The 57671-nt window shown below is 37.3% G+C and carries 55 protein-coding genes, 6 pseudogenes and 1 other annotated feature (1 of these 62 running past the window's edge); of the genes and pseudogenes, 52 read left to right on the forward strand and 9 right to left on the reverse strand.

Annotated features, from left to right (window positions below):
* Positions 1-79: IS630 transposase-related protein (locus QM917_RS07625; protein ID WP_137995624.1), on the reverse strand; the 79-nt coding region annotated here is incomplete at its 3' end.
* Positions 80-124: 45 nt separating this feature from the next.
* On the opposite strand from QM917_RS07625, the pseudogene tnpA reads away from it, so the two are divergent.
* Both tnpA and QM917_RS07635 read left to right on the forward strand, forming a co-directional pair.
* Positions 125-394 (forward strand): annotated as a pseudogene (tnpA, locus tag QM917_RS07630) (IS200/IS605 family transposase); the annotation flags it as partial.
* A gap of 218 nt (positions 395-612) precedes the next feature.
* Positions 613-1869 (forward strand): ISL3 family transposase, encoded by a 1257-nt coding sequence (locus QM917_RS07635; protein ID WP_414285417.1) that lies wholly within the window; start codon positions 613-615, stop codon positions 1867-1869.
* A gap of 88 nt (positions 1870-1957) precedes the next feature.
* Here QM917_RS07635 and zwf read toward each other — a convergent pair whose 3' ends face one another.
* The 3 genes from zwf to QM917_RS07650 all read right to left on the reverse strand — a co-directional run bounded on the left by zwf (position 1958) and on the right by QM917_RS07650 (position 6705).
* A complete protein-coding gene (gene zwf, locus QM917_RS07640) occupies positions 1958-3445 on the reverse strand; it encodes a glucose-6-phosphate dehydrogenase (protein ID WP_049548301.1) in 1488 nt (495 codons plus the stop codon).
* Between the two features lie 354 nt (positions 3446-3799).
* Complete coding sequence (locus QM917_RS07645) at positions 3800-4540, reverse strand: amino acid ABC transporter ATP-binding protein (protein WP_049548302.1); 741 nt, start codon at positions 4538-4540, stop codon at positions 3800-3802.
* On the reverse strand, positions 4540-6705 hold the full coding sequence (locus tag QM917_RS07650; RefSeq protein WP_049548303.1) for an ABC transporter substrate-binding protein/permease: 2166 nt from the start codon (positions 6703-6705) through the stop codon (positions 4540-4542). The genes QM917_RS07645 and QM917_RS07650 overlap by 1 nt, the downstream gene beginning before the upstream one ends.
* Before the next feature lie 180 nt (positions 6706-6885).
* Between QM917_RS07650 and uvrB the strand changes: the two genes are divergently transcribed.
* From uvrB to QM917_RS07675, 5 genes are all read left to right on the forward strand, one after another.
* Positions 6886-8874: an excinuclease ABC subunit UvrB gene (uvrB, locus tag QM917_RS07655; protein ID WP_049548304.1), complete on the forward strand. Its 1989-nt coding sequence runs from the start codon at positions 6886-6888 to the stop codon at positions 8872-8874.
* Between the two features lie 19 nt (positions 8875-8893).
* Positions 8894-10717 (forward strand): DUF2971 domain-containing protein, encoded by a 1824-nt coding sequence (locus QM917_RS07660; protein WP_414285418.1) that lies wholly within the window; start codon positions 8894-8896, stop codon positions 10715-10717.
* A 65-nt stretch (positions 10718-10782) separates the two neighbouring features.
* Positions 10783-11307 carry a hypothetical protein gene (locus tag QM917_RS07665; RefSeq protein ID WP_414285419.1) on the forward strand — a complete coding sequence of 175 codons (525 nt, stop codon included), beginning with the start codon at positions 10783-10785 and terminating at the stop codon, positions 11305-11307.
* 498 nt (positions 11308-11805) lie between these two features.
* Positions 11806-12240 (forward strand): hypothetical protein, encoded by a 435-nt coding sequence (locus QM917_RS07670; protein WP_045763321.1) that lies wholly within the window; start codon positions 11806-11808, stop codon positions 12238-12240.
* Positions 12241-12259: 19 nt separating this feature from the next.
* Positions 12260-12727, forward strand: coding sequence for an 8-oxo-dGTP diphosphatase (locus QM917_RS07675; protein WP_281334993.1), 468 nt, complete (start codon positions 12260-12262; stop codon positions 12725-12727).
* Here the strand turns inward: QM917_RS07675 and QM917_RS07680 are convergent.
* Both QM917_RS07680 and QM917_RS07685 read right to left on the reverse strand, forming a co-directional pair.
* Positions 12724-13239 (reverse strand): transcription repressor NadR, encoded by a 516-nt coding sequence (locus QM917_RS07680; RefSeq protein WP_281334992.1) that lies wholly within the window; start codon positions 13237-13239, stop codon positions 12724-12726. The genes QM917_RS07675 and QM917_RS07680 overlap by 4 nt on opposite strands.
* An 18-nt stretch (positions 13240-13257) precedes the next feature.
* Positions 13258-13785 (reverse strand): ECF transporter S component, encoded by a 528-nt coding sequence (locus tag QM917_RS07685; protein ID WP_001095969.1) that lies wholly within the window; start codon positions 13783-13785, stop codon positions 13258-13260.
* A 175-nt stretch (positions 13786-13960) separates the two neighbouring features.
* Positions 13961-14096: a sequence feature (ribosomal protein L10 leader region), on the forward strand.
* Positions 14097-14134: 38 nt separating this feature from the next.
* On the opposite strand from QM917_RS07685, the gene rplJ reads away from it, so the two are divergent.
* The 34 genes and pseudogenes from rplJ (at position 14135) to QM917_RS07855 (ending at position 45060) form a co-directional block, all read left to right on the forward strand.
* A complete protein-coding gene (gene rplJ / locus QM917_RS07690; RefSeq protein ID WP_001287269.1) occupies positions 14135-14635 on the forward strand; it encodes a 50S ribosomal protein L10 in 501 nt (166 codons plus the stop codon).
* A gap of 73 nt (positions 14636-14708) precedes the next feature.
* Positions 14709-15074: a 50S ribosomal protein L7/L12 gene (rplL, locus tag QM917_RS07695; RefSeq protein ID WP_001196968.1), complete on the forward strand. Its 366-nt coding sequence runs from the start codon at positions 14709-14711 to the stop codon at positions 15072-15074.
* Positions 15075-15275: 201 nt separating this feature from the next.
* Complete coding sequence (locus QM917_RS07700; protein WP_414285420.1) at positions 15276-15449, forward strand: hypothetical protein; 174 nt, start codon at positions 15276-15278, stop codon at positions 15447-15449.
* Positions 15446-16225: a replication initiator protein A gene (locus QM917_RS07705; protein ID WP_061706398.1), complete on the forward strand. Its 780-nt coding sequence runs from the start codon at positions 15446-15448 to the stop codon at positions 16223-16225. The genes QM917_RS07700 and QM917_RS07705 overlap by 4 nt, the downstream gene beginning before the upstream one ends.
* Before the next feature lie 99 nt (positions 16226-16324).
* Complete coding sequence (gene dcm, locus QM917_RS07710; protein WP_414285427.1) at positions 16325-17683, forward strand: DNA (cytosine-5-)-methyltransferase; 1359 nt, start codon at positions 16325-16327, stop codon at positions 17681-17683.
* Positions 17667-18116, forward strand: coding sequence for a hypothetical protein (locus QM917_RS07715; RefSeq protein WP_414285421.1), 450 nt, complete (start codon positions 17667-17669; stop codon positions 18114-18116). The genes dcm and QM917_RS07715 overlap by 17 nt, the downstream gene beginning before the upstream one ends.
* Complete coding sequence (locus tag QM917_RS07720; protein WP_000566533.1) at positions 18109-18489, forward strand: arsenate reductase family protein; 381 nt, start codon at positions 18109-18111, stop codon at positions 18487-18489. Before QM917_RS07715 ends, QM917_RS07720 begins: the two co-directional genes overlap by 8 nt.
* A gap of 12 nt (positions 18490-18501) precedes the next feature.
* A complete protein-coding gene (locus tag QM917_RS07725; RefSeq protein WP_414285422.1) occupies positions 18502-18735 on the forward strand; it encodes a transcriptional regulator in 234 nt (77 codons plus the stop codon).
* A 2-nt stretch (positions 18736-18737) separates the two neighbouring features.
* Positions 18738-19325, forward strand: coding sequence for a CPBP family intramembrane glutamic endopeptidase (locus QM917_RS07730; protein ID WP_049512264.1), 588 nt, complete (start codon positions 18738-18740; stop codon positions 19323-19325).
* A 129-nt stretch (positions 19326-19454) separates the two neighbouring features.
* Positions 19455-20045, forward strand: coding sequence for a type IV toxin-antitoxin system AbiEi family antitoxin domain-containing protein (locus QM917_RS07735; protein WP_000227919.1), 591 nt, complete (start codon positions 19455-19457; stop codon positions 20043-20045).
* Positions 20045-20881, forward strand: coding sequence for a nucleotidyl transferase AbiEii/AbiGii toxin family protein (locus QM917_RS07740; RefSeq protein WP_000492399.1), 837 nt, complete (start codon positions 20045-20047; stop codon positions 20879-20881). The genes QM917_RS07735 and QM917_RS07740 overlap by 1 nt, the downstream gene beginning before the upstream one ends.
* A gap of 282 nt (positions 20882-21163) precedes the next feature.
* Entirely contained in the window at positions 21164-21463 is a 300-nt protein-coding gene (locus QM917_RS07745) for a hypothetical protein (RefSeq protein ID WP_049474495.1), read from the forward strand.
* Complete coding sequence (locus tag QM917_RS07750) at positions 21453-21941, forward strand: hypothetical protein (protein ID WP_414285423.1); 489 nt, start codon at positions 21453-21455, stop codon at positions 21939-21941. The genes QM917_RS07745 and QM917_RS07750 overlap by 11 nt, the downstream gene beginning before the upstream one ends.
* Positions 21941-23818, forward strand: coding sequence for a VirD4-like conjugal transfer protein, CD1115 family (locus QM917_RS07755; protein ID WP_414285428.1), 1878 nt, complete (start codon positions 21941-21943; stop codon positions 23816-23818). The genes QM917_RS07750 and QM917_RS07755 overlap by 1 nt, the downstream gene beginning before the upstream one ends.
* 20 nt (positions 23819-23838) lie before the next feature.
* A complete protein-coding gene (locus QM917_RS07760) occupies positions 23839-24081 on the forward strand; it encodes a hypothetical protein (RefSeq protein WP_000627865.1) in 243 nt (80 codons plus the stop codon).
* A gap of 16 nt (positions 24082-24097) precedes the next feature.
* A complete protein-coding gene (locus tag QM917_RS07765) occupies positions 24098-24952 on the forward strand; it encodes a conjugal transfer protein TrbL (protein WP_001054259.1) in 855 nt (284 codons plus the stop codon).
* A 53-nt stretch (positions 24953-25005) separates the two neighbouring features.
* A complete protein-coding gene (locus tag QM917_RS07770; RefSeq protein ID WP_050078386.1) occupies positions 25006-25365 on the forward strand; it encodes a PrgI family protein in 360 nt (119 codons plus the stop codon).
* A complete protein-coding gene (locus QM917_RS07775; protein WP_050078388.1) occupies positions 25316-27673 on the forward strand; it encodes a VirB4-like conjugal transfer ATPase, CD1110 family in 2358 nt (785 codons plus the stop codon). Before QM917_RS07770 ends, QM917_RS07775 begins: the two co-directional genes overlap by 50 nt.
* An 11-nt stretch (positions 27674-27684) precedes the next feature.
* Positions 27685-30498, forward strand: coding sequence for a phage tail tip lysozyme (locus tag QM917_RS07780; RefSeq protein ID WP_083977865.1), 2814 nt, complete (start codon positions 27685-27687; stop codon positions 30496-30498).
* Between the two features lie 566 nt (positions 30499-31064).
* A complete protein-coding gene (locus QM917_RS07785) occupies positions 31065-31379 on the forward strand; it encodes a YdcP family protein (protein ID WP_000420682.1) in 315 nt (104 codons plus the stop codon).
* Positions 31380-31394: 15 nt separating this feature from the next.
* The gene (locus QM917_RS07790) at positions 31395-31781 is read left to right on the forward strand and encodes a YdcP family protein (protein ID WP_000985015.1); all 387 of its coding nucleotides are present in this window, start codon (positions 31395-31397) and stop codon (positions 31779-31781) included.
* A gap of 28 nt (positions 31782-31809) precedes the next feature.
* A complete protein-coding gene (locus QM917_RS07795; RefSeq protein WP_000813488.1) occupies positions 31810-33195 on the forward strand; it encodes an FtsK/SpoIIIE domain-containing protein in 1386 nt (461 codons plus the stop codon).
* 2 nt (positions 33196-33197) lie between these two features.
* Positions 33198-33350 carry a hypothetical protein gene (locus QM917_RS07800; protein ID WP_000879507.1) on the forward strand — a complete coding sequence of 51 codons (153 nt, stop codon included), beginning with the start codon at positions 33198-33200 and terminating at the stop codon, positions 33348-33350.
* A gap of 22 nt (positions 33351-33372) precedes the next feature.
* Positions 33373-34578 carry a MobT family relaxase gene (mobT, locus tag QM917_RS07805; protein ID WP_414285424.1) on the forward strand — a complete coding sequence of 402 codons (1206 nt, stop codon included), beginning with the start codon at positions 33373-33375 and terminating at the stop codon, positions 34576-34578.
* Positions 34579-34620: 42 nt separating this feature from the next.
* The gene (locus QM917_RS07810) at positions 34621-34842 is read left to right on the forward strand and encodes a hypothetical protein (protein WP_001009056.1); all 222 of its coding nucleotides are present in this window, start codon (positions 34621-34623) and stop codon (positions 34840-34842) included.
* Positions 34843-34958: 116 nt separating this feature from the next.
* On the forward strand, positions 34959-35456 hold the full coding sequence (locus QM917_RS07815; protein WP_000342539.1) for an antirestriction protein ArdA: 498 nt from the start codon (positions 34959-34961) through the stop codon (positions 35454-35456).
* Between the two features lie 88 nt (positions 35457-35544).
* Positions 35545-35937: a conjugal transfer protein gene (locus QM917_RS07820; protein WP_000723888.1), complete on the forward strand. Its 393-nt coding sequence runs from the start codon at positions 35545-35547 to the stop codon at positions 35935-35937.
* A complete protein-coding gene (locus QM917_RS07825; RefSeq protein WP_414285425.1) occupies positions 35921-38368 on the forward strand; it encodes an ATP-binding protein in 2448 nt (815 codons plus the stop codon). Before QM917_RS07820 ends, QM917_RS07825 begins: the two co-directional genes overlap by 17 nt.
* A 2-nt stretch (positions 38369-38370) precedes the next feature.
* Positions 38371-40548 (forward strand): annotated as a pseudogene (locus QM917_RS07830) (CD3337/EF1877 family mobilome membrane protein).
* On the forward strand, positions 40545-41546 hold the full coding sequence (locus tag QM917_RS07835; protein WP_000769868.1) for a lysozyme family protein: 1002 nt from the start codon (positions 40545-40547) through the stop codon (positions 41544-41546). Before QM917_RS07830 ends, QM917_RS07835 begins: the two are co-directional and overlap by 4 nt.
* Positions 41543-42478, forward strand: coding sequence for a conjugal transfer protein (locus QM917_RS07840; protein WP_001224320.1), 936 nt, complete (start codon positions 41543-41545; stop codon positions 42476-42478). Before QM917_RS07835 ends, QM917_RS07840 begins: the two co-directional genes overlap by 4 nt.
* 313 nt (positions 42479-42791) lie before the next feature.
* Positions 42792-42839: pseudogene (locus tag QM917_RS07845) on the forward strand (hypothetical protein); the annotation flags it as partial.
* A gap of 15 nt (positions 42840-42854) precedes the next feature.
* Complete coding sequence (gene tet(M) / locus QM917_RS07850; RefSeq protein ID WP_000691734.1) at positions 42855-44774, forward strand: tetracycline resistance ribosomal protection protein Tet(M); 1920 nt, start codon at positions 42855-42857, stop codon at positions 44772-44774.
* 118 nt (positions 44775-44892) lie between these two features.
* Positions 44893-45060, forward strand: coding sequence for a cysteine-rich KTR domain-containing protein (locus QM917_RS07855; RefSeq protein WP_000336323.1), 168 nt, complete (start codon positions 44893-44895; stop codon positions 45058-45060).
* Between the two features lie 59 nt (positions 45061-45119).
* Here the strand turns inward: QM917_RS07855 and QM917_RS07860 are convergent.
* Positions 45120-45257: pseudogene (locus QM917_RS07860) on the reverse strand (XRE family transcriptional regulator); the annotation flags it as partial.
* A 283-nt stretch (positions 45258-45540) separates the two neighbouring features.
* Here QM917_RS07860 and QM917_RS07865 point away from each other — a divergent pair.
* The 5 genes and pseudogenes from QM917_RS07865 to QM917_RS07885 all read left to right on the forward strand — a co-directional run.
* Positions 45541-45624, forward strand: a pseudogene (locus tag QM917_RS07865) (MLS leader peptide); the annotation flags it as partial.
* Between the two features lie 48 nt (positions 45625-45672).
* On the forward strand, positions 45673-45723 hold the full coding sequence (locus QM917_RS07870) for a 23S rRNA methyltransferase attenuation leader peptide (protein ID WP_414285429.1): 51 nt from the start codon (positions 45673-45675) through the stop codon (positions 45721-45723).
* A 176-nt stretch (positions 45724-45899) separates the two neighbouring features.
* Positions 45900-46637: a 23S rRNA (adenine(2058)-N(6))-methyltransferase Erm(B) gene (gene erm(B), locus QM917_RS07875; RefSeq protein ID WP_002321849.1), complete on the forward strand. Its 738-nt coding sequence runs from the start codon at positions 45900-45902 to the stop codon at positions 46635-46637.
* Between the two features lie 354 nt (positions 46638-46991).
* A complete protein-coding gene (locus tag QM917_RS07880; RefSeq protein ID WP_000576156.1) occupies positions 46992-47546 on the forward strand; it encodes a recombinase family protein in 555 nt (184 codons plus the stop codon).
* Positions 47547-47549: 3 nt separating this feature from the next.
* Positions 47550-50468: a Tn3 family transposase gene (locus QM917_RS07885; RefSeq protein WP_001240982.1), complete on the forward strand. Its 2919-nt coding sequence runs from the start codon at positions 47550-47552 to the stop codon at positions 50466-50468.
* Positions 50469-50541: 73 nt separating this feature from the next.
* On the opposite strand, the pseudogene QM917_RS07890 reads toward QM917_RS07885, so the two are convergent.
* Positions 50542-50763, reverse strand: a pseudogene (locus QM917_RS07890) (helix-turn-helix domain-containing protein); the annotation flags it as partial.
* Positions 50764-51267: 504 nt separating this feature from the next.
* On the opposite strand from QM917_RS07890, the gene QM917_RS07895 reads away from it, so the two are divergent.
* Together QM917_RS07895 and QM917_RS07900 are read left to right on the forward strand one after the other, a co-directional pair.
* Complete coding sequence (locus tag QM917_RS07895) at positions 51268-51690, forward strand: sigma-70 family RNA polymerase sigma factor (RefSeq protein WP_000804885.1); 423 nt, start codon at positions 51268-51270, stop codon at positions 51688-51690.
* Positions 51687-51917 (forward strand): helix-turn-helix domain-containing protein, encoded by a 231-nt coding sequence (locus QM917_RS07900; protein ID WP_000857133.1) that lies wholly within the window; start codon positions 51687-51689, stop codon positions 51915-51917. Before QM917_RS07895 ends, QM917_RS07900 begins: the two co-directional genes overlap by 4 nt.
* A 225-nt stretch (positions 51918-52142) precedes the next feature.
* Here QM917_RS07900 and QM917_RS07905 read toward each other — a convergent pair whose 3' ends face one another.
* On the reverse strand, positions 52143-52394 hold the full coding sequence (locus QM917_RS07905) for a hypothetical protein (protein WP_001845478.1): 252 nt from the start codon (positions 52392-52394) through the stop codon (positions 52143-52145).
* Here QM917_RS07905 and QM917_RS07910 point away from each other — a divergent pair.
* From QM917_RS07910 to QM917_RS07925, 4 genes are all read left to right on the forward strand, one after another.
* On the forward strand, positions 52378-52581 hold the full coding sequence (locus tag QM917_RS07910; RefSeq protein ID WP_000814511.1) for an excisionase: 204 nt from the start codon (positions 52378-52380) through the stop codon (positions 52579-52581). The genes QM917_RS07905 and QM917_RS07910 overlap by 17 nt on opposite strands.
* Before the next feature lie 81 nt (positions 52582-52662).
* Entirely contained in the window at positions 52663-53880 is a 1218-nt protein-coding gene (locus tag QM917_RS07915) for a tyrosine-type recombinase/integrase (RefSeq protein WP_001291561.1), read from the forward strand.
* A gap of 715 nt (positions 53881-54595) precedes the next feature.
* Positions 54596-55006 (forward strand): thrombospondin type 3 repeat-containing protein, encoded by a 411-nt coding sequence (locus tag QM917_RS07920; protein WP_020998530.1) that lies wholly within the window; start codon positions 54596-54598, stop codon positions 55004-55006.
* A gap of 47 nt (positions 55007-55053) precedes the next feature.
* A protein-coding gene (locus QM917_RS07925; protein ID WP_179130684.1) for a DEAD/DEAH box helicase family protein crosses the window boundary here: on the forward strand, positions 55054-57671 show its start. Its footprint extends 3601 nt past the window's final position; only the first 2618 of its 6219 coding nucleotides appear in the window; its start codon is at positions 55054-55056; the stop codon falls past the right edge of the window.

The raw sequence follows: 57671 nt of genomic DNA on the forward strand, positions 1-57671 counted from the left end.
TGTGTGATGCTTCTGTTATACTACCTGTTCGCTCACAATAGGAGAGAACTTTTTTACGAAAATCTATTGAATATGCCATAAGAAGATTATACCACATTATGTACTGTTTTAGGTTCATTTTACTATAGTAAGTATTCCACCGAGGATAAGTGTTTCGAGTTTCATGGGTTATTTAAAAGGAAAAAGTGCACTCATGATGTTTGACAAACACGCCAATCTAAAGTACAAGTTTGGGAATCGGCATTTCTGGGCGGAAGGTTATTATGTAAGTACGGTGGGACTCAATGAAGCCACAATTAAGAAATATATCCAAGAACAGGAAAAGCATGATATAGCACTAGATAAATTGAGTGTCAAAGAATATGAGGATCCCTTTAGGGATAGTGGTAAGTAATACTAACGCCTCTTTGAGAGGCAAGTGACGAGTCAAGAGCAATGAGGCTTGAACAACGTGAAAGCCAGCGTCTTTAGGCGCTGGCTGGTAATTTGGGCTCTATAATTTCTGTAGTGGGTAGAACCACCATAGGAATTATGGAGCCTATTTTGTTGTAGAAAAAAAGTCCCATAAGACCTATAATGAAAAGTGACCAAACCATCATTAGAAAGAATCTTATGGAACAATTAAATTTTATCACAAACTTACTCGAAATTAAAGATAAGAACATCATAATCTTGGATTATCTTGATGCTGGAACGCATAAAGAAATCATCGCTAAGCTAGATTATACTGCACCTGTGTGCCCTCGCTGCCTAGGGCAAATGACTAAATATGACTTCCAGAAAGAATCTAAAATCCCTTATCTAGAGTGTGCAGGCTATAAGACACTCATTCGATTGAGAAAACGCCGTTTCCGTTGTAAAGTCTGCGGGAAAATAGCTGTTGCAGAGACTTCTTTAGTCAAAAAGAATCACCAAATCGCGACCATCGTCAACCAGAAAATCACTCAAAAATTAATCGAGAAAGTCCCTATGACGGCTATCGCAGAAAGTCTATCTGTCTCTACTTCGACAGTCATTCGTAAATTGAAAGAATTCAAATTCAAGACAGATTTATCTTTCCTTCCAACTCACATGTCTTGGGATGAATACAGCTTCAAGAAAGGTAAGATGAGCTTCATTGCACAGGATTTTGATTCCAGAAAGATCGTAGCTATCCTGGATGGGCGGACTCAAGTGACCATTCGCAATCATTTTCTTCGTTATTCTAGAAAGGTGAGAAGTCGCGTGAAAGTCATTACCATGGATATGTTTAACCCCTACTACGATATAGCCAGAAAAATTTTTCCTAACGCTAAAATCGTTCTCGACCGCTTTCACATTGTCCAACATCTCAGTCGTGCTATGAACCGTCTTCGCATCCAAATCATGAATCGTTTTGATAGAAAATCGCACGAATATAAGGCATTGAAACGTTACTGGAAACTCATTCAACAGGATAGCCGTAAACTCAGCGATAAACGATTTTATCGCCCGACTTTTCGCTCACACCTGACCAATAAAGAGATTCTCGAAAACCTTCTTGCATACTCTCAAGAACTTAGAGAGCACTATGACCTCTATCAACTATTACTGTTTCATTTCCAAGAGAAACAAACAGACCATTTCTTTGAACTGATTGAAGAAACGAGTTCTTGTGTAAATCCTATTTTTCAAACTGTTTTCAAGACCTTTTTGAAATACAAGGACAAAATCATGAACTCACTGGAACTGCCCTACTCAAACGCAAAACTAGAGGCTACTAATAACCTCATTAAGGTCATCAAGCGCAATGCTTTTGGCTTCCGGAACTTTGAAAACTTTAAAACTAGAATCCTCATTGCTTTGAATATCAAAAAGGAGAGAACCAAGTTGGTCCTCTCCAGGTTATAACTTTTCATCAACCCACTACAGTTGACAAAGAGCCGTAATTTGGGCTTATAGCCCTGGGGCAAACCACCCGTTAGACGGGTGGTTATGATTATTCTAAACGACCATCTTTACGATAGGCGATATCTGGTTGCCATGTCCATTTGGCACCGTATTTCTCAAGGAGATCAAAGCTAGCTTGAGGTCCCATGCTACCAGCCTTGTAGTCATGAAGTGGAGCTCCGTTTTCAGCCCAAAGCTTCTCGATACGGTCAATCAATTTCCATGATGCACTCACTTCATCCCAGTGGCTAAAGTTAGTTGAATTATTGTTCAAAACATCATAGATGAGTTTTTCATATGGGTCTGGTGAAGCACCTGTTGCAGTCGCATCTGTTCGATAGTCAAGCGAGTTTGGCGCAAGGCTAAACTCTTCCCCCACCTTTTTACCGTTAAGACTGAGAGAGAATCCTTCTGTTGGTTGGATGTAGATTGTCAAAATATTTGGTGCTAGAGGTTGATCAAAGATTGAATCCATTTGTTTGAAGACAATGTTCACGTGTGTTCCTTTTTCAGTTAGGCGTTTACCTGTACGGAAGAAGAAAGGTACATCACGGAAGCGGTCGGTATCTACAAAGAAGGCACCTGAAGCAAAGGTTTCTGTCATAGATTCAGGGTTAACATTTGGTTCACTACGGTATGAAATATATTTCATGCCATCAACTTTACCAGAACGATATTGACCACGGATGAAGTGCTCTTTAAGTTCCTCATCTGTAGAGTGGTAGAGGTTCTTGAAGACCTTGATTTTCTCTGCGCGAATGTCATCCTTGGTAAAGCTAGCAGGCTTGTCCATAGCAAGGAGTGACAGGAGTTGGAGTGTATGGTTTTGAACCATATCACGAAGGGCACCAGACTCATCATAGTAGCCACCACGCTCTTCAACACCTAGACGTTCTGCAAAGGTAATCTGAACATTATCGATGTGTTCACGATTCCAAACATTTTCAAAAATCATATTAGCAAATCGGATAGCAAAAATGCTTTGAATCATTTCTTTACCGAGATAGTGGTCGATACGATAGATTTGCTCTTCGTTAAAAGTAGCTAGGAGTTCTTCGTTTAATTTGCTTGCAGTCTCATAGTCGGTTCCAAAAGGTTTCTCAACGATCAAACGTTCAAAGCCTTTACCATCAACAATTTGCTCTGATTTGAGGTGTTTAGCGATGGTACCAAAGAACTGAGGTGCCATTGAGAGGAAGAAGAGTTTGTTGTGTTCAGTCTGATATTTTTCATTTAATTCAGCCTGAAGTTTACGTAATTCGATGTAGTGCTCAGTGTCATTAACATCGTGGCTTTGATAGTAAAAATGACTCGCAAATGCTTGAGCCTCTTCAACGCTATCAGCCAAGTCAAGAATTGATTCGACAACAACAGATTCGAAATACTCCTTACTCCAAGGTCTACGAGCAGTTCCAATAACAGCAAAATGATCAGAAAGATTACCTGATTTATAAAGTCTAAAAAGTGAAGGGTAGAGCTTACGTTTGGCCAAATCCCCACTTGCACCGAAAATTGTAACAATAACTTTTGATGACATCTAGCTACCTAATTTCTATTTTGTTTCCTAGTTAAACTAGGCATGAGGAGTCCCCATTTTTCATATCCTTTATTTTATCATAATTTTCTAAAAAATCCAAAAATCCAATACGGCTATACTAAGAGGTTAGGCAAAACTCAATTTCATACTCTTCGAAAATCTCTTCAAACCACGTCAGCGTCGCCTTACCGTACTCAAGTACAGCTTTCGGCTAGCTTCCTAGTTTGCTCTTTGATTTTCATTGAGTATTAGGAGAAACCGAAGTAAATCTTTCCACAATAAAACGCATAATATCAAGTTTTTTATACCTGATACAATGCGTTTTTTTGATTATAAAGACTTTTAGCCCTGCCTCTAGGCGTTTAGAACCTTGTCTAAAAATTCTTTAAGTCGCGGATGTTGTGGGTTGTCAAAGATTTGATCAGGTGTTCCGTCTTCTAGGAACTCGCCATCTGCAGTAAAGATAACGCGGTTAGCAACCTGACGAGCAAATCCCATCTCATGGGTTACGATAATCATGGTCATGCCTTGCTCAGCCAATTCTTTCATAACGTTTAGTACGTCTCCAACCATCTCAGGGTCAAGGGCAGAAGTTGGTTCATCAAAGAGCATGATATCAGGATTCATTGCTAGTCCACGAGCGATAGCCACACGTTGTTTTTGACCACCGGATAGGCTATCTGGGTTAGCATTAGCTTTATCTGCTAGTCCAACCTTTTCAAGCAACTCCATTCCCAATTTCTCAGCTTCTTCTTTAGTCATCAACTTGTGCTCAATTGGAGCAAAAGTAATGTTGTCCAATACAGACATGTGTGGGAAGAGGTTGAAGTGTTGGAACACCATTCCAATATTTTCACGGACGTGGTCAACGTTGGTTGTTTTTTCAGTTAAATCATAGCCGTTCACAGTGATGTGACCGCTAGTGACTTCTTCTAGAAGATTGAGGCTACGGAGGAAGGTTGACTTACCAGAACCTGAAGGACCGATGATACAAACAACATCTCCTTCATAGAACTTAGTCGTAATTCCTTTTAGGACTTCATTTTTTCCGTAGTTTTTGTGTAAATCATTTACATCAATTTTTAGTTTTGCCATTAACGAATCCTCTTTTCTAAGCGTTTCGCTAGTCTAGTCAAAAGTGTGATAATTACAAGATAGAAGATGGCAAGGATTGCATACATCTTGAAACTTTGGTAGTTACGGGCGATGATGATCTTACCAGTTTGGAAAAGTTCAACCAAACCGATAGCAGATACGATAGTTGTATCTTTAAGAGCGATAACGAATTGGTTAACGAAGTTTGGCAACATTAATTTAGTTGCTTGTGGCAAGATAATCTTACGCATGGTTTTTCCATAAGAGATACCCAAGCTTCGGCTGGCTTCCATTTGACCAACTGGAACGGCCTGAATACCACCACGAACGATTTCAGCGATATAAGCAGCTGCATTGAGCGATAGGGCAATAGTACCAGCTACAAAGTCGTTAATGGGGCTTTGTTGGCCTGTAATGGACTCGATAAAGTTTGGAATTCCCCAGAAGATGAAGGCTGCAAGAATCATCAATGGAATACCACGGATAACGTCAACGAAAATCTCAGAGATCACACGAAGAGATTTGTATGGGCTAACGCTAAACATACCGAAGATAATCCCGATGACAATGGCAATAGCAAACGAGATAAGAGCTAGAGCAAGAGTGATGCCAAGACCGCTAAGGAGTTGTTTGTAGTTGTTTTGGAGCAAGCCCCAGATAGTTGTCTCATCAACAGTGCTTGTTGATGTAGTTGATGATTCGCTAGCTAGGTATTTGTCAAGAATCTTTTGGAATTCACCGTTTGCTTTAAGGTTTGCAAGTCCGTTATTGAACATTTCAATCAATTCTGGATTTGCTCCTTTTTTAACAGCAAAGGCTGTTTCTCCGATTGGAGTTCCAGGGATTGGTGTTTTCAATTTTTGACCTTGGCTGATAGAATATTTGAGAACAGGCTCATCATCCATAACGGCATCGATGGCACCAGTGTTTAAACTGTCATACATTGATGAACCATCAGCGAAGGTTTTGATTTTGTAACCGTATTTGCTTTGGTTTTCAGTTAGGAAGGTTTGAGAAGCAGTTCCGTTTTTAACACCGACTGTCTTTCCTTTCAAATCTTCATAAGAAGCAATGGTACTTGATTCTTTGACACCAAGGATAGTATTGGCAGTGTAGTAGGATTCTGAGAAGTCAAAAGTTGCCTTACGAGCATCTGTGACAGACATACCAGCAATGATACCATCAGCTTGACCAGCTTGGACAGCACTGATAGCTGCATCGAAACCAGGATTGGTAATTTCAATTTCAAAACCTTGGTCTTTAGCGATGGCCTTAATCAAGTCCATATCAATACCAGTAAATTGGTTGCTTGAATTTTGGAAAACAAAAGGTGCAAAAGAAGAATCGCTGGCAATGATATATTTAGCTTTAACAGGAATAGCTTTTAAGCCCGCTAGAGTAGTTGTAGTTGGCACTGCTGAAGACGATGAAGCAGTCCATTTCTTGATGATTTTATCAAGACTACCATCTTTTTTCATCTCAGCCAAGGCTTGGTTAAATTCAGTGACTAAGTGCTCGTATTTGCTACCTTTTTTAACACCGAAAGCAAAGCTACCTACAGCTTCACCATCCATTTCAATATGGAGGTCTTGACCTTGGTTAATGGCATATTCGATAACAGGTTTGTCATCCATCATGGCATCGATGGCACCAGCACTCAAGCTGTTGTTCATCAAATCACCAGTGTCAAATGTTTTAATGCTAAAGCCATATTTGTCCTTGATACTTTCAAGGAAACGTTGAGCGGCAGTACCGTTTTTAACACCAACAGTTTTACCTTTTAATTGGTCATACTGGCTAATCTTGTGTGACTTTGTAGTTGCAATGACAACTTTTGTATCATAGTAAGTATCAGACATGGTGAAAACTTTTTCACGTTCTGCAGTTTTTGTCATTCCTGCCATAATTGCGTCAGCTTGACCAGCTTGAACCGCATTTACCGCTGCGTCAAATCCAGGATAGGACATCTGAATGTTCCATCCTTTAATCTCAGCGACTTTGTTAATAATGTCAACATCAATTCCTTTATAAGTTTGATCTGAATCTTTAAACTCAAAAGGTGCATAGGCGGTATCAGACACAATCTTAATCGTCTCTGCTTTCGCAATACCTAATGAGAAAATTGGGAATAAAATTAGCAAAAATGCTAGAAATTTTTTCTTCATTTTTAGTCTCCTTTTCCGAATATTTTCCCATTATATCAGAAACTAAAAAAGTTGGCAAATATTTAGTGTTTTCATGTGAGAAGATGTGACATAAGATGCTAAATGGCAAGAAGTTGAGAATCAGTAAGTCGATCCTTTTTATGGTAAAATAGAAGGATAGAAAATGTGTATGAGGCAATTATGATCAATAGAATTACAGACAACAAATTTAAACTCGTATCTAAATACCAACCGTCTGGTGACCAACCGCAGGCCATTGAACAGTTGGTTGATAATATCGAGGGTGGAGAAAAAGCTCAGATTCTGATGGGGGCGACTGGAACAGGGAAGACCTATACCATGAGTCAGGTCATTTCCAAAGTCAATAAACCAACTCTGGTTATTGCCCACAATAAAACTCTAGCAGGACAGCTCTATGGGGAGTTTAAGGAATTTTTCCCTGAAAATGCTGTTGAGTATTTTGTGTCTTACTATGACTATTACCAGCCAGAAGCCTATGTCCCTTCTAGTGATACCTATATTGAGAAGGATAGTTCTGTCAATGACGAGATTGACAAGCTCCGCCACTCAGCGACTTCAGCCCTTCTGGAGCGCAATGATGTCATTGTAGTAGCTTCAGTCTCTTGTATCTATGGTTTGGGTTCGCCAAAGGAATACGCTAATAGTGTCGTGAGTCTCCGTCCTGGTCTAGAGATTTCTCGTGATAAACTCTTGAATGATTTGGTGGATATCCAGTTTGAGCGCAACGATATTGATTTCCAACGGGGAAGATTTCGCGTTCGTGGGGATGTGGTAGAGATTTTCCCAGCTTCCCGTGATGAACACGCCTTTCGAGTGGAATTTTTTGGAGACGAAATTGACCGTATCCGTGAAGTTGAAGCGCTTACAGGTCAGGTGTTGGGAGAAGTGGATCATTTGGCGATTTTCCCTGCGACTCACTTTGTGACCAATGAGGACTACATGGAAGTTGCCATTGCAAAGATTCAGGCAGAATTAGAAGAACAACTAGCTGTCTTTGAGAAGGAAGGTAAACTGCTTGAAGCCCAACGTTTGAAACAGAGGACAGAGTATGATATCGAAATGCTGCGTGAGATGGGCTATACTAACGGGGTTGAGAACTATTCACGCCATATGGATGGACGTAGCGAAGGAGAGCCTCCTTATACGCTTCTCGACTTCTTTCCAGATGATTTCTTGATTATGATTGACGAGAGTCATATGACTATGGGACAAATCAAGGGAATGTACAATGGAGACCGCTCTCGTAAAGAAATGCTGGTTAATTATGGTTTCCGTTTGCCGTCAGCCTTGGACAATCGTCCTCTCCGTCGTGAAGAGTTTGAAAGTCATGTGCATCAGATTGTTTACGTTTCAGCGACACCTGGTGACTATGAAAATGAACAGACTGAGACAGTGATTGAGCAAATCATTCGTCCGACAGGTCTTTTGGATCCTGAGGTGGAGGTCCGTCCGACTATGGGACAGATTGATGACCTCTTGGGTGAAATCAATGCCCGTGTTGAAAAGAACGAGCGAACCTTTATCACCACCTTGACCAAGAAAATGGCAGAAGATTTGACCGACTACTTCAAAGAAATGGGCATCAAGGTCAAGTATATGCACTCGGATATCAAGACTTTAGAGCGGACGGAGATTATCCGTGACCTACGTTTGGGTGTCTTTGATGTCTTGGTCGGAATCAACCTCCTCCGTGAAGGAATTGATGTTCCTGAGGTAAGCTTGGTTGCCATTCTCGATGCTGACAAGGAAGGTTTCCTTCGTAACGAGCGTGGACTCATCCAGACTATTGGACGTGCCGCTCGTAACAGTGAAGGGCATGTCATTATGTATGCGGACACTGTGACTCAGTCTATGCAACGTGCCATTGATGAAACTGCTCGCCGTCGGAAAATCCAGATGGCCTATAATGAAGAACATGGTATCGTTCCACAAACCATTAAGAAAGAAATCCGTGATCTGATTGCTGTGACCAAGGCAGTTGCTAAGGAAGAGGACAAGGAAGTTGACATCAACAGTCTCAACAAACAAGAGCGCAAAGAACTCGTCAAGAAACTAGAAAAACAAATGCAAGAAGCCGTTGAAGTGCTTGACTTTGAACTAGCAGCACAGATTCGCGATATGATGCTGGAAGTGAAGGCGTTGGATTAGGGTGTTAGTAGGAGATGAAATGGCAAATTTACATTATTTTACAGGTAAATTTAGTGAATCTGAATTAAAGAATTATTTTTATTCTTTGGATGGAAGAGAACAGAAATCCGAACTTGAAAACTTTATTAATCAATATTTAGACTTATCTAAAGAAGAACAATTAAAATATGTTAAATCTTTTCTTGCAGTTTGTGTAACTTTTGTTGTGCAAATTGATAAAACTGTTAGAAAAAAGATTTTAGAGACCTTAAATAAAATACTATCAAATAATTTACTATTATATAATTGGTATGATTTTTCTAATTATTTATTTATTCTTTATTATTATTTATTTGAACCAAAAGAATATGAAGAATATTCTATATTGTTTGAAGATGGAAGTTGTTTTTTAAGAATTCTTGAATTAGTATTATATGGTGATTTAGAGGAACCTGAATTACTAGCTCCTCCAATACTTTCAGTTTTTTATCAATTATTTAATCAGAATACTTTACCAGAAGAAAAAAGAATTTTGTTAAAGAGGGAATTAGAATCATTTATAAGTTTTATATTCCAAGATATTGATTTTGAGAGAATTGACTATTGGTATTTTGAATTAGATGAGATGGTATCTATTTTTAAAAATGAACATCTCGAAAAAATTAATAACTATTATTTCAATAACCCTCAATCTAATTATGTTGAGGAATACTTAGATTTTGTATCAAGGCATTTTGATGATATAATTGAAGATTCGATTGATGTTGTTCGAAAGATAGCAGAAGAAAATGATTCGGATATAATTCGCAACCAAGCTATTAAGTTAATTGAGGAGTATAATCATGATATTTTGAATGAGAAAAGTGATTCAGAATTTATCCTGTCATTTGATGCTAATCAACTTTTAGAACAAGCGGACAAGATTATATACTATATACGTTCTAAATTGACTGTTGATGCAAATGAGTTGAAAGAAATAGGTTCCTTTGGACATTATACTAAGATTGACACATTAACAAATTATCTTATAAAAGCTGACTGGAAAAATGACAATAAAAATGAAAATGATCCTAAAGTAAAATCTCCCTTTTTACGACTGACTAATCTAAAACAGTTAAATGATCCGATGGAAGGAAGAGCAGTATATGATTATTTGGGTATAGATAATACGTTTTTCAAACAATATCAAACTTCCAATGTTTTTATATCTTCTCTAACCACGGTATCTGATAGTTTACCTATGTGGAAGGAATATGCAGATTCATCTCAGGGAGCATTCCTTGAATATGATCTGTCTTATCTTGAAGATATAGTTGCTCATAAATCGATAGAGTTTGTTAAAGTTCATTATTTGGATTTAATGTCAGCGAATAAAGATGAAACAGATGTTGGTAAATCTCTTGATAATTTAAAACAGCTATTTGAAAAATTGCAAGAGCTGAAAGCTGAAAAAGAATTGATAAGTTTTGCTGAGAAATTGAAGAAGATTTCTTACCTTTTCAAGGTTAAAGACTATGAGTATGAAATGGAGTATCGTATTTTAATTAATTTAGATGATACAGCTATACAAAATATTATTAAAAGAGATATCAATGATTCGACAAATGAGAAATACTTTAAGAAAGAAGAAATTGGGTTAGAAATTTTTGATAAAGTTAACTATAATGATTTTAGGAAGTATATTGTATTAAGCTCAAAAGACAATGGCAGATATGATTTATTTGTATACATCAATTTGGCTCCTTTGAAGTACTCAAAAGTAATTCTGGGTCCAAAGGTTACTGATGCAGACTATATTGCTCCTTACCTCAAACTTGCTAATCCAGATATAGAGATAGAAAGTTCGAAAATCCCTTATCGTTGAGTTTAGAGATTCACATTTTTTTTAAATTTTGTTGAAGAATGAGTAATTCCACTCTTGAGTAAAAAATGAAAAATAATAAGAGTAATTCAAATAAAAAAAGGAATCACACAAGAAAAGAAAGTTTTCAGCTTTGGATGGATTCTCATAAATTAGTAGGTTTCTTCTTGGTATTTGGCCTAATATTAGGAATAGGGCTAGGTGTCACTCTTGTTTTTAAATTCCTTCCTATTCCATCACCATACAGAGAATTCAACTATAGTTTTCCAATATATATAAATATTTTTTGTCTGGTGTATCGATTATTTGACTATTGGTTCCTAGACATGTCTAAGACAAGGATGACAATAAAAAGATATGCAGATTTATTTATCTATCTTAATAGTATTGGTTTAATAGTTCATCTCTTTATTGGTATTGGCGGGAAAAATAGTAAAGGAATTTTGCCGTCCCTCTTATCCCTAGATCACCGTTACATTTGGTTTCCAATCGTTACTTACTTAATATTCTTTTTAGTAGCGATTTTGATAGGTTTTCTTTCCAAGTATATTGAAAAGAGGACAAAAGGAAATGGGGAAAATTCACTCAAATGAAAAATCATAAAAGAAAATTAAAAAGGAAAAAGAAATTATCCAGGGTAGAGAAGTTCAATCTGTGGTTAGATTCTCATAAGCTGTTGGCCTTCTTAGTGGATTTTATAGTTTTATTATCAATAACTGGACTAATAGGTATTGTTTTTCAAGTAATTATCCTTATACCAAGCCCATATAACCATAAGGACTACATGTTTCCGCTCTACTGTAATATACTTTTGATATTTGCTAGGTTCTATGCTTATTATCTGCGAGAAATTTGTTCAACTAAGAAAAATTTTAAAGATTATTTAGAACCGTTTCTTTATATCAATAGTTTCGGTTTTATAATTCACTTGACATGGGAATTAAAACACGGACTCACTACGTTTTACCTCCCCTCTTATCCCTAGATCACCGCTACATCTGGTTTCCTATTGCAACTTATCTGATCTTTTTCAGTTTGGCATCTATTATAACTCTAGCGATGAAATATATTGAAAAGAAAAGGAGTCAATCATGATGAAACATCTAACTGTATTTAGGTTTATTTATCTTTTGTGCCTGGTATTTGTACTGCTTCATTTTATCTTAGGGCTTTTTGGTTTAGCCTTTACACCGGTCTTGTGGAATTTCTGGTTCTTTGGTCTTTGTTTAACCCTATTTATCCATCCGTGGACTATCTTTTATAAATCTAGAATCTTTCAATGGCATCATCTGATTTTTCAAGCTCTCAGTGGATTCGTTGCTCTCATAATCTGGTTTATGATATTTTTATTTTTCTCCACGGTTCCAGATTCATCTATGCCTATCAATTTAGACTACTATGTGATTAGGGAAAAAAATGAAATAAGAATCATCAGAGGATTCTTACTCCATGAAATTCATGAATATCATGACTTAGTTAATCCTTTGATTATGAAATCTAAAGTTAAGTATGTAGAAAAAAATTAAACATTAGAAAGTGAGTTCTATGTCTAGAGCACAATTAACCATTTTAACTAATATTTGCCTGATTGAAGACCTTGAAAATCAGCGCGTGGTTATGCAGTATCGATCGCCTGAAACCAACCGCTGGTCTGGCTATGCCTTTCCAGGAGGTCATGTTGAAAATGGAGAAGCATTCGCTGAATCTGTTATTCGTGAAATTTACGAGGAAACAGGTCTGACGATTCAAAATCCTCAACTTGTCGGCATTAAAAATTGGCCTTTAGATTCGGGTGAACGCTATATTGTCTTTTGTTATAAGGCGACTGAGTTTTCTGGAAGGCTTCGTTCTTCGGATGAAGGAGAAGTCTCCTGGGTGCAAAAAGACCAGATTCCAAACTTGGATCTGGCCTATGATATGTTACCCTTGATGGAGATGATGGAAGCTCCTGATAAGTCAGAATTTTTCTATCGTCACCGTACAGAAGATGGATGGGAAAAGAAAATATTCTAATCCTTTACTAAATAACCTAGCTGGTCCAAGGCCTTCTCGATATAGAGAAGGTCTTGTTCGTTTTCAGCTTCGACTAGGTGATAATGGACGCCATCTGTTAATTCAGAAAGTGGTCTAAAGTCAGATCTTTCGACTTGCTCTAAAAAATGCTGAACGTCACGGCGACAAGAGAGTTTGAGCAAGGTTTCAATTTCACCGTAGACAGGATGATCAATCAAGGTATTCTGAACACGTCCCCCATTATCGACGATAGCTAGAAGTTCTTGACCAATTTCTTCCATCTCGTGCTTAACTTTAAACAGTTTGTGAACATAAGGATTGGTTTTATTCTCTTTATAAATATAGCCACGATTGGTTGATAAGATCGGAGCACCATCAGCACGTAGAACAGCAATGTCCTGAACGATAATCTGACGGGTTACATGAAAACGGTCTGCTAAAGTTTGACCATTTAGAGGTTTTTGAGACTCCTTTAACAGTTGTAAAAGTGCTTCTTTTCGATTTTTTGTCATGTTCTTCTCTCTTAACGCTTAACGGCGTTTTCTCAATGCTTTATAAACAGCCAAGGCTAAGTAATAGTCTACCATACTATGGATAATAGTACCAAATCCAACTAATACAAACAAGACATAGAACATATTTTTTAAGTCAGTTCCAGTACTAGCATAAAAGATCATACAAGCCAAAACTTCAGCAATAGCATGAACCAAACCAAGTACAAAGTTAAAAATCAATGAAGATTTCTTATTGTCCAAGGTTTGAGGATGTTTTTGAAGATAGAAAGCACCTAGACTTCCAAAGAATATGTGGGAAAAGGCGCGAAGTACAATGACAATCGGATACCCAGCCATGAGAAATCCTAAACTAGAAGCTATAATAACAAAGATAGCCATCCATGGCGAGAGAAACATAGCGATAAAAATAGCAACGTGACTTCCTAAAGTGTAGGAAGCGGGAGGAATGACAATTTTAAAGGGCATGACCAAAGGAATCAAAATAGCGATAGCTGTCAGCAATGCGGTCAAGGTCATGAATTGTGTTTTCTTTTGTGTATTCATAATAACTCCTTTTTCTGTATATACAGTTGTATAGTACAATAAAAAATCAAACAAGTCAAGAAGCAAAATTGATTTTTGAGGAGATTATCTTGAAATAAGGTTAAAAAATAAATAAATTTTTTAAAAAATAAGAAAAAAACTCTTGCACTAAACAAAGTAGTATGGTATACTTATATACGGTTTGAAAAAACTGCCTAAGACAGTAGGGGAGCTCGACTCATAAATATCCTACCGAGGACAAAACGTATCATGTAAAAAGAAGCGTATTGTACTTTCGTGTCTAGGTTTGGGCGCGTTTTTCTTTTGGAAAAATTCCCCAAGCAAAATAATTACGGAGGTGAACACACTAATGAGTGAAGCAATTATTGCTAAAAAAGCGGAACTAGTTGACGTAGTAGCTGAAAAAATGAAAGCTGCTGCATCAATCGTCGTTGTAGACGCTCGTGGTTTGACAGTTGAACAAGATACAGTTCTTCGTCGTGAGCTTCGTGGAAGCGAAGTTGAGTATAAAGTTATTAAAAACTCAATCTTACGTCGTGCAGCTGAAAAAGCTGGCCTTGCAGAACTTGCATCTGTATTTGTTGGACCATCTGCTGTAGCATTTTCTAACGAAGATGTTATCGCTCCAGCGAAAATCTTGAACGACTTTGCTAAAAACGCTGACGCACTTGAAATCAAAGGTGGTGCAATCGAAGGCGCTGTCGCATCAAAAGAAGAAATCGTTGCTCTTGCAACTCTTCCAAACCGCGAAGGACTTCTTTCTATGCTCCTTTCTGTACTTCAAGCGCCAGTGCGCAACGTTGCTCTTGCAGTCAAAGCGGTTGCAGACAACAAAGAAGACGCAGCTTAATCTTAAGCTACGCAGCGTAGCCTAGCTACAAAAATATAAACATAAAATATAAACTTATTTGGAGGAAATAACAATGGCATTGAACATTGAAAACATTATTGCTGAAATTAAAGAAGCTTCAATCCTTGAATTGAACGACCTTGTAAAAGCTATCGAAGAAGAATTTGGTGTAACTGCAGCTGCTCCTGTAGCTGTAGCTGCTGCTGGTGGTGCTGAAGAAGCTGCTAAAGATTCATTTGACGTTGAATTGACAGCTGCAGGCGACAAGAAAGTCGGCGTTATCAAAGTTGTACGTGAAATCACAGGTCTTGGTCTTAAAGAAGCTAAAGAACTTGTTGATGGTGCACCAGGTGTCATCAAAGAAGGCGTTGCAGCTGCAGAAGCTGAAGAAATCAAAGCTAAATTGGAAGAAGCTGGAGCTTCAGTTACTCTTAAATAAGAGGCATATACCAATTAGAATTCGGAATACTATAGTATCAGCCTTTTAGAATCGTGAACACATTTTAGAAACTGATAAATTAATTTAGTTTCCTGCCAAAAACCCTACCAAAAATTAATTTGGCAGGGTTTTTCTTTTTAATAAAATTATTTTGGAGAACAGTTGAATATTGTTCTCCTTTTTTTATTTTCTGGAGGGAAAATGACAAAAGAATTACAATCATCACGCTATATTGTCATTTCATTTTTAGTACGTGAAATGGAAATTGACATTGTTGAAGCCATATCTCTTATGGCTGAATTAGAAAAAAGTGGCTTGGTTCGCTTGGAATCAAGTGGAGATTTAATACTCAAAGAACTTGGAGGTGCGCTATGAAACGAATTACCGCAAATCAATACCAAACTTCAGAACGGTATTACAAATTACCTAAAATTCTTTTTGAGGATGAGAAATATATGGATATGAAACTAGAAGTAAAGGTGGCTTATTCTATTTTAAAAGATCGTTTAGAATTATCTCTTAGTCGTGGTTGGATAGATGAAGAAGGAGCGGTTTATTTAGTATTTTCTAATTCTAAACTGATGAGGCTGTTAGGTTGTTCGAAGTCAAAATTACTATCAATCAAAAAAATTCTAAAAGAATATGACCTAATTGATGAAGTCCAACAGTCTTCAAGTGAGAAAGGGAGACTAGCTAATAAGATTTATTTAGGGGAGTTGTCTACTACCCCAGTAGGTAATTCAAACAGGCCTAGTGTTAAAAAAAGACTAGGGCAGGTTGAAAATGAAACAGCCCCCGTCTCACATTCAGCCCCTAGTGAGACTGAAGTTAGTGAGACTAAATATAGTGAGACTGATTCTTTATTTATTGAGGATGAGGAGGATAGGAATACTCAACCTATCTTGAAAAGAAAAGTAGAAAAGGTCACAAAATATGATCGAGATTATATTTGGGGATTGGTACAAGATCAATTTAGACGAGAAGGTTTTTCTGAAACAGCCAGTGAAATTGCTATGACTGATTTTGAAAGAATCTATCAATATGCTCTTGACAATGTTCGCTTTGTTAGACGCGCGGAAGTGCTTGCTGAATTTGTATTTAACGGCTTGTATTCTGTTTGGAATAACCGTGTTAGAAAAGGAGGTGGTTAAAATGTCGCCAATCGAGTGGATATTAGTTATGCTCATTTTAATTTCAAGTGGTGTGACACTTTGGACATTGATAGTCGATCAGAAAGGGGTAATCAAGAAATGAGATTTATTGATTTATTTTCAGGTATCGGTGGTTTTCGACTTGGAATGGAAAGTGTCGGACACGAGTGTATTGGATTTTGTGAGATTGATAAATTTGCTAGGAAATCTTATAAGTCCATTTTTCAAACGGAAGGAGAAATTGAATTTCATGACATACGAGATGTTTCAGATGACGAATTTAAAAAACTTAGAGGGAAAGTCGATATCATCTGTGGGGGATTCCCTTGTCAAGCATTTTCAATCGCAGGAAGACGATTGGGATTTGAAGATACTAGAGGAACTTTGTTCTTTGAAATTGCTCGGGCGGCCAAACAAATCCAACCACGTTTTCTTTTTCTTGAAAATGTTAAAGGCCTACTCAATCACGATAAGGGACGGACGTTCACCACAATCCTTACCACACTTGATGAGTTGGGGTTTGATGTTGAGTGGCAGGTGCTTAACAGTAAGGATTTTGGCGTTGCCCAAAACAGAGAGAGGGTGTTTATTATCGGACATTCTAGAAAGAAAGGTACCAGACTCTTATTTCCTTTCAGACGAGAAGGTCAAGCAACTAACTCTGAGACTTTGAAAGCACTAGGAAATTTGAATCCATCAAGAAGTGGAATGAGTGGTAAAGTCTATTATTCAGAAGGTCTTGCGCCAACCTTAGTTCGTGGAAAAGGAGAAGGATTTAAAGTTGCGCTTCCTTGTATGACACCAGACAGATTAGAAAAAAGACAAAATGGTAGACGTTTCAAGGATAATCAAGAGCCAATGTTTACTTTAAATACTCAGGATCGCCATGGTATTGTCGTTGTTGGAGATTTACCAACTAGCTTTAAGGAAACTGGTCGCGTCTATGGAAGTGAGGGCTTATCTCCAACACTGACTACGATGCAAGGTGGAGATAAAATCCCCAAAATACTGATTCCAGAACCAATCCAATTTCTAAAAGTCCGGGAAGCAACGAAAAAAGGATACGCTCAAGCAGAAATAGGAGATTCAATCAATTTGGAAAGACCAAGTTCTCAGTATCGTCGTGGTAGAGTTGGAAAAGGTATAGCGAATACGTTAACAACTAGTGGTCAAATGGGAGTAGTAGTTGCTAGTTATGAAGGAGAAGATAAACAAGTTTATCATGTAGCCGGTGTATTAATAGATGGACAATTTTACCGTTTTAGAATACGACGAATCACTCCTAAAGAGTGTTTTCGCCTGCAGGGCTTTCCTGATTGGGCTTTTGAAGCTGCTAGAAAAGTCTCTAGTAATAGTCAGCTCTATAAACAAGCTGGTAATAGTGTAACCGTTCCTGTGATTGCCGCAATCGCAAAGAAATTAAAAGAAATAGAGGAAAAAGATGAAAGCATTAAATAAAGAATCAATACTAGATTGTGATGAATTAGAAACAGAATTACATGATGCAGAAATCAAACAGCTGGATGAACAATTATTTTTGATACCCAATTATCCATGTGAGTTTGAAGTAACATTTTTAGATGATTACCATAAAAAACACAACTACCCACTATTTTACGAGTCCTATCTTCAAAACGTTATGGAATTCCTTGAAAGTCAAGACATAAAGAATGGGGTTGATGCCTTTGTAGATGATAATCATAATCTTGTTTTTGTTTTATATGGGCAAGGCTATCAAGCCGAGGGAAAAGAGGGAATACTTACAACCCAAGTAACTGTAAAAGCTCATGATGAAGACAAGAAACCGATTAACTTCGCAAATTTATTAGATTCCTTAATAGTCTCAGAATATCAAATGGAACCGAATCTTTGGGAGGTCTCCCATGATTGATCTCTATCTAAGTAAAAATAGCCAAAGAAATCAACTTCTTTTAGACTTCTTCAAAAACTATGGCATTGAGGTATCTTGTCATTCGATTTCTGAAATGACAAGGGATAAATTAATTGAGATGATGAGCTATTCTTCAGATTGTTTTGAGTTTTTATCTCCAAATTTATTACGATTTAAGAACCGTGACAATTTAAGATTAACGGATTTCATTGAGATGATCTTAAAAAATCCTGAACTAACCATCAGACTTCCTCTTGCGGTTTCAAATAAGAGAGTTTATCCAAATCTGAATTTGGAAGAGGCTAGAGCTTTATTGCCAAGAGATACGAAACAATTGATTTACATGGCACAAACACATTATTTATCTAACTAAAGGAGAATCAATATGGCTGAACGATTTTGGGAGAACTTGTCCATTATTTTGGCTGAAAGAAATATCAGCTGGATTGAGTTAACCAGAAAAATGTTTGCGAGAGAGTTTCACTATCCAAGTGAATTGAATCGTTTGTATCAAAAGATACGCCACTACAAGATGGAACAACGAATGCCTCAAAGTCCATGGGTAGAAAGGATTGTGCAGGTATTAGATTTAGATTATGAAGATTTATTTCGGAGGTAACTATGAAAAGAATAATTCCAGTTTATATATTCCAACAAGTAAATGTCTTATTGGTATCCCTATACTTACTGAAATTGCTTTGTATTAGTGAGTTAACCATACTACAGATTCTCTATTGTGCGTCGCTCATTTCTTTTTTATGGATGTATGGTCAACGAAAACAAGTTGTCAAGGTCAATATGAAAACTAGGATGAAATGGCTTGGTATTGTATTCGTTAGCCTACTGATTATAAATCTATGTTTTAGCCTAATCCATGCTCAAGGAACTACGAATCAAGCAAACTTAATTGGCCTTCAACATCAAGTCCCTTGGTTTTCATTTTTATTGTTATTAATCAATGCGAGTATGGTTGAAGAATTTCTGTATCGAGAAATTTTATGGAACTTGGTTAGAAAATTAGATATTCGAGTTGCTTTGACAAGTATTTTATTTGCCTTAGCTCATCATCCAGGAACCATTTTAGCTTGGTGTTTGTATGTTTCACTTGGGATGTTTTTAGGGCTTGTGCGCTACAAATCGGACTTATGGGGCAGTATGGGGCTACATTTGGTGTGGAACCTATCAGTCTATGTCTTATTTTTTCTTTAATAATAGCTGGTCTGTCTTAAGCATGGATCAATTTTGAAATAAAAAAACTAAATGAATTGATTTTAAAGAAATAAAATGCTAACATATATAGTAGGTGTTAGCATTTTATTTCTAAGAAAGGAGAATGATATGGTTGATAAAAGAGAGAAACTGATGAACTCTTTCAATCAGTATGGTTTTTTAACTTTTAAACAAGTAATAGATGAAAATTTACACTACAAAACCTTATTAAAAATGGTTGCAGAAGGAAAAATCGATGCTGAAGAAAAAGGGTTATATCGCTTACCTGATATTTATTTAGATGAGTGGTTTGTCCTTCAGTATCGATTTCCAAAGGGAATCTTTTCTTTGGAGACAGCACTTTGGTTACATGGTTTATCTTTGACTATCCCTTTTAATATGACGATGAGTTTTCCTTATGGTACGAATACCAAAAACATTAAGGAAGCAGATATATGTCCTATTATTTTACGCTCTCACTATAGTGAAGGAATTATTGAAATAGAGCGCCTTCCTGGTCAATTTATTAAAGTTTATGAAGTTGAACGAGTTTTGGTTGAATGTCTAAGACCAGTTCATCAGGTGGATCTTCAAATTATTGCACCAGCGTTTAAAAAATATTTTCAACAAAATAAAATTCATTTACACAAATTATTTTATTATGCCCAGCTATTTAAAGTAACTGATAAGTTACAATCTTATACGGAGGTACTATCTTAATGTTTTCAAATGCGAATAGCTTTAAAGCAAAAATCAAAAACATTTCAAAAGATAAGGGAATTCCAGCTCAACAAGTACAACAACATTATTTAATTGAGCAAGTATTAAAGCTGATTTCTACTAGTTCTTATAGAGATTCCTTCATTGTAAAAGGAGGGTATCTAATAGGTCAAATGATTGGACTAGATAAGCGAACCACAATGGATTTAGATGTCACTCTGAAGGGAACCGAAATGAGCAGAGAAAATTTGATTCATATCTTTGAAGAGATTCTTTGTTCTAAAACTGATGGATTTTCATTTTCAGTAGATAAGCTAGAACCTATTCGCCAAGATGATGAATATGGAGGATTTTCATTAAAATTAAATGCAACTTTTGATACATTAAAGGAGGTTGTTTTTATTGATATTACTACTGGTGATAAGATTACACCAAGAGAAATTACTTATTCAATGACTTCTATCTTTACTAATGAAAGTATCAAGATATGGACATATAATCTAGAGACTGTACTTGCTGAAAAGTTAGAAACAATCATCAGTAGGGGATTAGCTTCGACACGCCCACGTGATCGATATGATCTTTTCACCTTGTATAAACTTAGAAAAGAAGAGATTAATCTAGAAGTATTAAAAAATGCACTTGAGAATACGGCAGAAAAACGTAAAAGTAAAGATACTATTTATAATTGGGAAGAACAAGTGAGAGGAATTGAAATTTCTGATTATCAGAAAGAGCTATGGATTCGTTATCAACGCCAATTTAAGTATGCTAAAGATATCTCATTTGATAACTCTGTTCAGGTCATTAGGGAAATTATGCAACAAATATTTTAGTACAAAAGCAACTCATTCGTAAAGCAGTGAGTTGCTTTTTTTATTCCAACAACCCCAAAAATGTGATAAAAATTTCAACTACTCTTATCTATAATAAAGCTACCTGTTCTTTGAAAATTGAATCCACTCCGTCTTGATTAGCGTGCCTGTGTAAGTAGGGACTGAGAGTATTTCCCTGTGAAGGGCAACTGGCACAAGACGTGTGTGAGAATTTTCTAACAGACACGGAGTTTATCGTTACCAGACTTAAACGATGCGACAAACTAGATAAAGGAGTTAATCATGAAGGTAGTAAACTTGTATGATTTGAAACAAATGGGAAATAAAGGTGGTTGTACCATCCAATTGATTCATCACTTTCCTTTTGGTATGGGCTTAGGACATCTCAAAAAAGACTACATTGAATTTAAACGTGTTGGTATCGTTGATGGGAAAGCAGTAGAAGTTACTCTTCGAGAATCTTATTCTAGAGATCTACTGCAGGTTGTCAAGTCGATTAAGCAACGTCAGAAATTGATAGCTTATCGTTATAAAGAAGGAAAGCTGCTATTTGTTAAGGAGGAGGCATCAGATGTCCTCTGAACAACAGGAACGAATGGCAGTTCAATATGCTGAGCGTAGTCTTTTATTTACTGTAAAAAGTCTCTTAAAGATTCTAGAATGGTCTAGACGTCAGGCTTTAGCACAGGATTCCGCCTATAAGGTAGGAGTGCAGAAATTAGAAGAATTGCTACAATCTCCTTATTCGATTGATACGATTAATCTGAAGAAAGATTTTTTAGACAAACCAATTGATATAGAGAAATTTAAAGCTTTTTTAGAAAAAGAAGAGATTCCTTTAGCCATCGCTTGGCAAGGGGATTCTCTGCATTTCTACACGAAAGACCGTTCGATTCTAGACAATCATTTAGACCATCTGTTAGAAAAAATGGTTAATGATCCGGAGAAATTAGCTGATTTTATCATGGATAAGTCATTAGACGATGCAATTGATGAGGCTAAATCCCAAATTACCTTTAGACAAGAAGGTGCCGTCAAACAGAAAGAGATGGTGAGATGATGTACAGTGGAAAGAAATTCCTACTATTCTCACTGTTAGGTATCTTACTAGGCTATCTTTTTCATCGTTTGACGCTTTTGTATGATTCCTATACTGGAAATACATTAGATAAATGGATTCATCTTCTGATGGAAGGTCAAGATGAAGTTCTTCAGTCGCCATGGAATGTTTCCTTTACTGGAAAATCAAGTGCTTTTTTTCTACTAGGCTTTGTGATGATGTTGCTGGTTTATCTCTATCTAGAGACTGGTAAAAAACAATACCGAGAAGGGGTAGAATACGGGAGCGCCCGTTTTGGAACTCTAAAAGAAAAGAAGCTCTTTTACGGTAAGGAATTTTTACATGATACGATCTTAGCACAAGATGTTCGTTTGACATTATTAGATAAAAAACCACCCCAATATGATAGAAATAAGAATATTGCAGTGATCGGAGGTTCAGGAAGTGGGAAGACATTTCGCTTTGTGAAACCCAATCTAATTCAGATGAATAGTTCTAATATTGTAGTGGATCCTAAAGATCACTTGGCCGAGAAAACAGGAAAACTCTTTTTAGAACATGGCTACCAAGTAAAGGTGTTAGATTTAGTCAATATGAAGAACTCAGATGGCTTCAATCCTTTTCGCTATATAGAGACAGAAAATGATTTGAATCGCATGCTGACGGTTTATTTCAATAACACCAAAGGCTCTGGCTCTCGTAGTGATCCATTTTGGGATGAAGCTTCTATGACTTTGGTCCGAGCTTTAGCCTCCTACTTGGTCGATTTCTATAATCCACCCAAAACAAGAGAACAGCTCATAGAAGAAAGTCGTTTAAGTCAAAAAGAATACAAAAACTTGTTGAAACGTCAAAAAAAAGAAGTGGAGGAGCGAAAAAAACGAGGGCGTTATCCAAGTTTTGCTGAAATATCAAAACTCATTAAACACTTATCCAAGGGTGAAAACCAAGAAAAAAGTGTCTTAGAAATTCTATTTGAAAATTATGCTAAAAAGTATGGAACTGAAAATTTTACCATGCGAAATTGGGCAGATTTCCAAAATTATAAGGATAAGACTCTGGATTCTGTTATAGCTGTAACCACTGCTAAATTTGCCCTTTTCAATATTCAAAGTGTCATGGATTTGACCAAAAGAGATACCCTTGATATGAAGACATGGGGCCAGGAAAAATCAATGGTTTACTTAGTTATCCCAGATAACGATAGTACCTTTCGTTTTCTTTCAGCCCTCTTTTTTTCAACCGTATTTCAAACCCTAACAAGACAAGCAGATATTGATTTTAAGGGTCAATTGCCTCTTCATGTGAGAGTTTACTTAGATGAGTTCGCAAATATCGGAGAAATCCCAGATTTTGCTGAACAAACCTCAACAGTCCGTTCTCGAAATATGAGTCTCGTTCCTATTCTACAAAATATTGCCCAACTTCAAGGGCTCTATAAAGAAAAAGAAGCTTGGAAAACCATTCTTGGGAACTGTGATAGCTTAGTCTACTTAGGTGGTAATGATGAAGATACCTTTAAATTTATGAGTGGCTTACTCGGTAAACAAACCATTGATGTTCGAAATACTAGTCGTTCCTTTGGCCAGACAGGTTCAGGATCCCTTTCTCATCAAAAGATTGCTCGTGATTTAATGACACCTGATGAAGTCGGAAATATGAAACGGCATGAATGCTTGGTTCGAATTGCCAATATGCCTGTCTTTAAAAGCAAAAAATACAATTCCACTAAGCATCCAAACTGGAAATACCTAGCCAATCAAGAAAGCGATGAACGGTGGTGGAACTATCAAATCAATCCTTTGAATCAAAGTCAAGAAAACCATCTTGAAGGCCTCAGAATTCGTGATTTAACTTTTGAATCTAGTTTAAAATAAAAATAGAAAAGAGGAAATAGATGATTACGCATTTTAAAGGTTTTGTTTATGGAGTAGACGCAAGTGCTATGTTTGCACAAGCTATGTCTTTGTTACAGAAGGGATTGATTGCGGTTGGTGCCTTTCTCGTTGTTGTGGGGATTGTCAATCTTGCAACCAACATTAAAGATGGTGGACCAGGTGTTCGGAATGCCATTCTGGAAATTGTCGGTGGAGTAATGGTAGGGGCTGCTGGAGCCTTTGTAACTCAAATTTCAATTTAGGAGGATAAACAATGACATGAATCTTAGTTTAGTCTCACCCTTTGTTTACCTTGCATCTGAAAAAATATCAGCTGAAAATTTATTTGAAGGATTTAATGTGGATTTACAATCTACGGTAGATCTGATTAAATCTCTATCTAGCTACAATCCAACAGTTTGGACTTATATGTCTAGTATTACTAAAAGTGTCATGCAACCTCTTGGAGTTGCGATTTTATCAGTTGTTCTCATCTTAGAATTTTCGAAGATGGCAAAGAAAATTGCTAACTCAGGTGGAGCGATGACCTTTGAAGCATTAGCGCCGATGTTGATTAGTTATATTATGGTCGCAGTTGTAATTACCAATACTACCGTTATTGTAGAAGCTATCATCGGGATTGCGAGTCACGCCATTGAACAAGTGGCCTCGATTGTGGCTCACGGTGGGGCAAAGTATGATACACTCTCTGGATTAAAAGGTTCAGGATTTATTGGCCGGATGATTGTGGGCTTTTTCGCCCTCCTCATTTGGCTTGTTCGGATAGTAAGTGCAGCCATGGTTAATCTTTTGGTATCTATTCGATTTATTCAACTCTACCTTATGATTCCATTTGCCCCTCTTACGATTCCAACATTTTTAAGTGATGAATGGAAGTCTATTGGTATTGGTTATTTAAAAAATATTATGGTTTATGCGGTACAAGGGGTTCTCATTTTTCTGATTGTTTCTCTTGTTCCTTTGTTTGAATCTGCTGGGAAAATAGCTGTTTCAAATGGTGCAGGAGTCTTGCAATCACTTGCGATTATGTTTGGTAGTTTGGTACAAGCTATCTTACTGATTATTGCCCTCGTTGGTTCTCAACGTACGGCTCGCTCAATTTTAGGTATGTAATTAGATAAAGGCTAGGAAGTGATTGCTTCTTAGCCTTTTTAGAAAGGAAAGTCATGAATACACGTGTCTTTAAAGACATCTCAAAATACCAACACAGGGCTTGGTTAGGTTTCACCACAAGACAAATCATCTTTGTTTTACCAGCCTTTATTGTCACAATTATTGTTTTGGGCTTGAATCTCTTTTTCTGGCAATTTGGAGATTGGTTTGTTTACGGTTTTGTGTTTGCCTTTACCATCCCCCTCATGCTTTTTGGAGTCTATAAACCCAATGATTTATATTTTGAACATTATTTGAAATACCGTCTTCATTTTGAACTAACGATACCCCTACGCACAATTTCAGGAAAGAAAGGACTTGAACATGAAAAGAAAATCAAATACATTAAAGAAACAAAAAACTTCAACGACTAATAAAAAGGAAGAAGTTAAAGATAAAAAAGAGGAAGTGTTACCATCAACGGCTAATACTCTTTCCTATCAAGCCTTGTATCAAAATGGTCTGATGCAGGTAAAAGAAGATTATTTTTCACAAAGCTATTTACTTGGTGATGTCAATTACCAGACCGTTGGTTTAGAAGATAAGGGCGCAATCATTGAGAAGTATTCTGATTTGATTAACTCTTTAGATGACCAAACCAACTTCCAATTGACCATCTTTAATAAAAGATTGAATTTAGAAAAGTTTAGACAGAGTGTTTTGTATGAGGAAAAAGAAGATGGGTACGATAGCTATCGTAAAGAATTGAATCGGATGATGAATCAAAATTTAGACAGTGGGGAAAATAACTTTTCAGCTGTGAAACTGATTAGCTTTGGTAGAAAGGATTCTAATCCCAAACAAGCCTATCGTTCCTTGTCTCAAATTGGAGAATATTTCAAGAGTGGTTTCTCAGAAATTGATGCTCGATTTGAATCCTTGGCTGGAGAAGAACGGGTGAACTTGTTGGCAGATATGCTTAGAGGAGAACATCATCTTCCTTTTTCTTACCGTGATTTAACGAGATCTGGTCAGACAACTCGTCACTTCATAGCACCTAATCTCTTGGATTTTAAAAATAAGAATTACCTACAAATCAATGACCGCTTATTACAGATTGTCTATGTGAGAGACTACGGTATGGAATTAGGGGATCAGTTTATCCGAGACCTCATGCAAGGAGATCTGGAATTGATTGTAAGCCTTCATGCTCAAAGTTCGACCAAGGCAGATGCCATGAAGAAACTACGAACAAAGAAAACCTTAATGGAATCCCAAAAGATTGGGGAACAACAAAAACTAGCTCGTACAGGTATCTATTTGGAAAAAGTAGGTCATGTATTAGAAAGCAATATCGATGAAGCTGAGGAACTCTTAAAAACCATGACCGAGACAGGAGATAAACTATTTCAAACGGTCTTCTTGATTGGGGTCTTTGGTCAGGATGAAGAAGAACTCAAACAAGCCCTAGACACTATCCAACAAGTGGCCGGCTCAAATGACCTAATGATTGATAAACTTCCATATATGCAAGAAGCAGCCTTTAATAGTTTGCTGCCATTTGGTTGTGATTTTTTAGAGGGAGTATCACGGAGTTTATTAACATCTAATGTAGCAGTAAACTCACCTTGGACTTCAGTAGATTTACAAGACCGTAGTGGGAAATATTACGGTATCAATCAAATCTCAAGCAATATTATTACCATTGATCGCAGCCTATTAAATACACCGTCTGGTCTGATTTTAGGAACATCTGGAGCTGGGAAAGGGATGGCAACTAAGCATGAAATTATCACGACCAAAATCAAGGAATCTGGTGAAAATACTGAAATTATCATCGTGGATCCAGAAGCAGAATACAGTGTCATTGGACGAGCTTTTGGGGGAGAAATGATTGATATTGCGCCCGATTCCCAAACTTATCTCAATGTCCTTGACTTGTCTGAGGAAAATATGGATGAGGATCCTGTAAAGGTAAAATCAGAATTTCTTTTATCTTTTATTGGCAAGTTATTGGATAGAAAAATGGATGGGAGAGAAAAATCGATTATAGACCGAGTCACTAGACTCACCTATCAGTCATTTAAAGAGCCTTCTTTGGAAGAATGGGTCTTTGTCTTGAGCCAACAACCAGAAGAAGAAGCGCAGAATTTGGCACTTGATATGGAACTGTATGTTGAAGGTTCTCTTGATATTTTTTCTCATAAGACCAATATTCAGACAGGATCTAACTTCTTAATCTATAACGTTAAAAAGTTAGGAGATGAGCTGAAACAAATCGCTCTTATGGTTGTTTTTGATCAGATATGGAATCGTGTCGTTCGGAACCAAAAATTAGGGAAGAAGACCTGGATTTATTTTGATGAAATGCAGCTTCTTTTATTAGATAAATATGCCAGTGATTTCTTCTTTAAATTGTGGAGTCGTGTCAGAAAATATGGAGCCAGTCCGACTGGGATAACCCAAAATGTCGAAACCTTATTGTTAGATCCAAATGGTAGACGGATTATTGCCAATAGTGAATTTATGATTCTCCTCAAGCAAGCAAAAAATGACCGAGAAGAACTAGTTCAACTCTTAGGCTTGTCAAAAGAACTCGAAAAATACCTAGTCAATCCAGAAAAAGGGGCAGGACTAATAAAAGCTGGTTCAGTTGTCGTTCCCTTTAAAAATAAGATTCCCCAAGGTACACAATTGTTTGATATCATGAGTACAGATCCTGATAAAATGGCTTCTAATTAAGGGGAAGGTAAATGAAGGATAAGAGAGAAATCATACGTGCCCGAAAGGCATTTAGAAGAAGTCTAAAAGATGAGAAGAAATTCTTAAAACAAGGAAAGAAGGAGGTGAGAAAACAGAAAAAAGATTCCGCTGTACTGGATGAAAAAGCATGGAAAAATGAGATAAAGCAAAAGCTGGAGAATATGAGAGAAGCTTCAAAGGCTAGAGTAAAACAAGCAAATGAAGACTACAATCATATTCTTCAAAATAGTCCTCCATCACTTTTGAATCGGAAAGAATTAAGAGATAGACGATTGCCTCATGCTAGGAAACGATTGAAAATAGCCAAGAAACAATTTAAGGAAGCTAAGGTTGAAGCAAAAGAAGAAAGAAAAGAGAGTCGTAAAGAAAGAAAAACCAATCAAAAATTTCTTTACGGTCAGGAATCGAAACATAAATCTAATTTTTTCTTTCAAGGGAAGAGTTTAGAAGAATTAAAAGCTAAGAAAGAAGTCAAAGCCGCAAAAGAGAATCTAAAATCTACTAAGCAAGCCTATAAGTTCAAAAAAATCAGTAGGAAAGCCAAAACCTTTCTTTATGTCCTTGGACGTGAAGGTGGAGAGTTAGCTTCAGAAAATGAAGATTTAGAAAGTTATCGCACACTTCATGAGACCATTAGAAAAGGGAAACGCTACAGTCGGCTTTCTTATAATCTTGGAAAAGCTAGTGTCAAAACAGGACAAGCAACAGGTCGTTTTACCAAGAAAAGACTGACCAACACAAAAGAGCGATACCATCATTTTAAGGATGGAAAAGGATGGAAACTAACTAAAGATAATCCAAGTTCCTTTAAAAATCGGTATCGAAAATTAAAGAAACAAGGTCTTTTAAGTGTCCGAAATATCTATCAAAAATTAAAAGCAGCCTTTTCCTTCTTTACATTTGTGGCTGGAAATCCTGTAACCTGGATAGTTGGAGGAATAGTCTTTCTTCTTTTACTTATGATGAGCTTCTTTTTAGGATTTTCATCTGCTAGTTTGATTCAACAAGATGAATTTGAATTAACAAAAGCTTATACCCACCTAACTTGGGAAGATGCAGAACATACTCGCACAAATGACAAAGGAATTACTTATTACACAAAAGTTGATGATGTGATGGGGTATATGAACTTTAAATTCCATGACTATGAGTTACACAAACCAGTTCACTTATTTAGTTCAGAATCTTACAAGGATTATCTGTCTACTTTGTGGCATGATTTAAACGATGGGGATGATTTGAAATCCATGCAAGACCTCTATGAAACTCCTAAGTATAAACTATCGAGAGACGATCAAGAGGAAATAAAGGAACTAAAAGAAGAGGGTGTCTATGCTTCCATGCAGGAATTGGACAATCCATTTGAGGGGAAAAGCAACGAAGATAGTCTAACCATGACTTATCGTTATGGATACTATGATTTAGACGGAAAACCTACTCTTCAGGAGTATATTCTACTAGAAGCGAAGGCTCACCAAACAATTGTCGCACCAATGGATGGTGTTGTATCTCTAGACGGAGATGATGTTATTCTCACTAACGGAAAAGGAGAGAATGAGAGTCGATTGACCTTGTATTCTATTCATAATGGCCGTGCGATTGAGGGGACAAGAGTCCTAACGGGTGATATTATTGGTGAAACACCAGACGATACAGGTTTGAAAGTTTCCTATCAAAAGTATAAAAACAAGAAAGAAAAATTGGTGTATGTCAATCCGCAATTTTATTTTCCAAAAGTCATTCAACTTCAGACCACTATCTTACCAGCCATTGGTCAGTTTGGTGGGGATGAGTTTGAACGAGCAAAACATATTTATGAGTTTTTGAAATCTCAAGGGGCAAGTCCCCAAGCCATTGCGGCAATTTTAGGAAATTGGTCGGTAGAGTCTTCTATTAATCCTAAACGAGCTGAAGGAGATTATTTATCTCCTCCTGTTGGCGCTACCGATTCCTCATGGGATGATGAAAGCTGGTTAGCGATTGGAGGTCCAGCCATTTATAGTGGTGCTTATCCTAATATTCTTCATAGAGGTCTAGGTTTAGGGCAATGGACAGATACCGCAGATGGGTCAACACGGCATACAGCCTTGTTAAATTATGCACGCACCCAAAATAAGAAATGGTATGATTTAGACCTACAACTTGATTTTATGCTTCATGGGGATAGTCCTTACTATCAAAGTTGGTTAAAGGATTTCTTTAAAAATACAGGCAGTGCAGCCAATCTGGCCCAACTCTTTCTGACCTATTGGGAGGGAAATTCTGGTGACAAACTACTGGAAAGACAAACCAGAGCAACGGAATGGTATTACCAAATTGAAAAAGGCTTTAGTCAAACAAATGGAGGACAGGCAAAAAGTGATCCACAATCCCTTGAAGGGGTTCGTGGGGACTTGTATGATCATTCTGTTCCTGGTGGTGGAGATGGTATGGCCTATGCTTATGGACAATGTACATGGGGTGTTGCGGCTCGTATGAACCAGTTAGGCTTAAAATTAAAAGGTAGAAATGGAGAAAAGATTTCAATCATTAATACCATGGGAAATGGTCAAGACTGGGTTGCGACAGCTTCAAGTCTTGGTGGGGAAACGGGCTCTACACCAAGAGCAGGTGCTATTGTTTCTTTTGTAGGAGGTACACATGGTACACCAGCCAGCTATGGTCATGTGGCTTTTGTAGAGAAGGTCTATGATGATGGTTCTTTCCTTGTGTCTGAAACCAACTATGGTGGCAATCCTAACTATACCTTTAGAAAAATCTCTCAAGCAGATAGTGCCATCAGTTTTGCTTATACGACCAAATAGAAGAGTTTACACTTGAAATTGTAGCTATTTAAAGATACAATATGTCTATAAATGAGTGGTCGGCTCATGGTCAATCTGATAGTAATCTTGGACATAAGGGCCAAGCGGTGGCGGACACCAGAACAAAATCCGATAGCAATCTTGGACGTACGGGCCAAGCGGTGGCAGACACCAGAATAAACCGACTGATTAGGTGGCTTACAGGTTCAGTAAGTCATCTTTTTTATTTGAAAAATAGCATAAAAATCTAGTTATCCGCATAAAAACTGGACTTATCACACTTTATCAAGGTCAAAACCACTCAATTTACTACTAATTTACTACTTATGAATGAGCTTTGATACGACGATTTATCCTTGAAAAGTGAAGATATAAAGATACTTCCAATAAAATTTGAATATTTAATAGGTAGACACTTCAAAAAATGAGGTGTCTATTTTTTTACCCGATTTTGAAAGGAAGTGAACTTATGAAAACAAAAAATCAAGAATCAAAAGGTCGTTCCCCACTCTTTAAGACCATCAAACATTCATTCAGCCAATAAAAAAGAAAGGATAGGTAAAAATATGGAACTTAAATTTGTGATTCCCAACATGGAAAAAACATTCGGCAATTTAGAATTTGCTGGCGAGGATAAAGTCGTTCAGCGAAGAATCAACGGACGGCTAACTGTCTTATCAAGAAGCTATAATCTCTATTCTGATGTTCAAAGAGCAGATGATATTGTGGTGGTGCTTCCTGCTGAAGCTGGCGAAAAACATTTCGGCTTTGAGGAACGTGTGAAGTTAGTCAATCCACGTATTACCGCAGAGGGCTACAAAATCGGCACTCGTGGTTTTACAAATTACCTTTTACATGCTGACGACATGATAAAAGAATAAAGAAAGAGAGGAAAAATGATGAGATTAGCAAATGGCATTGTATTAGATAAAGACACGACTTTTGGAGAATTGAAATTCTCTGCTCTACGTCGTGAAGTGAGAATCCAAAATGAAGACGGGTCGGTTTCAGATGAAATCAAGGAACGTACCTATGACTTAAAATCCAAAGGACAAGGACGCATGATTCAAGTAAGTATTCCTGCCAGCGTGCCTTTGAAAGAGTTTGATTATAACGCACGGGTGGAACTTATCAATCCCATTGCGGACACCGTTGCTACTGCCACCTATCAAGGAGCAGATGTTGACTGGTATATCAAGGCAGACGATATTGTGCTGACAAAGGATTCTAGTTCATTCAAAGCTCAACCACAAGCAAAGAAAGAACCGACACAAGACAAATAGTCGCTAGGTAGAAAGGAGACTTTTTCGCATGAAACAGCGTGGTAAAAGGATTCGCCCATCTGGTAAAGATTTAGTCTTTCATTTTACGATAGCGTCACTCCTGCCTGTTTTCCTGCTGGTTGTCGGACTGTTTCATGTGAAGACAATCCAGCAGATCAACTGGCAGGATTTTAACCTATCACAAGCAGATAAGATTGACATTCCCTATTTAATTATCAGTTTCAGTGTCGCAATTCTTATCTGCTTGCTGGTAGCGTTTGTATTCAAACGGGTTCGCTATGATACGGTTAAACAACTTTACCACCGTCAAAAACTGGCAAAGATGATACTTGAAAACAAGTGGTATGAATCTGAACAGGTCAAAACAGAGGGTTTCTTTAAAGATAGTGCTGGTCGTACAAAGGAAAAGATAACCTACTTCCCTAAAATGTATTATCGACTTAAAAATGGCTTGATACAGATACGGGTGGAAATCACGCTGGGAAAATATCAAGACCAACTCTTACACTTGGAAAAGAAATTAGAGAGTGGCTTGTACTGTGAGCTGACGGATAAAGAGTTAAAGGATTCCTATGTGGAATATACTTTGCTCTATGACACCATAGCCAGTCGTATTTCTATTGATGAAGTAGAAGCTAAAGATGGTAAACTTCGCTTAATGAAAAACGTATGGTGGGAATATGATAAGCTCCCTCATATGTTGATTGCTGGTGGTACAGGTGGCGGTAAAACTTACTTTATACTGACACTGATTGAAGCCTTGCTTCATACAGATTCAAAACTGTATATTCTTGACCCGAAAAATGCTGACCTTGCGGACTTAGGTTCTGTGATGGCAAATGTCTACTATAGAAAAGAAGACTTGCTTTCTTGCATTGAAACATTCTATGAAGAAATGATGAAACGTAGTGAGGAAATGAAGCAGATGAAGAACTATAAGACTGGCAAAAATTATGCTTACTTAGGTCTCCCGGCACACTTCTTAATCTTTGATGAATACGTCGCTTTCATGGAAATGCTGGGAACAAAAGAAAACACCGCAGTTATGAATAAGCTGAAACAGATTGTCATGTTAGGTCGTCAAGCTGGCTTCTTTCTAATACTGGCTTGTCAACGTCCAGACGCAAAATATTTAGGCGACGGAATCCGTGATCAGTTTAATTTCAGAGTGGCTTTAGGTCGTATGTCTGAAATGGGCTATGGCATGATGTTTGGCAGTGACGTACAAAAGGATTTCTTCTTAAAGCGAATCAAAGGTCGTGGCTATGTTGATGTAGGAACAAGTGTCATATCAGAGTTTTATACTCCCCTTGTACCAAAAGGATATGATTTCTTGGAGGAAATTAAAAAGTTATCCAACAGCAGACAGTCCACGCAGGCGACGTGCGAAGCGGAAGTCGCAGGTGTGGACTGATCTTGCTGGCTGGTGTGGCAATAGCCACGCCAGCACTTAACCCCCCGTATCTAACAGGGGGGTACAAATCGACAGGAAACAGTCAAAAAAACATTAGAAAATCCTTTGGTTACAAGGGATTTACAAAATTTCAGCGTATGTCAAATGGGCTTTAAAAGTTGACATACGCCTTTTTGATTGGAGGGATTTTTACTGAATGAACAAACTTGGTTACAGCATTTAAAAGAAAAACGCTTGGCTTATGGACTATCTCAAAACCGTTTAGCTGTTGCGACTGGTATTACAAGGCAGTATCTAAGCGATATTGAAACAGGAAAAGTCAAGCCATCAGAGGATTTACAGCAGTCCCTTTGGGAAGCTCTGGAACGCTTCAATCCCGACGCTCCCCTTGAAATGCTGTTTGATTATGTAAGAATTCGCTTTCCGACAACAGACGTACAGCAGGTGGTCGAAAACATCTTACAACTGAAACTGTCCTATTTTCTTCATGAGGACTATGGTTTCTATTCTTATTCAGAGCATTATGCTTTAGGCGACATATTCGTCCTTTGCTCCCATGAACTGGACAAAGGAGTTCTGGTGGAATTGAAAGGTCGTGGGTGCAGACAATTTGAAAGCTATCTTCTGGCACAACAAAGAAGCTGGTATGAGTTCTTTATGGACGTTTTGGTGGCTGGCGGTGTGATGAAACGCCTTGACCTTGCCATTAACGATAAGACAGGGATTTTAAATATCCCTGTACTCACTGAAAAGTGCCAACAGGAAGAATGTATCTCCGTCTTCCGCAGTTTTAAAAGCTATCGCAGTGGCGAACTGGTACGCAAAGAGGAAAAGGAATGTATGGGAAACACCCTCTATATCGGTTCATTACAAAGTGAAGTTTATTTCTGTATCTATGAAAAGGACTACGAGCAGTACAAGAAAAATGATGTTCCCATTGAAGACGCAGAAGTAAAAAACCGTTTTGAGATTCGATTGAAAAATGAGCGTGCCTATTATGCAGTCCGTGATTTACTCGTCTATGACAATCCAGAGCATACCGCCTTTAAAATTATCAATCGGTATATCCGTTTTGTAGATAAAGACGATTCCAAACCTCGTTCTGATTGGAAACTGAATGAAGAATGGGCTTGGTTTATTGGGAACAATCGTGAACGATTAAAACTAACCACAAAACCAGAGCCTTACTCCTTCCAAAGGACGCTGAACTGGCTATCTCATCAAGTTGCCCCGACCTTAAAGGTTGCGATTAAACTTGATGAAATCAACCAGACGCAGGTTGTAAAAGACATTCTCGACCATGCGAAACTGACAGACCGACACAAGCAGATTTTGAAGCAACAGTCAGTAAAAGAACAGGACGTGATAACAACAAAAAAATAACTCAAATACAAATTCATTGAATATAGAGAGGAGAACATTTTTATGAATTTTGGACAAAACCTTTATAACTGGTTTCTATCAAACGCTCAATCACTGGTGCTTTTAGCAATCGTTGTGATTGGCTTGTATCTTGGCTTCAAGCGTGAGTTTAGCAAACTGATTGGCTTTTTAATTATTGCGATTATTGCGGTTGGCTTAGTCTTCAACGCTGCTGGAGTAAAAGACATTTTACTAGAGCTATTCAATCGCATTATTGGTGCTTAAATAAAACCGTTCTTTTGTGGAATATAAGTGGTTTTCTTATGTTCCGCAAAGGAATGGTACACCAAACGAAGTGCGGTAGGGATTTTTGAATCTCTACAAAGAAAGGACGTGAATATATGGACGATATGCAAGTCTATATTGCGAATTTAGGCAAATACAATGAGGGCGAATTGGTCGGTGCGTGGTTTACCTTTCCCATTGACTTTGAGGAAGTCAAAGAGAAAATCGGCTTGAATGATGAATATGAGGAATACGCCATTCATGACTACGAGTTACCCTTTACGGTTGACGAATACACTTCCATTGGCGAACTCAATCGACTATGGGAAATGGTATCGGAATTACCCGAAGAATTACAATCGGAGCTATCTGCTCTGCTCACTCATTTTTCAAGCATTGAAGAACTAAGCGAACATCAAGAGGATATTATCATTCATTCCGATTGTGATGATATGTATGACGTGGCACGCTACTACATTGAAGAAACGGGTGCTTTAGGCGAAGTACCAGCTAGTCTTCAAAACTATATTGATTATCAAGCCTATGGTCGGGATTTAGACCTTTCAGGAACGTTTATCTCAACCAATCATGGGATTTTTGAAATCGTCTATTAAATCTGTCGGTACATTACTACTGGCAGATTTTCTATTTTACGGGGTGGCTCAATCAGCTACCCCTATTTTTTATGAAAGGATTGATTACATGAAGAAAATACGAAGCTATACCAGTATCTGGTCTGTGGAAAAGGTACTGTATTCTATCAATGATTTTAGACTTCCGTTTCCCATAACCTTTACGCAAATGACATGGTTTGTCGTGTCACTCTTTGCAGTGATGATACTTGGCAACTTGCCCCCTCTTTCCATGATAGAGGGAGCATTTCTCAAATACTTTGGGATTCCTGTGGCTTTCACATGGTTTATGTCTACAAAAACTTTTGATGGTAAAAAGCCTTATGGATTTTTGAAGTCTGTCATTGCTTATGCACTGCGACCAAAGCTGACCTATGCAGGAAAAAAAGTAACGCTTGGCAGAAACCAGCCACAAGAAGCCATTACAGCAGTTAGGAGTGAATTTTATGGCATATCCAATTAAATACATTGAAAACAATCTCGTCTGGAATAAAGACGGGGAATGTTATGCTTACTATGAGCTTGTTCCTTACAATTACTCATTTCTAAGTCCAGAACAGAAAATACAAGTGCATGATTCTTTCAGACAGCTTATCGCACAAAATCGTGATGGCAAAATTCATGCTTTACAAATCAGTACAGAATCCAGCATACGTTCTGCACAAGAGCGTTCCAAAAATGAAGTCACTGGCAAGCTCAAAGCGGTTGCCTATGACAAAATCGACCAACAGACAGACGCTTTAATATCCATGATTGGCGAAAATCAAGTGAACTACCGTTTCTTTATCGGCTTTAAGTTGCTTCTCAACGATCAGGAGTTTTCTATGAAAAGTCTTACCGTTGAAGCAAAAAATGCTTTGTCTGATTTTGTCTATGATGTGAACCATAAGCTGATGGGCGATTTTGTTAGTATGAGTAATGATGAAATCCTGCGTTTTCAGAAGATGGAAAAGCTCTTAGAAAATAAAATCTCTCGTCGTTTCAAAATCCGCAGGTTAGATAAGGACGACTTCGGCTATCTGATTGAACACCTTTACGGACAGACAGGCACTGCCTATGAAGAGTATGAGTACCATCTATCAAAGAAAAAGCTGGATAATGAAACGCTGATTAAATACTATGACTTGATTAAGCCTACTCGCTGTTTGGTGGAAGAAAAACAGCGATATTTGAAAATCCAGCAGGAAGATGAAACCGTCTATGTAGCTTACTTTACCATTAACAGCATTGTCGGAGAACTGGACTTCCCGTCCTCTGAAATCTTCTACTACCAGCAACAGCAATTTACATTCCCGATTGATACGTCAATGAATGTGGAAATTGTAGCGAATCGTAAAGCCCTATCTACTGTCCGCAATAAAAAGAAAGAACTGAAAGACTTGGATAACCACGCTTGGCAAAGTGATAATGAAACCAGCTCCAATGTGGCGGAAGCTCTGGAAAGTGTGAATGAGCTGGAAACCAATTTAGACCAAAGCAAGGAATCTATGTACAAGCTGTCTTATGTGGTAAGGGTATCAGCAAATGATCTTGACGAACTCAAACGTCGTTGTAATGAAGTGAAAGATTTTTATGACGATTTAAGCGTAAAACTGGTACGACCATTTGGGGATATGCTCGGCTTACATGAAGAATTTTTACCTGCCAGCAAGCGTTATATGAATGATTATATTCAATACGTGACCTCTGATTTCCTCGCTGGTTTAGGTTTTGGTGCTACTCAAATGCTGGGGGAAAATGAGGGGATTTATGTTGGCTACAGCTTAGATACTGGACGCAATGTCTATCTGAAACCTGCTCTTGCCAGTCAAGGGGTTAAGGGTTCAGTAACCAATGCGTTAGCGTCGGCTTTTGTTGGTTCGCTGGGTGGTGGTAAATCCTTTGCGAATAACCTTATCGTCTATTATGCGGTGCTTTATGGGGCACAAGCAGTGATTGTAGACCCAAAAGCAGAACGAGGCAGATGGAAAGAAACCTTGCCAGAGATTTCCCATGAAATCAATATCGTCACTCTGACTTCTGATGAGAAAAACAAAGGCTTACTTGACCCTTATGTGATTATGAAAAATCCCAAAGATTCTGAATCACTGGCTATTGATATTCTGACATTCCTTACGGGGATTTCCTCTCGTGATGGGGAACGCTTCCCAATCCTTAGAAAAGCCATTCGTGCAGTAACCAATAGTGAAGTACGAGGGTTGATGAAAGTGATTGAGGAATTACGGGTTGAGAATACGCCACTAAGTACCAGTATAGCCGACCATATCGAAAGTTTTATAGACTATGACTTTGCACATTTATTATTCAGTAATGGTTATGTGGAGCAGTCTATCAGCTTAGAAAAACAACTGAACATTATACAGGTTGCGGACTTGGTACTTCCCGACAAGGAAACTTCCTTTGAGGAATATACCACTATGGAGCTTTTATCCGTTGCTATGCTGATTGTCATTAGTACCTTTGCTTTAGACTTTATCCATACAGACCGAAGCATTTTCAAGATTGTAGATTTAGACGAAGCATGGAGCTTTTTACAGGTAGCACAAGGAAAAACACTATCTATGAAGCTGGTTCGGGCTGGTCGTGCTATGAACGCTGGGGTATATTTCGTGACCCAAAATACAGACGACCTCTTAGATGAAAAACTGAAAAATAACCTCGGCTTAAAATTTGCATTTCGTTCCACTGACCTTAACGAGATTAAAAAGACCTTAGCCTTTTTTGGTGTAGACCCAGAGGACGAAAACAATCAGAAGCGATTGCGTGATTTGGAAAACGGGCAATGCCTTATCAGTGATTTATATGGTCGTGTCGGTGTGATACAGTTCCACCCTGTATTTGAAGAACTGCTCCATGCCTTTGATACCAGACCACCTGTGCGAAAAGAGGTGTAAATGTGAAACCATCAATAGTAAACAGAATAAAATCAAACTGGACGCTGAAACGTCTAGGTAAAGTGGCAATGACAGTGGCTTTCACACTTGTGATTGCCATTTTTCTTTTAGCCATGCTGGGAACGGTGGTTCAAGCTGCGGGCTTGGTAGATGATACGGTCAATGTGGCAAATGAATACAGCCGATACCCACTTGAAAACTATCAACTGGATTTTTATGTGGATAATAGCTGGGGCTGGCTTCCGTGGAACTGGTCGGACGGGATTGGAAAACAGGTCATGTATGGACTATATGCCATTACCAATTTTATTTGGACAATCAGTTTGTATGTTTCCAATGCGACAGGTTACTTAGTACAGGAAGCCTATTCCTTAGACTTCATTTCCGCTACAGCAGATTCCATTGGTAAGAATATGCAGACCTTAGCTGGTGTGAGTGCAAACGGATTTTCAACAGAGGGTTTCTATGTTGGATTCCTCTTACTCTTGATTTTGGTTCTTGGGGTTTATGTTGCCTATACGGGACTGATAAAGAGAGAAACCACAAAGGCAATTCATGCCATTATGAATTTTGTGCTGGTGTTTATCCTATCGGCTTCCTTTATTGCCTACGCTCCCGACTACATTAAAAAAATCAATGACTTTTCATCAGACATCAGTAATGCCAGTTTATCACTTGGCACGAAGATTGTCATGCCCCATTCCGATAGTCAAGGCAAGGACAGCGTGGACTTAATCAGAGATAGCCTGTTTTCCATACAGGTTCAGCAACCGTGGCTACTGCTTCAATACAACAGTTCAGACATTGAAAGTATCGGTATTGACCGTGTGGAAAGCCTGCTCTCCACCAGCCCAGATTCCAACAATGGCGAAGACAGAGAAAAAATTGTTGCGGAAGAAATTGAAGACAGAAGCAATACCAATCTAACCATTACAAAGACCATTAACCGTTTAGGTACAGTCTTCTTCCTATTTGTCTTCAATATTGGGATTTCCATATTTGTATTCCTATTAACAGGAATCATGATTTTCTCGTAGGTACTTTTTATCATCTATGCTATGTTTCTGCCTGTGAGCTTTATTTTAAGCATGATTCCATCATTTGATGGTATGTCAAAACGAGCCATAACAAAGCTCTTTAATACCATTTTGACACGAGCTGGAATCACATTGATTATTACGACAGCATTTAGTATTTCAACCATGCTCTATACCTTATCGGCTGGTTATCCGTTCTTTTTGATTGCTTTTCTACAGATTGTGACCTTTGCAGGAATCTACTTCAAGCTGGGCGATTTAATGAGTATGTTTTCTCTACAGAGTAACGATTCTCAAAGTGTGGGAAGTCGTGTGATGAGAAAACCTCGTATGCTTATGCACGCTCACATGCACCGTCTACAGCGGAAACTTGGACGTTCCATGACTACTCTAGGGGCTGGGTCTGCCATTGTTACAGGTAAAAAAGGACAGTCGGGTTCGGGGAGTTCTGCAAGGACACAAGCAGATCACTCCCGACCAGACGGAAAGGAAAAATCAACACTTGGAAAACGTATCGGTCAAACCATCGGTACAGTAGCTGATACCAAAGACAGAATGGTAGACACTGCTAGTGGTTTGAAAGAACAGGTTAAAGATTTGCCGACCAATGCAAGATATGCAGTATATCAAGGAAAATCCAAAGTAAAAGAGAATGTCCGTGATTTAACCAGTAGTATTTCTCAAACCAAAGCGGACAGAGCCAGTGGACGCAAGGAACAGCAGGAACAAAGGCGAAAAACCATTGCGAAGCGTCGCTCTGAAATGGAACAGGTCAAACAGAAAAAACAGCCTGCTTCTTCTGTTCATGAAAGACCGACTACAAGACAAGAACAATATCATGATGAACAGACCTCAAAACAGTCTAATATTCAGACTTCATATAAGGAATCTCAACAAGCCAAACAAGAGCGTCCAGCAGTTAAGTCCGATTTTTCAAGTCCAAAAGTGGAACGCCAAGGCAATACCGTTCAAGAAAAAACCGTTCAAAAGCCAGCAACTTCAACCACTACAGCAGATAGAACTTCACAACGTCCAATCACAAAAGAACGTCCGTCTACTGTTCAAAGAGTACCACTACAAAATACAAGAAGTAGACCACCAATCAAAACCGCCACCATTAAGAAAGTCGGTAAGAAACCATGAAGTTGAAAACTTTAGTGATTGGTGGTTCTGGATTATTCTTGATGGTCTTCTCACTGCTTCTGTTTGTTGCCATTTTATTTTCAGATGAACAGGACAGCGGAATTTCCAATATTCATTATGGAGGTGTGAATGTTTCCGCAGAAGTGCTGGCTCATAAGCCTATGGTAGAAAAATATGCCAAAGAATATGGCGTTGAAGAATATGTCAACATACTTCTTGCGATTATACAGGTGGAATCGGGCGGTACTGCGGAAGATGTTATGCAGTCCTCGGAATCCCTCGGTCTTCCACCTAATTCATTGAGTACAGAAGAATCCATTAAGCAAGGTGTGAAGTATTTCAGTGAATTATTAGCCAGTAGCGAAAGGCTCAGTGTAGATTTAGAATCGGTTATCCAGTCCTACAATTATGGTGGTGGTTTCTTAGGGTATGTGGCTAATCGTGGAAATAAATATACCTTTGAACTGGCTCAAAGTTTCTCAAAAGAGTATTCAGGTGGCGAAAAAGTGTCTTACCCCAATCCCATAGCCATACCTATCAATGGGGGCTGGCGATACAACTATGGCAATATGTTTTATGTGCAACTGGTAACGCAGTATCTTGTCACAACAGAGTTTGATGATGATACGGTACAAGCCATCATGGACGAAGCACTGAAATATGAGGGCTGGCGATACGTTTACGGTGGAGCTTCCCCGACTACTTCTTTTGATTGTAGCGGACTGACACAATGGACGTATGGAAAAGCTGGAATTAACTTACCACGAACCGCACAACAGCAATATGATGTGACCCAGCATATCCCACTATCGGAAGCACAAGCTGGCGATTTGGTTTTCTTTCATTCTACCTATAACGCTGGCTCTTATATTACTCATGTTGGGATATACCTTGGCAATAACCGTATGTTTCATGCAGGCGACCCAATCGGTTATGCCGACTTAACAAGCCCCTACTGGCAACAGCATTTAGTGGGAGCAGGACGAATCAAACAATGAGAAAGGAAGATTTAATGATGAAATTTAGAAAAAATCAGAATAAAGAAAAACAGATACCAAAGGAAAAGAAACCTCGTGTCTACTATAAGGTCAATCCTCATAAAAAGGTTGTGATTGCCTTGTGGGTACTTTTAGGGCTTAGTTTCAGCTTTGCGATATTCAAGCACTTTACAGCTATAGATACTCATACTATTCACGAAACAACTATCATAGAAAAGGAATACGTTGATACTCATCATGTAGAAAATTTTGTAGAGAACTTTGCGAAAGTCTACTATTCATGGGAGCAATCCGATAAGTCCATTGATAATCGAATGGAAAGTCTAAAAGGCTATCTGACAGATGAACTTCAAGCTCTCAATGTTGATACAGTACGCAAAGATATTCCTGTATCGTCTTCTGTAAGAGGATTTCAGATATGGACGGTAGAGCCAACTGGCGACAATGAGTTTAATGTAACCTACAGTGTAGACCAGCTCATTACAGAGGGAGAAAATACAAAGACCGTCCACTCTGCTTATATAGTGAGTGTCTATGTAGATGGTTCTGGGAATATGGTACTGGTTAAGAATCCGACCATTACCAACATACCTAAGAAATCAAGTTATAAACCAAAAGCCATTGAAAGTGAGGGGACGGTTGATTCCATTACAACCAATGAAATCAATGAGTTTTTAACGACGTTCTTCAAGCTCTATCCTACAGCGACAGCCAGTGAACTTTCCTACTATGTGAATGACGGGATATTAAAACCAATCGGAAAAGAGTACATCTTTCAAGAACTGGTAAATCCTATTCACAATCGTAAGGATAATCAAGTCACGGTATCGCTGACAGTGGAGTATATCGACCAGCAGACCAAAGCAACGCAGGTATCTCAATTTGATTTGGTACTTGAAAAGAACGGGAGTAATTGGAAGATTATAGAATAACAAATATTGGTACATTATTACAGCTATTTTGTAATCACGTACTCTCTTTGATAAAAAATTGGAGATTCCTTGACAAATATGCTCTTACGTGCTATTATTTAAGTATCTATTTAAAAGGAGTTAATAAATATGCGGCAAGGTATTCTTAAATAAACTGTCAATTTGATAGTGGGAACAAATAATTGGATGTCCTTTTTTAGGAGGGCTTAGTTTTTTGTACCCAGTTTAAGAATACCTTTATCATGTGATTCTAAAGTATCCGGAGAATATCTGTATGCTTTGTATGCCTATGGTTATGCATAAAAATCCCAGTGATAAGAGTATTTATCACTGGGATTTTTATGCCCTTTTGGGCTTTTGAATGGAGGAAAATCACATGAAAATTATTAATATTGGAGTTTTAGCTCATGTTGATGCAGGAAAAACTACCTTAACAGAAAGCTTATTATATAACAGTGGAGCGATTACAGAATTAGGAAGCGTGGACAAAGGTACAACGAGGACGGATAATACGCTTTTAGAACGTCAGAGAGGAATTACAATTCAGACAGGAATAACCTCTTTTCAGTGGGAAAATACGAAGGTGAACATCATAGACACGCCAGGACATATGGATTTCTTAGCAGAAGTATATCGTTCATTATCAGTTTTAGATGGGGCAATTCTACTGATTTCTGCAAAAGATGGCGTACAAGCACAAACTCGTATATTATTTCATGCACTTAGGAAAATGGGGATTCCCACAATCTTTTTTATCAATAAGATTGACCAAAATGGAATTGATTTATCAACGGTTTATCAGGATATTAAAGAGAAACTTTCTGCCGAAATTGTAATCAAACAGAAGGTAGAACTGTATCCTAATATGTGTGTGACGAACTTTACCGAATCTGAACAATGGGATACGGTAATAGAGGGAAACGATGACCTTTTAGAGAAATATATGTCCGGTAAATCATTAGAAGCATTGGAACTCGAACAAGAGGAAAGCATAAGATTTCAGAATTGTTCTCTGTTCCCTCTTTATCATGGAAGTGCAAAAAGTAATATAGGGATTGATAACCTTATAGAAGTGATTACTAATAAATTTTATTCATCAACACATCGAGGTCCGTCTGAACTTTGCGGAAATGTTTTCAAAATTGAGTATTCGGAAAAAAGACAGCGTCTTGCATATATACGTCTTTATAGTGGCGTACTGCATTTGCGAGATTCGGTTAGAATATCGGAAAAGGAAAAAATAAAAATTACAGAAATGTATACTTCAATAAATGGTGAATTATGTAAAATCGATAAGGCTTATTCCGGGGAAATTGTTATTTTGCAGAATGAGTTTTTGAAGTTAAATAGTGTTCTTGGAGATACAAAGCTATTGCCACAGAGAGAGAGAATTGAAAATCCCCTCCCTCTGCTGCAAACGACTGTTGAACCGAGCAAACCTCAACAAAGGGAAATGTTACTTGATGCACTTTTAGAAATCTCCGACAGTGACCCGCTTCTGCGATATTATGTGGATTCTGCGACACATGAAATCATACTTTCTTTCTTAGGGAAAGTACAAATGGAAGTGACTTGTGCTCTGCTGCAAGAAAAGTATCATGTGGAGATAGAAATAAAAGAGCCTACAGTCATTTATATGGAAAGACCGTTAAAAAAAGCAGAGTATACCATTCACATCGAAGTTCCACCGAATCCTTTCTGGGCTTCCATTGGTCTATCTGTAGCACAGCTTCCATTAGGGAGCGGAGTACAGTATGAGAGCTCGGTTTCTCTTGGATACTTAAATCAATCGTTTCAAAATGCAGTTATGGAGGGGATACGCTATGGCTGTGAACAAGGATTGTATGGTTGGAATGTGACGGACTGTAAAATCTGTTTTAAGTATGGCTTATACTATAGCCCTGTTAGTACCCCAGCAGATTTTCGGATGCTTGCTCCTATTGTATTGGAACAAGTCTTAAAAAAAGCTGGAACAGAATTGTTAGAGCCATATCTTAGTTTTAAAATTTATGCGCCACAGGAATATCTTTCACGAGCATACAACGATGCTCCTAAATATTGTGCGAACATCGTAGACACTCAATTGAAAAATAATGAGGTCATTCTTAGTGGAGAAATCCCTGCTCGGTGTATTCAAGAATATCGTAGTGATTTAACTTTCTTTACAAATGGACGTAGTGTTTGTTTAACAGAGTTAAAAGGGTACCATGTTACTACCGGTGAACCTGTTTGCCAGCCCCGTCGTCCAAATAGTCGGATAGATAAAGTACGATATATGTTCAATAAAATAACTTAGTGTATTTTATGTTGTTATATAAATATGGTTTCTTGTTAAATAAGATGAAATATTTTTTAATAAAGATTTGAATTAAAGTGTAAAGGAGGAGATAGTTATTATAAACTACAAGTGGATATTGTGTCCTGTATGTGGAAATAAAACACGATTAAAGATAAGGGAAGATACTGAATTAAAAAAATTCCCCCTCTATTGTCCGAAATGCAGACAAGAAAATTTAATTGAAATAAAGCAGTTCAAAGTAACTGTGATTACAGAGCCAGACGCAAAGACGCAGAGCCGATAAAATGAGATTAATACAATCTCATTTTATCGGCTCTTTCCGTTATGTATGGATTCTTTTAATTAGTCTTCGATGTTTCTTGCTTCGTTGATACCGCTGGCTAAAGATTCCATTAAGGATAGTTCTTTGTCTGTAAAGCTATCCATGTATTTCTCTATCTGTAATCGTCGGGTGCTTTTTACCAAGTTATTAGCAGGTAGGGGTCCCGAGCGCCTACGAGGAATTTGTATCGATAAGAAATAGATTTAAAAATTTCGCTGTTATTTTGTACATTTAACTTGACGGTGACATCTCTCTATTGTGAGTTATTAGTGGTACAGTTTTCAACCGTTTTAATTATAAAAAAGTGGTGCATTTTTAAATTGGCACAAACAGGTAACGGTTATTGCAGGTGTATTTCTTATCTATGGGTTTAACATGGATTTTATCATTAAAATCATGAGTATTGTCCGAGAGTGATTGGTCTTGCGTATGGTTAACCCTAAAGTTATGGAAATAAGACTTAGAAGCAAACTTAAGAGTGTGTTGATTGTGCATTATCTTAAAATTTTGTATAATAGGAATTGAAGTTAAATTAGATGCTAAAAATTTGTAATTAAGAAGGAGGGATTCGTCATGTTGGTATTCCAAATGCGTAATGTAGATAAAACATCTATTGTTAGATAAAACATCTATTGTTTTGAAACAGACTAAAAACAGTGATTACGCAGATAAATAAATACGTTAGATTAATTCCTACCAGTAACTAATCTTATGACTTTTTAAACAGATAACTAAAATTACAAACAAATCGTTTAACTTCTGTATTTATTTATAGATGTAATCACTTCAGGAGTGATTACATGAACAAAAATATAAAATATTCTCAAAACTTTTTAACGAGTGAAAAAGTACTCAACCAAATAATAAAACAATTGAATTTAAAAGAAACCGATACCGTTTACGAAATTGGAACAGGTAAAGGGCATTTAACGACGAAACTGGCTAAAATAAGTAAACAGGTAACGTCTATTGAATTAGACAGTCATCTATTCAACTTATCGTCAGAAAAATTAAAACTGAATACTCGTGTCACTTTAATTCACCAAGATATTCTACAGTTTCAATTCCCTAACAAACAGAGGTATAAAATTGTTGGGAATATTCCTTACCATTTAAGCACACAAATTATTAAAAAAGTGGTTTTTGAAAGCCATGCGTCTGACATCTATCTGATTGTTGAAGAAGGATTCTACAAGCGTACCTTGGATATTCACCGAACACTAGGGTTGCTCTTGCACACTCAAGTCTCGATTCAGCAATTGCTTAAGCTGCCAGCGGAATGCTTTCATCCTAAACCAAAAGTAAACAGTGTCTTAATAAAACTTACCCGCCATACCACAGATGTTCCAGATAAATATTGGAAGCTATATACGTACTTTGTTTCAAAATGGGTCAATCGAGAATATCGTCAACTGTTTACTAAAAATCAGTTTCATCAAGCAATGAAACACGCCAAAGTAAACAATTTAAGTACCGTTACTTATGAGCAAGTATTGTCTATTTTTAATAGTTATCTATTATTTAACGGGAGGAAATAATTCTATGAGTCGCTTTTGTAAATTTGGAAAGTTACACGTTACTAAAGGGAATGTAGATAAATTATTAGGTATACTACTGACAGCTTCCAAGGAGCTAAAGAGGTCCCTAGCGCCTACGGGGAATTTGTATCGATAAGGAATAGATTTAAAAATTTCGCTGTTATTTTGTACAATAAGGATAAATTTGAATGGTACCATAAACGACCGTTTATGGTACCTTTTCATTTTCCTGCTTTTTCTAAATGTTTTTTAAGTAAATCAAGTACCAAAATCCGTTCCTTTTTCATAGTTCCTATATAGTTATACTTAATGAGTTATGGTACATTTAAATTATAAAATTAAGGAGGTTTTTTTATGATTTTTGGCTATGCTCGAGTGAGTACGGATGATCAAAATCTTAGTTTACAAATTGATGCACTTACTCATTATGGAATTGATAAATTATTTCAAGAAAAAGTAACTGGTGCGAAAAAAGACCGACCGCAATTAGAAGAAATGATCAACCTACTACGTGAAGGAGATTCTGTTGTCATTTACAAGTTAGATCGAATTTCACGATCAACTAAACATTTGATTGAACTTTCTGAATTATTTGAAGAACTTAGTGTCAATTTTATATCTATTCAAGATAACGTAGATACTTCAACGTCTATGGGAAGATTCTTTTTCCGAGTTATGGCTAGTTTAGCAGAACTGGAACGGGATATTATTATTGAACGAACTAACTCTGGTCTTAAGGCAGCCAGAGTCCGAGGAAAAAAAGGGGGCCGTCCAAGTAAAGGTAAGCTATCAATTGATTTAGCTTTAAAAATGTATGACAGCAAAGAGTATTCTATTCGTCAAATTCTTGATGCCTCTAAATTAAGCAAAACAACCTTTTACCGTTACCTCAATAAAAGGAATGCTTAAGATATGGCTATGAAAAGAATTTTAACTACTTCACAGCGTGAACAACTTCTTTCTGTAGACCACTTATCAGAAGAGGATTTTAAAGCGTATTTTAGTTTTTCTGATTATGATCTGGAGGTTATTAATCAACACCGTGGAAAGGTCAATAAACTAGGATTTGCGATACAACTTTGTTTGGCCCGGTATCCTGGGTGTTCTTTAAGTAATTGGCCGATTAAATCAACCAGACTAACTTCTTATGTGAGTCGACAGCTCCATCTTGATGCAATTGATTTAAATTCATATGATCATAGAAATACACGTGCAAATCACTTCAACGAGATCTTAGAAGTATTCAACTATCATCGATTCGGTAGTGCTAATACACAAAAACAGTTAATAGAATATTTAATTGAACTAGCTTTAGAAAATGATGACTCTATCTATCTAATGAAAAAAACAATTGATTTCTTAACTCGAAAAAGAATTATTTTTCCATCTATAGCTACACTTGAAGACATTATAAGCCGCTGTCGAGATAAAGCAGAAAACAACTTATTTTCAATATTACTCTGTTCATTAACAGATATACAAATTGAAAAACTAGAGAGTTTGTTTCAAATTTATGAAGAGACGAAAATAACTAAACTCGCTTGGCTAAAAGACATTCCAGGTAAGGCAAATCCAGAAAGCTTTATGAGTATTTGTAAAAAAGTGGAAGTGATTGCTTCCATGGGACTCGGGACAATTAATGTCTCCCATATTAATCGGAACAGGTTTCTTCAGCTAGCTAGACTAGGGGAAAATTATGATGCATATGACTTCTCCCGTTTTGAGCTTGAAAAAAGATACTCTTTACTTATTGCTTTTTTAGTCAATCATCATCAATATCTGATCGATCAACTGATTGAGATTAATGACCGCATTTTAGCAAGTATTAAACGCAAAGGGACACGTGATTCACAAGAACAGTTAAAAGAAAAAGGAAAATTGGCTACTAAAAAATTGGAACATTATGCTTCTTTAATTGATGCTCTTCACTTTGCAAAAGATAATGATAGTAATCCTTTTGACGAAATTGAACGAATCATGCCTTGGGAAGATTTAGTACAAGATGGAGAAGAAGCTAAAAAAATTACAGGTAATAAAAATCATGGCTATTTAGAAATGGTTCGAAATAAAGCTAATTACCTCCGAAGATACACGCCAATGTTATTGAGGACCCTTTCGTTCAAAGCAACTCCGGCAGCAAATCCAGTCCTCATGGCCCTAACTCAACTAACTGATTTACACAATAGTGGTAAAAGAAAAATACCGGCAGATACTTCTACTGATTTTGTGAGTAAAAAATGGAAAAGCCTTGTTCGGCCAGAAGAGGGGAAAATAGATCGGTCTTACTATGAGTTAGTAGCTTTCACCGAGCTAAAGAACAATATTCGATCAGGAGATATTTCAGTTGAAGGAAGTATGATCCATCGAAATATTGATGATTACTTAGTTGATTTATCTGCTTGTATTGATTCAGAAACTATTCCAGACACGTTTGAGGACTATTTAAAGGATCGGGAAATAATTTTAGATTTACAGCTTCAATTTTATTCGACAGTTGATAAGAGAATTTCAAGAGCAAACCTTAAAAAGTTGGAAAAAGTTACACCTAGCGAAGCAGAAATATATAGAAAAAAACTTTATTCAATAATTCCTAAGATAAGGCTTAGTGATCTTTTAATTGAGGTGGACAGTTGGACCAACTTTTCACAAGAATTTAGTCATGATTCTACAGGGAAACCGCCGAGTGAACAAGAAAGAAAAATTATTTTTGCTGCTTTGCTGGGTTTAGGGATGAATATTGGTCTTGAAAAAATGGCCCAATCAACTCCTGGAATTTCTTATTCTCAGTTAGCCAATGCCAAACAATGGCGCTTTTATAAAGAAGCTCTGACTCGTGCTCAATCTGTTTTGGTTAATTATCAGTTAAAGCTTCCTGTTGCAGACTTTTGGGGTGAAGGAAAAACCACTGCTTCAGACGGAATGCGCGTCCCAGTGGGCGTCTCAGCTCTAAAATCCGATGTTAATCCACATTACAAAAGTATGGAAAAAGGAGCTACAATGATTCGATCAATAAATGATAGGCATACGACTCATCATATCGAGGTTGCTTCAACTAATACAAGGGAAGCTACTCATACCCTTGATGGCCTACTTTATCATGAAACAGATCTAGATATTGAGGAACATTTTACTGATACAAATGGGTATTCTGATCAGGTGTTTGGAATGACCGCATTACTAGGCTTTGATTTTGAACCTCGCATCAGAAATATAAAAAAATCACAATTATTTTCTATCAAATCACCTTCCTACTACCCTAACTTATCAGAAGATATAAGCGGAAAAATCAATGTAAAAATTATTGAAGAAAACTATGATGAAATTAAACGAATCGCCTATTCGATTCAAACAGGAAAAGTATCTAGTTCTTTACTATTAGGAAAGCTAGGCTCATACGCACGTAAGAATAGAGTAGCTCTTGCACTGAGAGAACTAGGTCGCATTGAAAAGAGCATTTTTATGATAGATTATATTACAGATAGTGAGCTACGGCGAAGGATCACTCATGGACTAAATAAGACAGAAGCGATTAATGCTTTAGCTAGAGAACTATTTTTTGGGCGACGCGGAAAATTTATGGAGCGCGATATTCGCCGACAACTTCAAAGTGCTAGTGCGCTTAATGTGTTAATAAATGCAATAAGTATATGGAACGCCGTCTACTTACAAGCAGCTTATAATTATCTCGTCAAAATAGATCCCGAAGTAACTAAGTATATGAAGCATGTATCTCCTATTAATTGGGAGCATATCACTTTTCTTGGAGAGTATAAATTTGACTTGTTATCTATTCCTAAACACTTAAGAGAATTGAATATAAAAAATAAATAGGCCTTGAAACATTGGTTTAGTGGGAATTTGTACCCCTTATCGATACAAATTCCCACTAAGCGCTCGGGACCCCAGGTAAGAAAAATTCATCAACGGAAACATGAAGTAACGATACAAGGTCATAAAGAACTTGTATGCTGGGGTGTTGCCCTTTATTTTCAATATTAGTTAAGTACCGTGGGTCAATTTCAATCAATGCTCCCACTTGTTCACGAGTTAAACCTCGTTTCAATCGAGCTTCTTTAATGGCTAAACCAAAGGCTCTAAAATCATATTTATCTTCTTTTTTACGCATAGTAGACCACCTCTATACATTTTATTGTTCCTACTGAATTAAAAACAGGTATAGAAAAACGTGTTATATGGTTTATAGGTTTATATTTAATAAAAAGCACTACTAAACGCCAATAAAAAAAACCGTTATATGGTAGTGCTATTTACGCTGTTAAAATATTGTATATTACTTCCAAATGGCGGTTTGTTGGAGGTCAACGTCGCCATGAAGTACATCATATACAATAAATTTCCTTACATTGGGTTCTTGTCAAAAAAAGTCGTCTATCTGCAATAGATAAGTACGTCCACCAATGTGGTTTTATAAATCATATAGATAGAATAACAGAAGCATGTAAACAGAGAAATAAATCTGTTTATATGCTTTTTTGGCTATTCAGAACTTTTTTACAAAGTTTATTTATCAGTAATGCAACAAATCCCCCTTTCACATTGGGACTAAGAGTGAAAGGAGATAAACGAGCAAGGCTCACTTCCTTTCCTAGACAGAAAGGGGGTGAGAAACATGAAACCATCTTCTTTTCAGACCACAATAGAAAATCAGTTTGACTATATCTGTAAACGTGCTATGGAAGACGAGCGAAAGAATTATATGCTTTATCTTTCAAGGATTGCAAAGCGTGAGGTGTCCTTTTCGGATGTTGGCGATTATCTTGTTAGCCAGTTTGCGACAACAGATAACTATTCAACTGACTTTCAGATTTTTACACTCAATGGGTTATCAGTAGGCGTTGAAAATGATTTGTTGAGTGAAGCATTACGTGAGTTGCCAGACAAGAAACGTGAAATTCTACTGCTGTTTTACTTTATGGACATGAGCGATTCAGAAATTGCAGACCTGTTGAAATTGAACCGTTCTACTGTCTATCGGCATAGAACCAGTGGACTAGCCTTAATTAAAAAGTTTATGGAGGAATTTGAAGAATGAAAACACAATATCCTATGATTCCCTTTCCTCTCATTGTAAAGGCAACAGATGGCGATACCGAAGCGATTAACCAGATTCTACATCATTACAGAGGGTACATAACGAAGCGTTCCCTACGACTTATGAAAGATGAATATGGCAATCAAAGTATGGTCGTTGATGAAGTCTTACGTGGAAGAATGGAAACCAGACTGATTACAAAGATTTTGTCATTTGAAATTAAGTAATATCCTCTCTCCTTTCGTGGAAGCGTGCTAAACCATTCCACGCTTCCCGAACAGGGAGGTTTGTTATTCCACCAAAGCATATTGAGCTTTCAATGTGTTTTGATAGGCTAACGAGCCATTGTTCTTTGAAAACTGAATAAAAGTAATCGAATACGTTTCGATAAGAAAAGAGCCAACGGAACTAACCGCCATGACCTATCTTATAAAGATAGCGAGCGATTCATGTTAGTGATCCGAGAAGCAATCTTTAGCAGGATTGCCTGCAACGACATTCTTATCGTGATAATGATACTCCCATACAGTCAATAGTCCGAGCGTGATAAAACCGTCGCAGGCAATGAGTATGGCTACATGAGAACCATGCAGGGGTGGAACTCCCGTGAGCTTTGCTAAAGCTGTTCGATTGCTGGTAAAACAACTTTTATGAAATCCAAATAAGTGATTTGGAAAGGAGGATTTTATGAAGCAGACTGACATTCCTATTTGGGAACGTTATACCCTAACCATTGAAGAAGCGTCAAAATATTTTCGTATTGGCGAAAACAAGCTACGACGCTTGGCAGAGGAAAATAAAAATGCAAATTGGCTGATTATGAATGGCAATCGTATTCAGATTAAACGAAAACAATTTGAAAAAATTATAGATACATTGGACGCAATCTAGCGTCGCCAAAGGGTCTTGTATATGATAAAATAGTATTAAGTCGTATCAAGGCTCTTTCCATAAAGGAAAGGAGCAAATGCCATGTCAGAAAAAAGACGTGACAATAAAGGTCGAATCTTAAAGACTGGAGAGAGCCAACGAAAAGACGGAAGATACTTATACAAATATATAGATTCATTTGGAGAACCGCAATTTGTTTACTCGTGGAAACTTGTGGCTACAGACCGAGTACCAGCAGGAAAGCGTGATTGTATCTCACTTAGAGAGAAAATCGCAGAGTTACAGAAAGACATTCATGATGGTATTGATGTTGTAGGAAAGAAAATGACACTCTGCCAGCTTTACGCAAAACAGAACGCTCAAAGACCAAAGGTTAGAAAAAACACTGAAACTGGACGCAAATATCTTATGGATATTTTGAAGAAAGACAAGTTAGGTGTAAGAAGTATTGACAGTATTAAGCCATCAGACGCTAAAGAATGGGCTATTAGAATGAGTGAAAATGGTTATGCTTATCAAACCATCAATAACTACAAACGTTCTTTAAAGGCTTCATTCTATATTGCTATACAAGATGATTGTGTTCGGAAGAATCCATTTGACTTTCAACTGAAAGCAGTTCTTGATGATGATACTGTCCCTAAGACCGTACTAACAGAAGAACAGGAAGAAAAACTGTTAGCCTTTGCAAAAGCTGATAAAACCTACAGCAAAAATTATGATGAAATTCTGATACTCTTAAAAACAGGTCTTCGTATTTCAGAGTTTGGTGGTTTGACACTTCCAGATTTAGATTTTGAGAATCGTCTTGTCAATATAGACCATCAGCTATTGAGAGATACTGAAATTGGGTACTACATTGAAACACCAAAGACCAAAAGTGGCGAACGTCAAGTTCCTATGGTTGAAGAAGCCTATCAAGCATTTAAGCGAGTGTTAGCGAATCGAAAGAATGATAAGCGTGTTGAGATTGATGGATATAGTGATTTCCTCTTTCTTAATAGAAAGAACTATCCAAAAGTGGCAAGTGATTACAACGGCATGATGAAAGGTCTTGTTAAGAAATACAATAAGTATAACGAGGATAAATTGCCACACATCACTCCACATAGTTTGCGACATACATTCTGTACCAACTATGCAAATGCAGGAATGAATCCAAAGGCATTACAGTACATTATGGGACATGCTAATATAGCCATGACGCTGAACTATTACGCACATGCAACATTCGATTCTGCAATGGCAGAAATGAAACGCTTGAATAAAGAGAAGCAACAGGAGCGTCTTGTTGCTTAGTAGTACAAATGAATTTACTACTTATTTACCACTTCTGACAGCTAAGACATGAGGAAATATGCAAAGAAACGTGAAGTATCTTCCTACAGTAAAAATACTCGAAAGCACATAGAATAAGGCTTTACGAGCATTTAAGAAAATATAAAAAGATAATTAGAAATTTATACTTTGTTTGAACTGAAAAAACAGTAAGAAAGCGTAAAAAATCAATTCCTGTACTAGCGTGTAATTGAAATTTTTTAGTTTTGGCGTTAGAACTGTTTCCTCAGTCCTAGCCCCTTCTCTTTTTGATAAGTATGCTTGGCAGAAAGTAGTTTGTAAATGATTCTGAGAATCTTATGAGCATAAGCAATGACGGCCTTCATCTTGCTTACTCTTTGGGAAATTCGATTATAAAAAAAAGAAAAAGCTGGATCCTTGGAATGTGCTGCAATTAATCCCGACATGGTCAAAGCCTGTTTTATTTAGCGATTTCCTTGCGTGATGTGTGAGGATTTTTTAATGCCAGCACTATAGGCTAAACATCTTTTTCTGTCATGAGTTAGCAGGCTCTGCCTGATTAGAGTTTTACATGTAATCTATTTTAATAGTAATGTTTTATCATTTTCAGGAGAACGCAGTTTTGGCTCGTTCTCTTTTTTGTTGTGATACTTCTTTCAAGGAATATTTGGTAGGATTGGAGTGAAAAAAGATTAACTAAGAAAGAAGGAAGTATATGGAAGCCATTTATCAACGTGATTCGGATCAAGATGGACTGACTGACGCTCAAGAATTTGCGCTAGGAACCAATCCTCTTAGCGCAGATTCTGATGGTGATGGTCGTTCAGATTTAGTGGAAATAGAAGAAGGAACCAATCCCTTAGAAAAGGATTTACAAGACATAGACCAAACAAGTATCACTGAACCGTCCTCAGTATTTATGGAAATGAAACAAAAGATTTCAGATATGATGGAGAGTCACTACAAGGAATTTATACAGGCTCTGATTAGTATTGAAACAGGGATTGAAAACCAACAAGACCTAGAAGACTTATATACTTACTACATGAGAACGGATGCCGTTTCTCTTTTATCTAGTGATTTAGAAATCAGTCCTCAAGAGGTTGAAATGGAGATAGAGTTGTAGGGGAATCATGTGATTCTCCTATTTTCGTATAGATGAAAGGAGCGAGTATGGAAGTAATACAATTATTGGCTATGTTTCGTGGAACAATTCCAAAAGATAGAGAGAAAATGGACTTATTTCTTCGTTATCAAGCGCAACATTTTGATGAGAAATGGCAGAATTTGGTAGAGAGTTTTTTGACTGAAGAGGGCAAGATAGAGGAGATACCTCATGTCTATTCGTTTCATCAAGATATTATCTCTTTCCTAGAGGCCAGTTCTGAAAATAATGACCAAGATTTAGAAAGTTACACAAGAAATTTTGGACAAGCAGGTCTAAGTAAATTATCTCAATTAAGTAATTTTGAGAAAAACTTGGTGCTAGAAGTCGCAACCTATAATCTTTTCACTCGATTTTACATCCAATCTGAGAAAGAGAAGCTAACACCATTAAGTGAGCTTGTATTTCATCAGAATCAGGATGTCAATTTAGTCAATGTCTATCGGGTTGCGAATAATCTATCTGACCGCATTAGTAGAGATATAGAGGAGTTTCTTCTAATGGTTGATTCCAAAGAACTAAAAAAAGAAGTTCTTGAGATTCATTTTGAAGAAAAAGAAGGAGATGTTCTAGCCTATTTGGGTTCAGAATTGATGGCTACTTTAGATATCGTTACGGATCTTGTCCATCATGAAGAAAACTACACACAACTCCCACTGACACAAAAGCTGAAAATTATTACTTATTTTGATGAAGTAAAGGCTATAAGAGAAAAGTCTAAGCAAGTAGAGGAAGCAGTCTTACCTTTAGATAATATTGACCAGGTAGAAGAAAATGTGGAAGTTCATTCCCTATCTAAAGTAGATAAAATTGTAGAAGAAGCTTTGAGGGAATATCCAATCGGTTCACAAGTAAGTTATAAAGGACAAGTATTTCAGTTGGTTTCGATTGAAAATGCGCAGTTAAATGACTTAGTTCGCCTAGAGCTATTCAATGATTCCAACCAGTTATTTGAAGAGAATCCTATCTTATACTTGAACAGTTTGGAAGAGATTGAACAAGTATTGTCTCATTTAGAACTTGAAAAAGAAGATTCAGAGATTGAGATTGAATCACCAAGTGAAAGCCAGGAAATAGATCTGTTTTCCTACCTGGAAGAAGAAAATGAAAAGGATAAGGAAACAGAAACGCTTATTGTAGGCATAGAAGAGACGGATGTCCCTGTTCAAGATTTTGTTTTTCCAGATGATTTAGAGGACTTTTATCCTAAGACAAATCGAGAAAAAATTGAAACGAATATCGCCGCAATTGATCTTGTTAAAAGATTAGAAAAAGAGAGACGACAAGCAAGTCCAGAAGAACAAGAACTACTAGCCAAGTATGTTGGATGGGGTGGTCTTGCTAATGAATTTTTCGATGAACTCAATCAAAAGTATGAAGCAGAACGTTTAACTCTTAAGAGTTTAGTAAGTAAATCAGAATACTCCACCATGAAACAAAGTTCTCTCACAGCCTATTATACAAACCCAATGATTATTCGCCAGATTTGGCAAAAATTACTGGATGATGGTTTTGAGGGAGGAAGGATATTAGATCCTTCTATGGGGACTGGGAACTTCTTTGCGGCGATGCCTAGAAGTATACGAGATAAATCAGAGCTCTATGGGGTTGAATTAGACAGTGTGACAGGCGCAATCGCAAAACAACTCCACCCCAATACCCATATTGAAGTGCGAGGATTTGAAGAAGTTCCCTATCAAAATAATAGTTTTGATTTAGTCTTAACGAATGTTCCTTTTGGAAATTTTCGCATTGCCGATAAAAACTACGATAAACCTTATATGATTCATGATTACTTTGTCAAACACTCACTTGATTTAGTAAGAGACGGAGGACAAGTGTCGATTATCTCATCTATTGGGACAATGGATAAGCGGACAGATAATGTCTTACAAGAGATTAAAACCAACACTCATTTTTTAGGGGGTGTTCGTTTGCCGGATACGGCTTTTAAAACGATTGCAGGTACTCGAGTGACCACAGATCTCCTCTTCTTTCAAAAGGATCAAGCAAAGAATCTTAATGAGGAGGAACTTGTCTTTAGTGGCTCTATTCCCTTTGAGGAAGATAAGCGTGTCTGGATCAATCCTTATTTTGATGGGAAATACAACACACAAGTTTTGGGTGAATATGAAGTACGTAATTTTAATGGAGGAACCCTCAATGTAAAGGGGGAATCAGAAACATTATCTACTGATATAATGAAAGCATTCGAGAATGTGGAAGCACCTAAACAAATTGACAATTCTTTGAAAGCACCTGTTTTTATCCAAGAAGAAGTGGATAATTCGATCCCAAGTCGTATACGTGAGGACTTAGCGCTCTATTCTTTTGGATATGAGGGAAATCAAATTTATTACCGAGATACGCATGGCATTCGGAAAAGTTCAAAAGTAGACGAAATTAGTTATTATGTAGATGAGAAGGGAGATTTTAAAGCTTGGGACAGTTCTTTGTCTGAACATAAAATAGACCGATTCGTGCAACTTCATTTGACAGAAGAGGAAGCACTAGATGTTTACAAGTCAGAAGAAGCGAGTAAAAGAGGGAAATATAAGGGACTGTTCAAAAAAACTGTCTTTTATGAAAGTCCCTTATCGGATAAGGATATTAGTCGCATTAAGGG

The organism is Streptococcus infantis, assembly GCF_047460685.1.
In the GTDB taxonomy this organism is placed as follows: Bacteria; Bacillota; Bacilli; order Lactobacillales; family Streptococcaceae; genus Streptococcus; species Streptococcus infantis_AD.

Excerpts from the sequence above, each read along its gene's own strand:
- QM917_RS07635 (WP_414285417.1), top strand. The coding sequence starts at position 613 with ATGGAACAATTAAATTTTATCACAAACTTACTCGAAATTAAAGATAAG.
- zwf (WP_049548301.1), bottom strand. The coding sequence starts at position 3,445 with ATGTCATCAAAAGTTATTGTTACAATTTTCGGTGCAAGTGGGGATTTG.
- QM917_RS07645 (WP_049548302.1), bottom strand. The coding sequence starts at position 4,540 with ATGGCAAAACTAAAAATTGATGTAAATGATTTACACAAAAACTACGGA.
- QM917_RS07650 (WP_049548303.1), bottom strand. The coding sequence starts at position 6,705 with ATGAAGAAAAAATTTCTAGCATTTTTGCTAATTTTATTCCCAATTTTC.
- uvrB (WP_049548304.1), top strand. The coding sequence starts at position 6,886 with ATGATCAATAGAATTACAGACAACAAATTTAAACTCGTATCTAAATAC.
- QM917_RS07660 (WP_414285418.1), top strand. The coding sequence starts at position 8,894 with ATGGCAAATTTACATTATTTTACAGGTAAATTTAGTGAATCTGAATTA.
- QM917_RS07665 (WP_414285419.1), top strand. The coding sequence starts at position 10,783 with ATGAAAAATAATAAGAGTAATTCAAATAAAAAAAGGAATCACACAAGA.
- QM917_RS07670 (WP_045763321.1), top strand. The coding sequence starts at position 11,806 with ATGATGAAACATCTAACTGTATTTAGGTTTATTTATCTTTTGTGCCTG.
- QM917_RS07675 (WP_281334993.1), top strand. The coding sequence starts at position 12,260 with ATGTCTAGAGCACAATTAACCATTTTAACTAATATTTGCCTGATTGAA.
- QM917_RS07680 (WP_281334992.1), bottom strand. The coding sequence starts at position 13,239 with ATGACAAAAAATCGAAAAGAAGCACTTTTACAACTGTTAAAGGAGTCT.
- QM917_RS07685 (WP_001095969.1), bottom strand. The coding sequence starts at position 13,785 with ATGAATACACAAAAGAAAACACAATTCATGACCTTGACCGCATTGCTG.
- rplJ (WP_001287269.1), top strand. The coding sequence starts at position 14,135 with ATGAGTGAAGCAATTATTGCTAAAAAAGCGGAACTAGTTGACGTAGTA.
- rplL (WP_001196968.1), top strand. The coding sequence starts at position 14,709 with ATGGCATTGAACATTGAAAACATTATTGCTGAAATTAAAGAAGCTTCA.
- QM917_RS07700 (WP_414285420.1), top strand. The coding sequence starts at position 15,276 with ATGACAAAAGAATTACAATCATCACGCTATATTGTCATTTCATTTTTA.
- QM917_RS07705 (WP_061706398.1), top strand. The coding sequence starts at position 15,446 with ATGAAACGAATTACCGCAAATCAATACCAAACTTCAGAACGGTATTAC.
- dcm (WP_414285427.1), top strand. The coding sequence starts at position 16,325 with ATGAGATTTATTGATTTATTTTCAGGTATCGGTGGTTTTCGACTTGGA.
- QM917_RS07715 (WP_414285421.1), top strand. The coding sequence starts at position 17,667 with ATGAAAGCATTAAATAAAGAATCAATACTAGATTGTGATGAATTAGAA.
- QM917_RS07720 (WP_000566533.1), top strand. The coding sequence starts at position 18,109 with ATGATTGATCTCTATCTAAGTAAAAATAGCCAAAGAAATCAACTTCTT.
- QM917_RS07725 (WP_414285422.1), top strand. The coding sequence starts at position 18,502 with ATGGCTGAACGATTTTGGGAGAACTTGTCCATTATTTTGGCTGAAAGA.
- QM917_RS07730 (WP_049512264.1), top strand. The coding sequence starts at position 18,738 with ATGAAAAGAATAATTCCAGTTTATATATTCCAACAAGTAAATGTCTTA.
- QM917_RS07735 (WP_000227919.1), top strand. The coding sequence starts at position 19,455 with ATGGTTGATAAAAGAGAGAAACTGATGAACTCTTTCAATCAGTATGGT.
- QM917_RS07740 (WP_000492399.1), top strand. The coding sequence starts at position 20,045 with ATGTTTTCAAATGCGAATAGCTTTAAAGCAAAAATCAAAAACATTTCA.
- QM917_RS07745 (WP_049474495.1), top strand. The coding sequence starts at position 21,164 with ATGAAGGTAGTAAACTTGTATGATTTGAAACAAATGGGAAATAAAGGT.
- QM917_RS07750 (WP_414285423.1), top strand. The coding sequence starts at position 21,453 with ATGTCCTCTGAACAACAGGAACGAATGGCAGTTCAATATGCTGAGCGT.
- QM917_RS07755 (WP_414285428.1), top strand. The coding sequence starts at position 21,941 with ATGTACAGTGGAAAGAAATTCCTACTATTCTCACTGTTAGGTATCTTA.
- QM917_RS07760 (WP_000627865.1), top strand. The coding sequence starts at position 23,839 with ATGATTACGCATTTTAAAGGTTTTGTTTATGGAGTAGACGCAAGTGCT.
- QM917_RS07765 (WP_001054259.1), top strand. The coding sequence starts at position 24,098 with ATGAATCTTAGTTTAGTCTCACCCTTTGTTTACCTTGCATCTGAAAAA.
- QM917_RS07770 (WP_050078386.1), top strand. The coding sequence starts at position 25,006 with ATGAATACACGTGTCTTTAAAGACATCTCAAAATACCAACACAGGGCT.
- QM917_RS07775 (WP_050078388.1), top strand. The coding sequence starts at position 25,316 with ATGAAAAGAAAATCAAATACATTAAAGAAACAAAAAACTTCAACGACT.
- QM917_RS07780 (WP_083977865.1), top strand. The coding sequence starts at position 27,685 with ATGAAGGATAAGAGAGAAATCATACGTGCCCGAAAGGCATTTAGAAGA.
- QM917_RS07785 (WP_000420682.1), top strand. The coding sequence starts at position 31,065 with ATGGAACTTAAATTTGTGATTCCCAACATGGAAAAAACATTCGGCAAT.
- QM917_RS07790 (WP_000985015.1), top strand. The coding sequence starts at position 31,395 with ATGATGAGATTAGCAAATGGCATTGTATTAGATAAAGACACGACTTTT.
- QM917_RS07795 (WP_000813488.1), top strand. The coding sequence starts at position 31,810 with ATGAAACAGCGTGGTAAAAGGATTCGCCCATCTGGTAAAGATTTAGTC.
- QM917_RS07810 (WP_001009056.1), top strand. The coding sequence starts at position 34,621 with ATGAATTTTGGACAAAACCTTTATAACTGGTTTCTATCAAACGCTCAA.
- QM917_RS07815 (WP_000342539.1), top strand. The coding sequence starts at position 34,959 with ATGGACGATATGCAAGTCTATATTGCGAATTTAGGCAAATACAATGAG.
- QM917_RS07820 (WP_000723888.1), top strand. The coding sequence starts at position 35,545 with ATGAAGAAAATACGAAGCTATACCAGTATCTGGTCTGTGGAAAAGGTA.
- QM917_RS07825 (WP_414285425.1), top strand. The coding sequence starts at position 35,921 with ATGGCATATCCAATTAAATACATTGAAAACAATCTCGTCTGGAATAAA.
- QM917_RS07835 (WP_000769868.1), top strand. The coding sequence starts at position 40,545 with ATGAAGTTGAAAACTTTAGTGATTGGTGGTTCTGGATTATTCTTGATG.
- QM917_RS07840 (WP_001224320.1), top strand. The coding sequence starts at position 41,543 with ATGAGAAAGGAAGATTTAATGATGAAATTTAGAAAAAATCAGAATAAA.
- QM917_RS07880 (WP_000576156.1), top strand. The coding sequence starts at position 46,992 with ATGATTTTTGGCTATGCTCGAGTGAGTACGGATGATCAAAATCTTAGT.
- QM917_RS07885 (WP_001240982.1), top strand. The coding sequence starts at position 47,550 with ATGGCTATGAAAAGAATTTTAACTACTTCACAGCGTGAACAACTTCTT.
- QM917_RS07895 (WP_000804885.1), top strand. The coding sequence starts at position 51,268 with ATGAAACCATCTTCTTTTCAGACCACAATAGAAAATCAGTTTGACTAT.
- QM917_RS07900 (WP_000857133.1), top strand. The coding sequence starts at position 51,687 with ATGAAAACACAATATCCTATGATTCCCTTTCCTCTCATTGTAAAGGCA.
- QM917_RS07910 (WP_000814511.1), top strand. The coding sequence starts at position 52,378 with ATGAAGCAGACTGACATTCCTATTTGGGAACGTTATACCCTAACCATT.
- QM917_RS07905 (WP_001845478.1), bottom strand. The coding sequence starts at position 52,394 with ATGTCAGTCTGCTTCATAAAATCCTCCTTTCCAAATCACTTATTTGGA.
- QM917_RS07915 (WP_001291561.1), top strand. The coding sequence starts at position 52,663 with ATGTCAGAAAAAAGACGTGACAATAAAGGTCGAATCTTAAAGACTGGA.
- QM917_RS07920 (WP_020998530.1), top strand. The coding sequence starts at position 54,596 with ATGGAAGCCATTTATCAACGTGATTCGGATCAAGATGGACTGACTGAC.